Source organism: Amycolatopsis sp. CA-211722, from assembly GCF_056828465.1.
This window is the reverse complement of record NZ_CP184752.1, coordinates 2068707-2124493: the sequence shown is the minus strand read 5'-3', so window position 1 is coordinate 2124493 and position 55787 is coordinate 2068707. Positions and strand designations below refer to the sequence as shown.

Annotated in this window: 56 protein-coding genes (2 of these 56 cut by a window edge); 24 read left to right on the top strand and 32 right to left on the bottom strand. The window is 68.1% G+C overall.

Annotated elements, in window-relative coordinates; genetic code table 11:
* From ACOCEP_RS10510 to ACOCEP_RS10495, 4 genes are all read left to right on the top strand, one after another.
* Positions 1-762 carry the 3' portion of an LLM class F420-dependent oxidoreductase gene (locus tag ACOCEP_RS10510; RefSeq protein WP_482337070.1) on the top strand. The gene continues 111 nt to the left of window position 1, outside the view, so 762 of the gene's 873 nt are visible here — the last part of the coding sequence; the start codon falls outside the window, past its left edge; it ends in the stop codon at positions 760-762.
* Entirely contained in the window at positions 759-1364 is a 606-nt protein-coding gene (locus ACOCEP_RS10505) for an ABC transporter ATP-binding protein (RefSeq protein WP_482337069.1), read from the top strand. The genes ACOCEP_RS10510 and ACOCEP_RS10505 overlap by 4 nt, the downstream gene beginning before the upstream one ends.
* The gene (locus ACOCEP_RS10500) at positions 1358-2605 is read left to right on the top strand and encodes a DUF6297 family protein (protein WP_482337068.1); all 1248 of its coding nucleotides are present in this window, start codon (positions 1358-1360) and stop codon (positions 2603-2605) included. Before ACOCEP_RS10505 ends, ACOCEP_RS10500 begins: the two co-directional genes overlap by 7 nt.
* A gap of 76 nt (positions 2606-2681) precedes the next feature.
* On the top strand, positions 2682-3257 hold the full coding sequence (locus tag ACOCEP_RS10495; protein ID WP_482337067.1) for an EndoU domain-containing protein: 576 nt from the start codon (positions 2682-2684) through the stop codon (positions 3255-3257).
* Here ACOCEP_RS10495 and ACOCEP_RS10490 read toward each other — a convergent pair.
* A complete protein-coding gene (locus tag ACOCEP_RS10490) occupies positions 3254-3529 on the bottom strand; it encodes a helix-turn-helix domain-containing protein (protein WP_482337066.1) in 276 nt (91 codons plus the stop codon). The genes ACOCEP_RS10495 and ACOCEP_RS10490 overlap by 4 nt on opposite strands.
* Positions 3530-3739: 210 nt before the next feature.
* A complete protein-coding gene (locus tag ACOCEP_RS10485) occupies positions 3740-5356 on the bottom strand; it encodes an alpha/beta hydrolase (RefSeq protein WP_482337065.1) in 1617 nt (538 codons plus the stop codon).
* A 204-nt stretch (positions 5357-5560) separates the two neighbouring features.
* On the opposite strand from ACOCEP_RS10485, the gene ACOCEP_RS10480 reads away from it, so the two are divergent.
* Together ACOCEP_RS10480 and mctP are read left to right on the top strand one after the other, a co-directional pair.
* The gene (locus tag ACOCEP_RS10480) at positions 5561-5839 is read left to right on the top strand and encodes a DUF3311 domain-containing protein (RefSeq protein WP_378435163.1); all 279 of its coding nucleotides are present in this window, start codon (positions 5561-5563) and stop codon (positions 5837-5839) included.
* Positions 5836-7479 carry a monocarboxylate uptake permease MctP gene (gene mctP, locus ACOCEP_RS10475; RefSeq protein ID WP_482337064.1) on the top strand — a complete coding sequence of 548 codons (1644 nt, stop codon included), beginning with the start codon at positions 5836-5838 and terminating at the stop codon, positions 7477-7479. The genes ACOCEP_RS10480 and mctP overlap by 4 nt, the downstream gene beginning before the upstream one ends.
* A 1-nt stretch (position 7480) precedes the next feature.
* On the opposite strand, the gene ACOCEP_RS10470 is transcribed toward mctP, so the two are convergent.
* From ACOCEP_RS10470 to ACOCEP_RS10440, 7 genes are all read right to left on the bottom strand, one after another.
* On the bottom strand, positions 7481-7942 hold the full coding sequence (locus ACOCEP_RS10470) for a hypothetical protein (protein WP_482337063.1): 462 nt from the start codon (positions 7940-7942) through the stop codon (positions 7481-7483).
* 468 nt (positions 7943-8410) lie between these two features.
* Positions 8411-9622 carry an RNA polymerase sigma factor gene (locus ACOCEP_RS10465; RefSeq protein WP_482337062.1) on the bottom strand — a complete coding sequence of 404 codons (1212 nt, stop codon included), beginning with the start codon at positions 9620-9622 and terminating at the stop codon, positions 8411-8413.
* The gene (locus ACOCEP_RS10460; RefSeq protein WP_482337061.1) at positions 9622-9978 is read right to left on the bottom strand and encodes a YciI family protein; all 357 of its coding nucleotides are present in this window, start codon (positions 9976-9978) and stop codon (positions 9622-9624) included. Before ACOCEP_RS10460 ends, ACOCEP_RS10465 begins: the two co-directional genes overlap by 1 nt.
* Positions 9979-10056: 78 nt before the next feature.
* On the bottom strand, positions 10057-10980 hold the full coding sequence (locus ACOCEP_RS10455) for a bifunctional helix-turn-helix transcriptional regulator/GNAT family N-acetyltransferase (protein WP_482337060.1): 924 nt from the start codon (positions 10978-10980) through the stop codon (positions 10057-10059).
* Between the two features lie 234 nt (positions 10981-11214).
* A complete protein-coding gene (locus tag ACOCEP_RS10450) occupies positions 11215-11376 on the bottom strand; it encodes a hypothetical protein (protein WP_172843476.1) in 162 nt (53 codons plus the stop codon).
* 243 nt (positions 11377-11619) lie between these two features.
* Complete coding sequence (locus ACOCEP_RS10445; RefSeq protein WP_007032375.1) at positions 11620-12810, bottom strand: ATP-binding protein; 1191 nt, start codon at positions 12808-12810, stop codon at positions 11620-11622.
* 112 nt (positions 12811-12922) lie between these two features.
* Entirely contained in the window at positions 12923-13684 is a 762-nt protein-coding gene (locus ACOCEP_RS10440) for a MerR family transcriptional regulator (protein WP_482337059.1), read from the bottom strand.
* 71 nt (positions 13685-13755) lie between these two features.
* Between ACOCEP_RS10440 and ACOCEP_RS10435 the strand changes: the two genes are divergently transcribed.
* Positions 13756-14787 carry a glycerophosphodiester phosphodiesterase family protein gene (locus tag ACOCEP_RS10435; RefSeq protein ID WP_482337058.1) on the top strand — a complete coding sequence of 344 codons (1032 nt, stop codon included), beginning with the start codon at positions 13756-13758 and terminating at the stop codon, positions 14785-14787.
* A 131-nt stretch (positions 14788-14918) separates the two neighbouring features.
* A complete protein-coding gene (locus tag ACOCEP_RS10430) occupies positions 14919-15425 on the top strand; it encodes a DoxX family membrane protein (RefSeq protein ID WP_360957137.1) in 507 nt (168 codons plus the stop codon).
* 90 nt (positions 15426-15515) lie between these two features.
* Here ACOCEP_RS10430 and ACOCEP_RS10425 read toward each other — a convergent pair whose 3' ends face one another.
* From ACOCEP_RS10425 to ACOCEP_RS10410, 4 genes are all read right to left on the bottom strand, one after another.
* Positions 15516-15887, bottom strand: a complete 372-nt coding sequence (locus tag ACOCEP_RS10425) for a YciI family protein (protein WP_482337057.1) — start codon at positions 15885-15887, stop codon at positions 15516-15518.
* Between the two features lie 98 nt (positions 15888-15985).
* A complete protein-coding gene (locus ACOCEP_RS10420; RefSeq protein WP_037334316.1) occupies positions 15986-16789 on the bottom strand; it encodes an ABC transporter permease in 804 nt (267 codons plus the stop codon).
* The gene (locus ACOCEP_RS10415) at positions 16786-17739 is read right to left on the bottom strand and encodes a daunorubicin resistance protein DrrA family ABC transporter ATP-binding protein (protein ID WP_016338223.1); all 954 of its coding nucleotides are present in this window, start codon (positions 17737-17739) and stop codon (positions 16786-16788) included. Before ACOCEP_RS10415 ends, ACOCEP_RS10420 begins: the two co-directional genes overlap by 4 nt.
* Before the next feature lie 70 nt (positions 17740-17809).
* Positions 17810-19099: an acetyl-CoA C-acetyltransferase gene (locus ACOCEP_RS10410; RefSeq protein ID WP_482337056.1), complete on the bottom strand. Its 1290-nt coding sequence runs from the start codon at positions 19097-19099 to the stop codon at positions 17810-17812.
* Positions 19100-19191: 92 nt separating this feature from the next.
* On the opposite strand from ACOCEP_RS10410, the gene ACOCEP_RS10405 reads away from it, so the two are divergent.
* The gene (locus ACOCEP_RS10405; RefSeq protein ID WP_482337055.1) at positions 19192-20526 is read left to right on the top strand and encodes a 3-oxoacyl-ACP reductase; all 1335 of its coding nucleotides are present in this window, start codon (positions 19192-19194) and stop codon (positions 20524-20526) included.
* Between the two features lie 2 nt (positions 20527-20528).
* Complete coding sequence (locus ACOCEP_RS10400) at positions 20529-21374, top strand: MaoC family dehydratase (protein WP_482337054.1); 846 nt, start codon at positions 20529-20531, stop codon at positions 21372-21374.
* On the opposite strand, the gene ACOCEP_RS10395 is transcribed toward ACOCEP_RS10400, so the two are convergent.
* Positions 21357-22022: a TetR/AcrR family transcriptional regulator gene (locus tag ACOCEP_RS10395; protein WP_126736182.1), complete on the bottom strand. Its 666-nt coding sequence runs from the start codon at positions 22020-22022 to the stop codon at positions 21357-21359. The two genes, ACOCEP_RS10400 and ACOCEP_RS10395, sit on opposite strands and share 18 nt — an antisense overlap.
* Before the next feature lie 128 nt (positions 22023-22150).
* Between ACOCEP_RS10395 and ACOCEP_RS10390 the strand changes: the two genes are divergently transcribed.
* Entirely contained in the window at positions 22151-22786 is a 636-nt protein-coding gene (locus ACOCEP_RS10390) for an SCP2 sterol-binding domain-containing protein (RefSeq protein WP_482337053.1), read from the top strand.
* Between the two features lie 86 nt (positions 22787-22872).
* Positions 22873-23463, top strand: coding sequence for an SCP2 sterol-binding domain-containing protein (locus ACOCEP_RS10385; protein ID WP_482339675.1), 591 nt, complete (start codon positions 22873-22875; stop codon positions 23461-23463).
* Positions 23464-23532: 69 nt separating this feature from the next.
* Here the strand turns inward: ACOCEP_RS10385 and ACOCEP_RS10380 are convergent, their stop codons facing one another.
* The 6 genes from ACOCEP_RS10380 to pdhA all read right to left on the bottom strand — a co-directional run bounded on the left by ACOCEP_RS10380 (position 23533) and on the right by pdhA (position 30508).
* On the bottom strand, positions 23533-24015 hold the full coding sequence (locus ACOCEP_RS10380; RefSeq protein WP_482337052.1) for an FxsA family protein: 483 nt from the start codon (positions 24013-24015) through the stop codon (positions 23533-23535).
* A gap of 300 nt (positions 24016-24315) precedes the next feature.
* The gene (locus ACOCEP_RS10375) at positions 24316-26259 is read right to left on the bottom strand and encodes an ABC transporter ATP-binding protein (protein WP_482339674.1); all 1944 of its coding nucleotides are present in this window, start codon (positions 26257-26259) and stop codon (positions 24316-24318) included.
* Positions 26260-26279: 20 nt separating this feature from the next.
* Complete coding sequence (locus ACOCEP_RS10370; protein ID WP_482339673.1) at positions 26280-26837, bottom strand: TetR/AcrR family transcriptional regulator; 558 nt, start codon at positions 26835-26837, stop codon at positions 26280-26282.
* Positions 26838-26978: 141 nt separating this feature from the next.
* Positions 26979-28292 (bottom strand): dihydrolipoamide acetyltransferase family protein, encoded by a 1314-nt coding sequence (locus tag ACOCEP_RS10365; protein ID WP_482337051.1) that lies wholly within the window; start codon positions 28290-28292, stop codon positions 26979-26981.
* 16 nt (positions 28293-28308) lie between these two features.
* Positions 28309-29301, bottom strand: a complete 993-nt coding sequence (locus ACOCEP_RS10360; protein WP_482337050.1) for an alpha-ketoacid dehydrogenase subunit beta — start codon at positions 29299-29301, stop codon at positions 28309-28311.
* A gap of 1 nt (position 29302) precedes the next feature.
* Positions 29303-30508 (bottom strand): pyruvate dehydrogenase (acetyl-transferring) E1 component subunit alpha, encoded by a 1206-nt coding sequence (pdhA, locus tag ACOCEP_RS10355; RefSeq protein ID WP_482337049.1) that lies wholly within the window; start codon positions 30506-30508, stop codon positions 29303-29305.
* Between the two features lie 373 nt (positions 30509-30881).
* Between pdhA and ACOCEP_RS10350 the strand changes: the two genes are divergently transcribed.
* Both ACOCEP_RS10350 and ACOCEP_RS10345 read left to right on the top strand, forming a co-directional pair.
* Positions 30882-32294, top strand: a complete 1413-nt coding sequence (locus ACOCEP_RS10350; RefSeq protein WP_482337048.1) for a M20/M25/M40 family metallo-hydrolase — start codon at positions 30882-30884, stop codon at positions 32292-32294.
* A gap of 84 nt (positions 32295-32378) precedes the next feature.
* Positions 32379-33236 (top strand): alpha/beta fold hydrolase, encoded by an 858-nt coding sequence (locus tag ACOCEP_RS10345; RefSeq protein ID WP_482337047.1) that lies wholly within the window; start codon positions 32379-32381, stop codon positions 33234-33236.
* A 218-nt stretch (positions 33237-33454) separates the two neighbouring features.
* Here ACOCEP_RS10345 and ACOCEP_RS10340 read toward each other — a convergent pair whose 3' ends face one another.
* Positions 33455-34453, bottom strand: a complete 999-nt coding sequence (locus tag ACOCEP_RS10340) for an ABC transporter substrate-binding protein (protein ID WP_482337046.1) — start codon at positions 34451-34453, stop codon at positions 33455-33457.
* 114 nt (positions 34454-34567) lie between these two features.
* Between ACOCEP_RS10340 and ACOCEP_RS10335 the strand changes: the two genes are divergently transcribed.
* Both ACOCEP_RS10335 and ACOCEP_RS10330 read left to right on the top strand, forming a co-directional pair.
* Positions 34568-35551 carry a FecCD family ABC transporter permease gene (locus ACOCEP_RS10335; RefSeq protein ID WP_482339672.1) on the top strand — a complete coding sequence of 328 codons (984 nt, stop codon included), beginning with the start codon at positions 34568-34570 and terminating at the stop codon, positions 35549-35551.
* Positions 35548-36552 (top strand): FecCD family ABC transporter permease, encoded by a 1005-nt coding sequence (locus ACOCEP_RS10330; RefSeq protein WP_482337045.1) that lies wholly within the window; start codon positions 35548-35550, stop codon positions 36550-36552. Before ACOCEP_RS10335 ends, ACOCEP_RS10330 begins: the two co-directional genes overlap by 4 nt.
* Here ACOCEP_RS10330 and ACOCEP_RS10325 read toward each other — a convergent pair.
* The 3 genes from ACOCEP_RS10325 to ACOCEP_RS10315 are packed head-to-tail and all read right to left on the bottom strand — an operon-like array spanning position 36549 to position 40007.
* On the bottom strand, positions 36549-37391 hold the full coding sequence (locus tag ACOCEP_RS10325; RefSeq protein WP_482337044.1) for a transglutaminase family protein: 843 nt from the start codon (positions 37389-37391) through the stop codon (positions 36549-36551). The two genes, ACOCEP_RS10330 and ACOCEP_RS10325, sit on opposite strands and share 4 nt — an antisense overlap.
* Positions 37388-38335 carry an alpha-E domain-containing protein gene (locus ACOCEP_RS10320; protein WP_378366479.1) on the bottom strand — a complete coding sequence of 316 codons (948 nt, stop codon included), beginning with the start codon at positions 38333-38335 and terminating at the stop codon, positions 37388-37390. The genes ACOCEP_RS10325 and ACOCEP_RS10320 overlap by 4 nt, the downstream gene beginning before the upstream one ends.
* 10 nt (positions 38336-38345) lie before the next feature.
* On the bottom strand, positions 38346-40007 hold the full coding sequence (locus ACOCEP_RS10315) for a circularly permuted type 2 ATP-grasp protein (protein WP_482337043.1): 1662 nt from the start codon (positions 40005-40007) through the stop codon (positions 38346-38348).
* 634 nt (positions 40008-40641) lie between these two features.
* On the opposite strand from ACOCEP_RS10315, the gene ACOCEP_RS10310 reads away from it, so the two are divergent.
* From ACOCEP_RS10310 to ACOCEP_RS10300, 3 genes are all read left to right on the top strand, one after another.
* Complete coding sequence (locus tag ACOCEP_RS10310) at positions 40642-41463, top strand: transporter substrate-binding domain-containing protein (protein WP_482337042.1); 822 nt, start codon at positions 40642-40644, stop codon at positions 41461-41463.
* Between the two features lie 78 nt (positions 41464-41541).
* Positions 41542-42351: an amino acid ABC transporter permease gene (locus tag ACOCEP_RS10305; protein ID WP_482337041.1), complete on the top strand. Its 810-nt coding sequence runs from the start codon at positions 41542-41544 to the stop codon at positions 42349-42351.
* Complete coding sequence (locus tag ACOCEP_RS10300) at positions 42348-43097, top strand: amino acid ABC transporter ATP-binding protein (protein ID WP_482337040.1); 750 nt, start codon at positions 42348-42350, stop codon at positions 43095-43097. Before ACOCEP_RS10305 ends, ACOCEP_RS10300 begins: the two co-directional genes overlap by 4 nt.
* Here the strand turns inward: ACOCEP_RS10300 and ACOCEP_RS10295 are convergent.
* From ACOCEP_RS10295 to ACOCEP_RS10280, 4 genes are read right to left on the bottom strand one after another with little or no spacing between them, the layout of a single operon-like run.
* Positions 43094-43837: an ESX secretion-associated protein EspG gene (locus ACOCEP_RS10295; RefSeq protein WP_482337039.1), complete on the bottom strand. Its 744-nt coding sequence runs from the start codon at positions 43835-43837 to the stop codon at positions 43094-43096. The two genes, ACOCEP_RS10300 and ACOCEP_RS10295, sit on opposite strands and share 4 nt — an antisense overlap.
* A gap of 2 nt (positions 43838-43839) precedes the next feature.
* Positions 43840-45051: a hypothetical protein gene (locus ACOCEP_RS10290; protein ID WP_482337038.1), complete on the bottom strand. Its 1212-nt coding sequence runs from the start codon at positions 45049-45051 to the stop codon at positions 43840-43842.
* Positions 45048-45662, bottom strand: a complete 615-nt coding sequence (locus tag ACOCEP_RS10285; RefSeq protein ID WP_482337037.1) for a DUF3558 domain-containing protein — start codon at positions 45660-45662, stop codon at positions 45048-45050. The genes ACOCEP_RS10290 and ACOCEP_RS10285 overlap by 4 nt, the downstream gene beginning before the upstream one ends.
* On the bottom strand, positions 45663-46169 hold the full coding sequence (locus ACOCEP_RS10280; RefSeq protein WP_482337036.1) for a hypothetical protein: 507 nt from the start codon (positions 46167-46169) through the stop codon (positions 45663-45665).
* Between the two features lie 589 nt (positions 46170-46758).
* On the opposite strand from ACOCEP_RS10280, the gene ACOCEP_RS10275 reads away from it, so the two are divergent.
* Complete coding sequence (locus ACOCEP_RS10275; RefSeq protein WP_482337035.1) at positions 46759-49104, top strand: oxidoreductase; 2346 nt, start codon at positions 46759-46761, stop codon at positions 49102-49104.
* Between the two features lie 35 nt (positions 49105-49139).
* Entirely contained in the window at positions 49140-49604 is a 465-nt protein-coding gene (locus ACOCEP_RS10270) for an SRPBCC family protein (protein ID WP_482337034.1), read from the top strand.
* 77 nt (positions 49605-49681) lie between these two features.
* On the opposite strand, the gene ACOCEP_RS10265 is transcribed toward ACOCEP_RS10270, so the two are convergent.
* Positions 49682-50251 (bottom strand): hypothetical protein, encoded by a 570-nt coding sequence (locus ACOCEP_RS10265; protein WP_482337033.1) that lies wholly within the window; start codon positions 50249-50251, stop codon positions 49682-49684.
* 179 nt (positions 50252-50430) lie between these two features.
* Between ACOCEP_RS10265 and ACOCEP_RS10260 the strand changes: the two genes are divergently transcribed.
* From ACOCEP_RS10260 to ACOCEP_RS10250, 3 genes are read left to right on the top strand one after another with little or no spacing between them, the layout of a single operon-like run.
* A complete protein-coding gene (locus ACOCEP_RS10260) occupies positions 50431-52239 on the top strand; it encodes an NHL domain-containing thioredoxin family protein (RefSeq protein ID WP_482339671.1) in 1809 nt (602 codons plus the stop codon).
* A 40-nt stretch (positions 52240-52279) separates the two neighbouring features.
* On the top strand, positions 52280-52573 hold the full coding sequence (locus tag ACOCEP_RS10255; protein ID WP_007032412.1) for a GroES family chaperonin: 294 nt from the start codon (positions 52280-52282) through the stop codon (positions 52571-52573).
* Between the two features lie 26 nt (positions 52574-52599).
* On the top strand, positions 52600-54429 hold the full coding sequence (locus ACOCEP_RS10250; RefSeq protein ID WP_482337032.1) for a VanW family protein: 1830 nt from the start codon (positions 52600-52602) through the stop codon (positions 54427-54429).
* Positions 54430-54433: 4 nt separating this feature from the next.
* Here the strand turns inward: ACOCEP_RS10250 and ACOCEP_RS10245 are convergent, their stop codons facing one another.
* The 3 genes from ACOCEP_RS10245 to ACOCEP_RS10235 form a co-directional block, all read right to left on the bottom strand.
* Positions 54434-55150 carry a leucine-rich repeat domain-containing protein gene (locus ACOCEP_RS10245; protein WP_482337031.1) on the bottom strand — a complete coding sequence of 239 codons (717 nt, stop codon included), beginning with the start codon at positions 55148-55150 and terminating at the stop codon, positions 54434-54436.
* 20 nt (positions 55151-55170) lie between these two features.
* A complete protein-coding gene (locus ACOCEP_RS10240; protein ID WP_482337030.1) occupies positions 55171-55467 on the bottom strand; it encodes a GlsB/YeaQ/YmgE family stress response membrane protein in 297 nt (98 codons plus the stop codon).
* A 73-nt stretch (positions 55468-55540) separates the two neighbouring features.
* On the bottom strand, positions 55541-55787 hold the 3' portion of the coding sequence (locus ACOCEP_RS10235) for a GlsB/YeaQ/YmgE family stress response membrane protein (protein ID WP_037334416.1). It continues 29 nt past the right edge of the window; only the last 247 of its 276 coding nucleotides appear in the window; the start codon falls outside the window, past its right edge; the stop codon is at positions 55541-55543.

Genomic DNA, 55787 nt, shown 5'->3' with positions numbered 1-55787 from the left:
CTCGGCATGGCGCCGCCGTTCCCGGCCCTCGTGCTCGCCGCCGAAGTGACGAGCCGTCCGCGGCTCAACACCTTCGTCATCAACACCGCCTTCTACAACCCGGTGCTGCTGGCCCGCGACGTCACCGGCACGGACCAGTTCACCGAGGGCAGGCTGGAGCTCGGCCTGGGGGCCGGATACGTGAAAGCCGAATTCGAAGCGGCGGGAATGGAGTTCCCGCGCGCCGGAAAGCGCGTCGACCATCTCGAAAACACCATCAAAGAGCTCAAGCGGCTCTATGCCGACGTGGACCACAAACCGCCGACGGTGCAGAAACCGGGCCCACCGCTGATGATCGCCGGACGCGGCGACAGGCTGCTCACGCTCGCCGCCGAACACGCCGACATCATCGGGTTCACCGGCACGGCGGCCGTTCCCGACGGTGGCGCGCTCGCCGTGGAGGACGCGGCCGGAATCGAAGAGCGGGTGAACTTCGTCCACGGGAAACTGAACGGCCGCGAGGTCGAATTCAACATTCTCTCGCATTTCGTGGCCGTGGTCGAAGACCGGCGACAGGGTTTGGAGAGCCTGCGAGAGCTGCTCGAAGGCAAGCTCACCGTCGACCAGCTCGCCGAACTTCCGACCGCGCTGGTCGGCACCCACGAGCAGATCGCCGAACAGATCCTGGCGCACCGCGAGCGGTTCGGTTTCACCTATTTCACCGTGCTGGAGCACAACATGGACGCGCTCGCGCCGGTGATCGAGGCGTTGCGCGACACATGATCGACGTACGAGGGCTCGGCGTGCAGGCCGGGGAGCACTGGTTGTTCGACGGACTCGATTTCGAGGTGGAGGCGGGCGAATGCGCCGTCATCGTCGGCCCCAACGGGGTCGGGAAATCGACTCTGTTGCGATGCCTGTACGGAACGCAGACCCCGCAGCGGGGCCGGGTCGTCGTCGCGGGCGGTAAACCCGACGAACGCGACGTTTCCTTCCGTCGCAAGGTTTCCGTGCTGTTCGACGATTCCGATTTCTTCGCCGAGCTGACCCCGCTCCAGCATCTCGAACTGCTGGAGGGCTCGTTCGGGGCCGATCTCGGCGATTTCGACGCCCTCCTGGCGGACGCGGGCCTTTCGGAACGCGCGAAGGTCACCGCGGGCAAGTTCTCGGCCGGGCAACGCCGTCGGCTGTTGCTCCTCGGCGCGACAGCGCGGCCGCACGACATCTTGCTGCTCGACGAGCCCGAGCGGGCGCTCGACGTCGCGGGGAAGGAATGGCTGACGTCGTTGATCAAGCGTTCGACCGACGCCGGGGCGGCCGTCGTCGTGGCCACACACCATCCCCCGCTGCTCGAAGCGGCCGACTCCACCCTCGAATTGTGGTGACCACGAAAACGCCTACGCACGTCCCCGGGCGTCAGCGCTTCGGCGGCCTGTTCAACGGTGATTACCAGACCTTCCTGGCACTGTTCGGGTTCGGCGCGCTCTTCACCGCCTTCCAGAACCTGCCGAAGCTCCGGGATTTCCTTTTTGGACAGTCCGTTGTGGACTTTCCGGCCGTGTTCGGCCTGCTGATCGTGCTGTGCGCGATGTTCTGGCGCGGCCTCCTGCGCCGCGGTTTCGTCTGGGCCGAGCCGGCGGCACTGACGTGGATGGACTTCGCTCGCGTCGACCGGCGCCGAGTCGTGGTCAAGCGGATGTGGACGCTCTGGGCCGGGCTCGTCCTCGTGGTCGGCTACACCGGCGCGCTGGTCACCGCGATCGGCGGCGGCTCGAAGGACATGTGGATCGCGACGTCGGCGCTGACCGCGTCCGGCGCGATCCTGGCGGCGGTCACCGCGCGGCGGACGGCGATCCGCGGGGAGACGCTCGCGCCGGTCGTCCTCGCGCTCGCCGGTCTGGCGTTCGCGGCGGTGGGGCTGGGCCCGATCGCCGTCGAAGTGCTGGCCGGCGCGTTGTTCGTGGTGGCGGTCGCGGTGGCGTTCGGTGGCGAGCCGACGTCCGGTGTCGGCCGTCAGGAACTCGTCGACGGCTGGAACGCCCGGCTCCTGCGGGCGATGGCCGCGGTCTTCCTGGACCCCATGCTGCTGATCCCGGAGTCGAAGCCGGTGCCGTGGTTGTCGATGCGGCGCCCGACGACGCTGCGGCTCGCGTGGGCCGGGGTGCTCGGCCGGACGCGCTACGCGGCGGCCGGCGTGGTGATCGCGTGCCTGATCGGCGTCGCGCACCTGGCCTTCCCGGCCATCCCGGCCGCGCCGCTGTTCGCTCTCGGCGCGTACGCGGCGCTGGTGCCGTTCGTCGGCGGGCTGGGCGAACTGTGGCGCAATCCGGGCCGCAGGCGGTGGCTGGGCGCGTCCGACTGGGAGTTGCGGCTGGTCAACGGCCTGGTGATCGCGCTGCTCGGCCTCGTCTGGGGGCTCCTGCTGGGCCTGGTGACGCTGACGCTCGGGGTGGTCCCGGCTTGGCCGGTGTGGCTCGCGATCCCGCTCGCCGTCGTCGCCGCGTCGCGGACGGCGACCCGGCCACCGATGAACTACGACGTCAGCGGCGGGGCGGCCGGGCTGCAAGCCCTGCGTGGTGTCGACGTGCTCGTCGTCGGCGCCGTCTTGCTCAGCGTGTTCGCCTGAGGTCACCCGTTCCCGCGTTCGGATCATCCGGATACTCCGAACGCGGGTTACCCTCGATGCGACGAAAGGAGTACGAGTGGGCGGCGGGCACGCACCGGGAAAGGGACGGCGGGCGACCAGCGAGTTCCCCGCGGGCTGGACCGACGAGCAGATCATCGCGGTGATCAAGGACGTCGCCAACGATCCGAGCGAACCCCGCCGCAGAATGCACAACGGCCGCTGGCGGTGCGCCGGCGAACGGTACGCCGTGCACCTGATCGTGCTGGTGGAGGACAACGGCAACGTCAAGACGGGGTATCCGGTGGCGGGCCCCGGCGTGGTCCGCAATCCCGACACCGCCGCCGACCCGGCGAACCCGACCGTCGCCGACCTGGCCGCCGGACGGATCAGTTTCTTCGGCGACAGCCTGCTCGACCAGATCGGCGACCGGATCGCGCCGGACGTCCTGGCCTTCTATCGCACCTTGCACTGGTCTGGTGAGTGGGAGGAGCTGGCCGACGTCCTCGTCGCGCACGCGATGAACGAGAACCTGCACCTGGGCGTGGACGAATACGCCACGCTGGAAAGCCTGCTGAACAGCTTCGACCTGCCGATCGACGGCTTCCTCTACCTGAACGACCGGGCACACGCCCTGGCCGTCCTGCGCCCCTAGCTCGCTTCCGCGACCTCTTCGGCTCCGCTTTCGGCCGCCGCTCGCAGCGCGTCCAGCGGCAGCCCGACGGCGTCCGCGATGGCCATCACCGTGAAGAAGGCGGGCGTCGGGATCCGCCCGGTCTCGATCTTCCGGAGCGTCTCGACCGAGATCCCGGCCTCCGCCGCGACCTCGACCATGCTCCGCGACGACGCCGCGCGCGCGTCCCGGAGCGCCAGGCCCAGCCGCTCGCCGCGTTCCCGTTCCTCGTCCGTCAACGGCACTCGCACCATGGCGCCAATACTAATACCGGCCTGCCCGGGCACCCGCGAGTTGCGCCTTCAATCACGCGAGTTGCGCCTTCAATCACGCGTGTCGTCCACCCAGTTGTCCCCACCGAGTTACCCCCAGCCTGTGGACAACTCTGTGCACAGGTCGTGGACAACCCCGAGAAAAGGGCCCCGCCGAGCCGAAACTCGACGGGGCCACAATCCCTAGTGGCTTCAGGCGCCCGCGGGCACCGGAAGTGGGAGTCCGGGGAGGCTCTGGTCGTTCGGCACCTTGCCGTCGACGAGGTAGTCCTCCACGACCTTGTCCACACCCGCGTTGCCGCCGGCGTAGATCCCGTGGTCACCCTCACCGGTCACGGTGATCATCCGCGAGCCGGCGAACGCGCGGTGCGCACGGGTCGCGCCCTCGAGCGGGGTCGCCGGGTCGTTCACCGACTGGACGATCAGCACCGGCGGGACGCCGCGGCCGTCGAGCTTCGGCAGGTCGACCGGCTTGTTCTTCCAGAAGATGCACGGCTGGATCAGCCAGCCCGCGCCCAGCAGCGGCAGATCGCGGTCGATCAGCTTCTGCGACTGGCGGATGACGCTCTGCCGGTTGCCGGTCCACTTGCCCTCGTTGCAGGGGATGGACCAGAAGCTGGCGTTGTAGGAGTCGCCGTCGGTCGGGACGAACAGCGGCTGCGGGCCGATGACGCCGTCACCGTCCACGGTCTCCGCCTTGACCTTCTGCGCGGCCGAGGCCTTCTGCTGCTGCGTCGAGGTGCCCTCGGTCAGCGTCTTCAGGTTGACCAGGTAGTCGGCCAGGGCCGTGAAGTTGCGCTTCGAGTAGAGGTACGACGCGATGGTCGAGTCGAGGGCGTTGGCCGAAACCGGGACGCCGTCCACCTCGACCGGGTTCTGGGTCAGCGCGAAGCGGACCTTCTCGTAGGTCTGGCGCGCGGCTTCACCGGTCTTGCCGAAGCCGTAGACCTTGTCGTACTTGCCGATCCACGGCAGGAAGTCCTGACGCCAGCGGCGCTCGAAGCCGAGCGGCTGCCAGTCGAACGAGTTCTGCCAGGTGGTGGTGAACTCGGTCGCGGAGTCGAGCAGGAAGCGACCGGTCCGGGTGGGGAACTGCTGCGCGTAGTGCGCGCCCATCCAGGTGCCCGCCGAGTAGCCGACCCAGTTGATCTTGTCGCGGCCCAGCAGGACACGCAGCAGGTCGATGTCGCGGATGGTCTGCGCGGTGTTGATGAGCGGGCCCAGCTCGCCGGACTTCACCTGGCAGGAGTCCGCCGCGTACTTGGTGGCGTCCAGGATCAGGTTGAGGTTCGCCCGGCTGCGGTCGCGCGGGTCGAGGTCCGAGCCGGTGCCGATCGCGTTGCCGCAGGTGATGTTCGTGCTCTTGCCGGTGCCGCGCGGGTCGAGACCGATGATCTCCTGGCTCACGCGGAGCTTCGTCTGGTTACGCAGGCGAGCCGGGAAGTTACGGCCCGGAGCGCCGGGGCCGCCCGGGTTCGTGATGACGCTGGCCGTCGCCTTGCCGCTGGTGGCGGCGAGGCGGCTGACGGCGATCGTCAGGTCGATGTTCTCGTTCGTCTTGTACCAGTTACGCGGCGCGCGGTAGGTCGCACACTCGATGTTCTCGGCCCCCGGAGGCGGCGCGGACGGCAGCTCACTGGCGGTGCACTTGTGCCAGTCCAGCTTCTGGTCCGCGTACTTCGCCGGAATGTTGGTGGAGTTCAACGGCTGCTGCCCGGCAGCCTCCGGCCCTGCGAACGCAGGCGTGAACCCGGCCAGCATGGTGCCGGCGACAGCCGGGATCACCACCGCATAGCGGAGTTTCTTCATCCGATGCCCCTTTGATGTTGCGTGCGAAGTTCCTGTTCGCGACTTGCGGCTATTGATATCCGGCGGGGACTCCGACGGCAACCGCCCTTCGTCGTATGAGGCGGCGCTGATCAAATCGATATCCGGTACGCGTGACCCGGGCGGGGGAGAGGTTCTAGGGTCATCGGGACCATCCGGGGGTACGGGAACGTTAGGTGAGGTCCGATGGCGTCAGGTAAGGCAGACGGGAAGGTGAGGGGTTTCCAGTTCAGCCCCTGGAACCTCCTGTTGATCATCCCGTTGCTGGTGCTGATCACGTCCTTGTTCAATTCGGACGGTCCCCGGCTGTTCGGGATGCCGTTCTTCTACTGGTTCCAATTCGTGTTCGTGGCGGTCGGTGTCCTGTGCACCTGGATCGTCTTCGTGATGACCAAGGACAAGCCGACCAGTGAGCGTCCCGACCGGCTGTCCGTGGACGAGCTCGACGAGGGGGACGTCAAGTGACCGGCATCCAATGGCCAGAGCTGATCATCTTCACGATCCTCTTCGCGGTCGTCACCGTGCTCGGCTTCGTCGCGTCGCGCTGGAAGGCCGGCAACACCCTCGACCACCTGGACGAATGGGGGCTCGGCGGCCGCAAGTTCGGTTCGTGGATCACCTGGTTCCTGCTCGGCGGTGACCTCTACACGGCCTACACGTTCGTCGCGGTCCCCGCGCTGATGTTCAGCGCCGGCGCGATGGGCCTGTTCGCGCTGCCGTACACGATCATCGTCTACCCGATCGTGTTGATGCCGGCGCTGCGCATGTGGTCGGTCTCGCGCGTCCGCGGCTACGTCACGCCCGCCGACTTCGTCCGCGGCCGGTTCGGTTCGCCGACGCTGGCGCTGCTGATCGCGATCACCGGCATCATCGCGACGATGCCGTACATCGCGCTGCAGCTCGTCGGTCTCGAAGCCGTCCTGCGGACGATGGGCATCAACGGCTCCGGCATCGTCGGCCACCTGCCGCTGCTGGTCGCCTTCATCATCCTGGCGGTCTACACGTACCAGTCGGGCCTGCGCGCGCCCGCGCTGATCGCGTTCGTCAAGGACATCTTGATCTACCTCGTGATCATCGTCGCGATCATCTACCTGCCCTCGAAACTCGGCGGCTGGTCGGCGATCTTCGACGCGGCCGACGCGAAGTTCGACAAGACGCCGTCGCAGGCGGACGGCATCCTGCTCAACGCGAACAACCAGCTGCAGTACGCCACGCTGGCGCTCGGTTCGGCGCTCGCGCTGTTCCTGTACCCGCATTCGCTCACCAGCGTGCTCGCCTCGCGCGGCCGCAGCGTCATCAAGCGGAACATGGTCGCGCTGCCGGCGTACTCGCTGGTGCTGGGCCTGCTGGCGCTGCTCGGCTACGTCGCGATCAGCGCGTCGGTCTCGCCGATCACCAACAACGCGACCGGCAAGCCCGACACGAACACCGTCGTCCCGGTGCTGTTCGACACGCAGTTCTCGTCGTGGTTCGCCGGGATCGCGTTCGCCGCGATCGGCATCGGCGCGCTGGTGCCCGCGGCGATCATGTCGATCGCGGCGGCCAACCTGTGGACCCGCAACATCTACAAGGAGTACATCAAGAAGAACGCGACGCCGGGCGAAGAGGCGAAGCAGGCCAAGCTCGCTTCGCTGATCGTGAAGTTCGGCGCGGTGGCGTTCATCCTGTTCATCGACCCGCAGTTCTCGATCGACCTGCAGCTCATCGGCGGTGTGCTGATCCTGCAGACACTGCCCGCGGTCGCGATCTCGCTCTACACGCGGTGGTTCCACCGCTGGGGCCTGATCGCCGGGTGGGTGGTCGGTATCGGCTGGGGCCTGATCATGCTCTACAACATCCCCAACCCGGCGACCGGCAAGGCGCACTTCGGTGGCTCGGCGCTGAAGCTCGGCGATCTGTCGATCTTCGGCTGGCACCCGTTCAGCGGTTCGCCGGTGCAGATCTACGTCGGTTTCGTGGCGCTGATCGCGAACCTGCTGATCGCCGTGATCTTCACGGTGATCGCGCGGCAGCTGAAGGTCTTCAACGGCACGGACGACACCGAGGCCGAGGACTACCACGCCGACGAGCACGACAAGGATCTCCGCGAAATCGGCGTCCACTGAGTCAGCTGTGAGAAGGGGCCGCGTCCTGCCGGGACGCGGCCTTTTTCATGGCCGTCGCCGAGACCAGGTAGAGGGTGAGGCCGTTCAGCAGGTGCCAGAGGAAGTGCGTCCCGGCGGGGAAGCTCCCGCAGACCGTGTGGTCGGCCGTGCGGAATGACAGGGACACCCCGAAGACGCCCGCGGCGAGGGCGAACCCGCGACGGTCTTCACCCTTGAGAACGATCGCGAAGAGCACGAGCCCGATCAACGCCGAGAGGTACAGCCCGCCGCCCAGCGCCGCGACGACGGCGGTGAAGGCGAGGAACACGGGGATGCCGAGCCACGAGAGCCCGCGGCGGACGCCGAAGAACAGGTGCGGGAACACGGCGGCGTAGTACAGGACGAACACCAGGATGAAGCCGGTGTCCGCGGCCGCGGACCAGCGGGTGGCGAGCAGGTGGAACGCCGTGCTGCCGAGGAACACCAGCCCGATGAGGGCACCGAAGACGCGGCCTCTCGGCTGCCGCCAGACCGCGATCGCCGCGATCAGGAACGCGAGATTGCTGAGGCTGTTGAGCGGCTACCCGGGGGCGAGGCGTTCGCAGTAGCCGTCGACGTACGCCGTCCAGTTCACTCCCCCAGGTAACCGTGCCCGCGTGAACTGCGGGTGTCTTCGACGGCCTTTCGCCTCTGCTCACCGGCGGCCGGCGCGCGTTGCGAAAGCCACTTTCGCAACCTTCAACGTTGCGAAAGTGGCTTTCGCATCACGCCCAGCCGTGCCCCGCGCGACCCCTCGCCCACTTGTCCACACCCACCCGCCGTTGTGGACAACTCGGCCCTCTGGACCGCCGGAACCCACCCCGCGTCACCCCCTCCCGATACGCTGGTGCGGGGCGCGCCCCCCTGGGAGCGGTGGGGGGTGGGTACGCGCGGGGAAGCGAAAAACGCCTGGTCAATCGGGTGAGCAGGCCGCCAGTCGCCGGGTGAGGAAGCGGCGTTGCGGTTCCGAGCAGGGCAGCGCGAGCGCTCGCCGGTAGTGCTCCGCGGCTCGCGCCGGGTCTCCGGCGCGCAGCCACAGGGCGCCGAGCACGGCGGGCAGCAGCGTGTACTCCGGCAGGTCGGTCTCGACGGCTTCGAGTTCGGCGATCCCGGCCGCCGCACCGTCCACCATCGAAAGCGCGATCGCGCGGTTCAGCCGCGCCACCGGCGACGGCCGCAGCGCCAGCAGATCGTCGTACAGGCCGACGATCCGGCGCCAGTCCGGCGGCGAAGCCGTGCTGTGGCACAGCGCGATCGCCGCTTCGACGTGGTAAGCCGACATCTCCGGCCCGGTGCACGCCCGCTCGAACAGCCGCGTCCCCTCGGCGATCATCGCGTGGTCCCAACGGTCCCGGTCCTGCTCGTCGAGCAGCAGCAGGTCACCCTCCCGGTCCACCCGCGCCGGCAGCCTGCTCCCCTGCAACAGCATCAGCGCGACCAGCGCCCGCACCCTCGGCAGATCCGTCTTCGGCTCGGCCAGCAGCAGCCGCCCGAGCCGGATCGCCTCGCCGCACAGTTCGCCGCGCACCGCGACCTCTCCGGTCGTCGCGTCGTAACCCTCGTTGAAGAGCAGATAGAGCACGGCCAGCACACTGTCCACTCTGGACTCCAGGGCGTCCGGCCCCGGCAGCGAAAGCGGCTTTCCCGACTCCCGCAACCACTTCTTCGCCCGCACGAGACGCTGGGCCACCGTCGCCGGTTTCGTCAGCAGGGCCGCCGCGATCTCGTTCACCCCGAGCCCGCCGACGGTCTTCAACGTCAGCGCCACCTGCGAGACCGTCGGCAGCGCGGGATGGCAGCACAGCAACATCAACACGAGCTCGTCGTCCGTGCCCCGGCCGTCCTCGTGACCGTCGAGCTCCACCAGCCGTGGCAGCAGGGCCCGCAACGTCTGTTCGCGCCGGACGACGTCCATCGCCCGGTTCCGTGCGGCGCGGAACAACCAGCCGCTCGGGTTGTCCGGCACCCCGCTCTGCGGCCAGGTGCGCAGCGCCTGTTCCAGCGCGTCGGCGACGGCTTCCTCGGCCAGGTCCAGCCGTTCGGGGCCGAGCGCCCTGGCCAGCGTGGCGACGATCCGCCCGGCGCTGTGCCGGAACAGATGCTCCACCACGCCGGCCGGGCGCATCAGTCCTCGCAACCGCGTTCGCCGACCTTGCGCACCTCGACCGGCCCGAACTTCAGATGCGGATGCGTCGCGAAGATCTTCTCCGCCTGATCGAGGTCCGCGGCCTCGATCACCTGGTAGCCGCCGACGATCTCGGTGGCCTCGGTGTGCGGCCCGTCGGTCGCGCCGACCTCGCCGCCCGAACCGCGCAGCACCCGGCCACCCCGCGAGAGCCCGCCACCGCCGACGAAACGGCCTTCCTTCGTTCGTTCGTCCGCCCAGGCGATGTAGCTCTCGAGCACGCGCTGAGCTTCATCGGGGCCGAGGTGATCATGCGAATCCGACTGGGACCGCAGGAAACCGATGTAATGGGGCATGGTGTCCTCCTTGGGAATCGATGGCCACTAGACGAACGAGCCCCCGGCGAATCGACATCAGTGGCGGAAGAGCCGAACTCACAGCTCCAGCCGCCAGGTCTGGCCGGTCAGTTCGTACCCGAAGCCCGTGATCGTCTCTTCGTGCACCAGCCGGAAGCCGGCCTTCTGGTAGATCGCCCGCGCCGCCTCCAGCAACGAGACGGTCCAGAGTTCCATCGCCCGGTAGCCGGACGCCCTCGCGAACTCGACGCATTCGGCGACCAGGCGTTTCCCGACGCCATGTCCCCGGGCGGCCGGTTCCAGGAGCAGCATCCGCAGCTTCGCGGTGGTGCCGTCTTCGGCGGGCATGCAGAAGATACTGCCGACGCGTTCGCGGTCGAGTTCGGCGATCCAGCCCGCTTGGCGCGGATCTCCGCGACGCTCGACGTACTCCGCGACGACACGGGCGACGAGTGCTTCGAAGCGTTCGTCCCAGCCGTACTCGCGGGAGTAGAGGACGCCGTGGCGGTGGACCACCCAGCCGAAGTCACCCGGCCGGAGTGGGCGCAGCACAAGCGCGGGATCCGCGGCGCGTTCGCCCACCAGCGAGGTGATCGTGTCCATGGCGCCGAGCAGCCGCTCCTGCTCGTCGTCGCCGAACCGTTCGAGCAGCGAGCCGATCCTGTCCACCGATCGCTCGTCGAGGACGGCGAAGGCCTTACGGCCGGTCTCGGTCAGCCGGACGATCTGACGGCGAGCGTCCTCGTCACTGCGTTCGCGGGTGAGGAGACCTCGCCCTTCGAGCCTCGCGAGCAGCCTGCTCGCGTACCCGGCGTCGAGGTCGAGACGTTTGCGCAGGTCGGTGACCTGGGTCGGATCCTGCTGCGCGAGTTCGAAGATGACCCTGGCTTCGCTCAGGGAGTACTCGGCGTCGGCCGGTCCTTCGTCGAGGACGCCGATCACGCCGGTGTACAGGCGGTTGAAGGCCCGGACGGTCGCCACCCGGTCCGCGGATCGATTCATTTGACCACCTCAACAAATTCGTTGACTGGGTCAAGTGTTACTCCGCGAAGCGGTGAAGGCAAGGAATCTTTCGGGTCCGGACATATGGAAACCCCGTGATGCTGCCAGGTCGGGGGTCCGCCAGCATCACGGGGTCGTAGTGGGTATCGACGCCGCGTTCCGCGGCGTTACACCTCACGCACTATGTGTCGTAGGTCACTCGAACGGGCGACACCTACAACGGTCGTTGTCGGGTCAGCGCATGTGCGTGTGACGCGCCTGGGAGATAGCGATGAGCTCCTGACGAACGGTCGCGGTGGCCGCGGTGTCGATCGCCCGGTTCAGCGCCCGGCGAGTGCGAGCCTCGGCGCGACGGGCACGGAGCTTGGCGGCGATGTTGTTCATCGGTTTTGTCATCCCCTTGGGAGTAGATCTTGCGTCTTCGTGGCTGTGCTTCTAGTATGCACCCTTTTTCACAAGGAAGCCAACGATTATCCGGTGACTTGGCACACCTGCCGATGAATCATCGGCAACAAGAGCGTAAAACCGGAGAGATTTGGTGGCCCCGGTCACTTTCAGGTAACGCCGACGGGCATCACGAAGCGGCGGTAGCGTTCTCTACCGCTTTCTAGGATCTGCGCGATAAACCTTGAGAGAGACTTAGTCCCGGCCGAGCAGATAGTGGCCGAAGTGCGGGACGGTGAAGGCGATGTGCCCGCGTTCGGCGGAGTACACCAGGCCCTTTTTCATCAGGCTGTCCCGCGCCGGAGACAGTGAGGAAGGCTTCCGCCCCAGGTAGACGGCCACATCGGCGGTCCCGGCGGACTCGTCCCGCCCCTGCGTCAGCTCCGCCATCGCGAGCAGGTACTCGCGTTCCGCGGGCGTCGCGCGTTCGTAGCGGGAGCCGAAGAAGCCGACCGCGAGCTCGGACTCGGCCTCCGGTGCGGCGACCTGGACGTCCTTCACGGTGATGGGGTCCGCCGGCGCGGCGTCCCAGGCGGCCTTGCCATAGGCCTGGATGAAGTACGGATAGCCGCCGGACGCGTCGAACAGGGCGTCCAGCGCCTCCGGTTCGATGCCCGCGTCCTCGCGTTCGATGGGCGCCATCACCGCGAGGTCGGCGTCCTCGCGCTCCAGCCTGTCGATACGCGCGTACCGGAAGAGGCGTTCGGAGTACGACTTCGACGCCGATAGGACGGCGGGCACGTGCGGCAGTCCCGCGCCGACCACGACCAGCGGCGCTCCGGACTGCGAGAGCTCATGGCAGGCGGCGCAGAGCGCGGAAACGTCCTCCGGCAGCAGATCCTGGATCTCGTCGATCAGCAGCGCGACCCCGGTGCCGACGTCGGCCGCCAGCTCGGCGACCTCGGTGAACAGCTCGACCAGGTCGATCTCGATGTCGCCGGAATCGGCGCGGCCCTGTGCGGCGGGCACGTCGATACCCGGTTGCCAGCGGTCACGGAGCTTCGCGTCCGGTTTGTTGGCGCGCAACGCGAACGCCTTGAGCACGCCGAGCACCTGCTCGACCCGGTCCGGCGCGCGATGGCGTACGGCGAGATCGCGGATCGCGCGGTGCAGCGCGGCCGACAGCGGCCGCCTCAGTTCGGTGTCCGGGCGGGCTTCGATCTTGCCCGCGCCCCAGCCGTGCTTGATGGCCCGCGACCGCAGCTCGCCCAGCAGCACGGTCTTCCCCACGCCACGCAGGCCGGTCAGCATCAGGCTGCGTTCGGGTCTCCCCCGCGCGACCCGTTCGAGCACGACCTCGAAGGCCTGGAGCTCGCGCACGCGACCTGCCAGCTCGGGCGGCCGTTGACCGGCGCCCGGGGCGAAGGGGTTGCGGATGGGATCCACTCTCCCACGCTATCGGGGTTTCTAGCGTCGGTCCGATATTCCGCCATAGAGGGATAGGCGTGTCGTGGCGGGTTACTCCGAGTGGACGGGTCTGCAGCCCCGTCCCTCGTTCCTACTCACTCAGGTTGCGTTCCGCGTAGATCGTCATCGCGTCACGGATGTATTCCGCGGTACCCGCGCCGTGCTTCTCGTCGTACTGCCCGTAGCGCGGGTCGTCGACGTACAGCTGCCCGAGACCGGCGAAGTAGCCCTTCGACACGGCCCGCACGGCCGGCCGAAGCCACTCGTACAGCCGCCGCGTGATCGCCTGGGCCTCGTCGCCGTCGGCGGGCAGGCCCTGTGCGCGGGCCTCGCCGAACGCCGCCGCGATGTCCTTCTGTTCCTGCTGGTGCGCCTTCTTGTCCTCGGCGCTCAGCGACTTCCACCACCGATCACCCTGCTTGTAGGCGTCGGCGCCCCAGCGTTCGGTGACCTCCTTCTCGTACTTCGTGTGGTCGAAGCCGTCGAACACTTCCGTTGCCATCAGTCGTTCACCTCTCTCTGTCTTCTTCAAGGTCGTTTTGACCGATTCGATCTGCCGTCCGAGCCGCTGTCGCTCCTGCTCCAGCCACTTCAGATGCGTGCGTAGCGCCGCCGTGGTGTCCTGCTCCCCTTCGAGGACTTCGCCGATCGCGGGCAGGCTCAGCCCGAGTTCGCGAAGCAGCAGAATCCGTTGCAGCCGCACCAGCGCGTCCTGGTCGTAGTAGCGGTATCCGTTACTCCCCACCCGGCTCGGTTCGAGCAGCCCGATGTCGCCGTAGTGGCGCAGCGTGCGGCTCGTGGTCCCGGCCGAGCGGGCGATGTCCTGGATCGACCACTCCTTCTCGTTCGGCATGTCCACGAAGGTAGAGGTTGACGTTGCGTCAAAGTCAATCGAAGTTCACCCGACCGTGGCATGGTTCACGAATGAAGACATTCGCGCTGGTCATCGCCGCTGCGCTGACCTTGACGACGGCCGGGGTCGCGGACGCGCATCCGCGTCGCGCCTTCGACATCCAGGCTCATCGTGGCGGGCTCGGCCTCACGGTGGAGAGCACGCTCGCGTCGTTCGGCAAGGCGATGGAGCTGGGGGTGACCACCCTCGAACTCGACATCCAGATCACCAAGGACGGCCGCGAGGTGATCACCCACGACCGCAAGACGACCCCCGCGAAGTGCCGCGACACCGCGCCCGCGACGCCCGGCGACCCGGCGTACCCGTACGTCGGCAAGTACGTGAAGGACCTGACGTTCGCGCAGGTCCGCACGCTGGACTGCGGTTCGATCCGGCAGCCCGCCCACCCCGGCCAGACGCTCTCCCCCGGCGCCAAGATGCCGACGCTCGCCGAACTCTTCCAGCTCGCCAGGGACCACCACGCGTGGGGGATCGAGTTCAACATCGAGACCAAGGTCGAGGCCGCCGCGCCGCACGAGACCGCGCCGCGTGAGCAGTTCGTCCAGCGGGCGGTGCGTGAGATCGTGCGCGGCGGGTTCGCGCACAACGTCTCGATCCAGAGCTTCGACTGGGGCGCGCTGATGCGGTTCCGCGAGGTCGCCCCCTGGATCCCGACGGTCGCGCTGACCCAGCCCGAGTTCCTTCAGGTGGGGCAGCCGGGCAAGTCGCCGTGGCTCGGCGGGCTCGACATCGACGACTTCGGCGGCAGCCCCGTGGCCGCGGTGAAGTCGTTCGGCGCGAAGGCGCTCTCGCCGGTGCACGGCAACCCGCAGGGCGGCAAGATCGGCGACCCCGACTACCGGCCGTTCACGACGAAAGCCCTGGTCACCGAGGCGCATCGGGCGGGGATCAAGGTCGTGCCCTGGACGATGAACGACCCGGCGACCATGCACAAGCTCATCGACGACGGCGTCGACGGCATCATCACCGACTACCCGGACCGGCTGCGGGAGGTCGCTGCCGACCGCGGTTTCAAGCTGCCGAGGGCGTATCGAGCCCGCTAGCGAAATCTAGGGCCATCTAGCGCCAGAGAAATATTCCGGGATACACCGTTAGCGCGGTTCGGCGACGTGGCGGGCGGGAAGACTGGGGATAGGTTTGTTTCCCGGGTCCGGATCCAGAAAGGTTTACGACCGTGATTCTCCGTCGCGTCGCACGTCCGCTCCTCGCCGCGATCTTCATCTCCGGCGGGATCGGTGCGCTGAAGGACACCCAGGGGCACGCCAAAGCCGCGGAGCCGTTCCTCACCGAGTCCTTCGACAAGCTGGAGGGCGTGGTGCCGGAATCGGTGCCGCGCGACCCCGCCACCCTCGTCCGGATCGACGCCGCGGTGAAGGTGGGAGCCGGGGTCGCACTCGCCGCGGGCAAGGCGCCGCGCCTGGCCTCGCTGCTGCTGCTCGGCAGCCTCGTCCCGACGACGCTGGCCGCACACCGGTTCTGGGAGATCAAGGAACCGGCCGAGCGTCAGCAGCAGCAGATCCAGTTCATCAAGAACGCCGGTCTCGCCGGTGGCCTGCTGCTGGCGGCCGCCGACACCGCGGGCAAGCCGTCGCTCGGCTGGCGCGCCAAGCGGGCCGCCGCCAAGACCGAGAAGCGCGCCGAGAAGCTGGCGAAGAAGGCCGAGAAGGCCATCACGAAGTAGCTCGGCTCTCAGCGGGAGTGTCATGAACGACCCTTTCCTGACGTTTTTCGTCAGGAAAGGGTCGTTCAGGACATCCGCCGGACCGGTACCTCACTCGGTGAAAGCGGCGATGTCCTCCGCCTCGACGACGGTGCGGACCTCGACCTCGATCTCCTCGAACAGCGCCGCGTAGGTCTCCGCGAACGCGACGGCCTCGGCCAGGTCCTTGGCGTTGATCAGCGCGAACCCGCCGATGACCTCCTTGGCCTCGGTGAACGGGCCGTCGGTCGCGGTGATCTTGCCGCCGCGCCCCTTGCGGACCTTCGCGCCCTTCTCCGACGGGTGGACGCCCTCCGCCGTGATCAGGATGCCCTTCTCGAACGAGTCCTCGATGAAGGCGCCCATCTTCTCGATGAACTCCTTGCTCGGGTTCCAGGCTTCAGGGGCGCTCTCGTCGAGCCGGTGCATCATCAGAAACCGCATCGTCGCTCCTCAGTGTCTTGGCGGGGCTTTTCTACCCCGCCTTCATCGACGCGTCGAGCAGCTCGACGGCGGTTCGACATTTGTGCACAGAAGTTTTTCTAGCGGCTCGCGACCTTCTTGTACTGGGCCGTCGCCAGCGGCGCGAAGATCGCGATGATGGCGATGCAGCACAGGATCGCGTACAGCGACGCGTGCTCGGCAGGCCAGCCTGTCGGGGGCGCGCCGAAACGGTTCCCGAAGAGGTCACGGGCCGAGTTGATCACCGCGGTGAACGGGTTCCAATCGGCGATCGCCTTCAGCACGCCCGGCAGCTTGTCCGCCGGGACGAACGCCGTCGAGATGAAGCTCAACGGGAACATCCACATCAGCCCGGCGCTCTGCGCCACCTCGACACTGCGCGCGACGAGCCCGATCCAGGCGCCGACCCAGGACAGCGCCCAGGCGAACATCAGCATCACCAGGTAGCCGAGCACGGCGTCGAGGAAGCTGCCGCGGATCCGCCAGCCGACCAGCAGCCCGCACAGCGACATGACGACCAGCGCGACCACGCTGATCACCAGGTCGGACGTCGTGCGGCCGAAGATCACCGCGAGCCGCGAGATCGGCAGCGAACGGAACCTGTCGATGATGCCCTTCTGCAGGTCGTTCGCGAAGCCGATCACGGTGAACGCCGAGTTGAACGCGACCGTCTGCGCGAAGATGCCGGCGATCAGGAACTCCCGATACGCGAGCCCGCCGGCCTCGCCGCCGATCGCGTCGCCGAAGACGTACGCGAACAGCAGCACGAACATGATCGGCTGCAGGGTCGCCGCCATCAGCCAGTCCGGGTTGCGCTGGACGTTCTTCAGGTTCCGCCAGGTGATCACGCCACCGTCGGAAAAGGCCTTCGCGACCGCACTCACTTCTTTTCCCCCTCGTCCGTGGCGTGCCCTGTCAGCGAAAGGAAGACGTCGTCGAGCGTCGGCCGGTGCAGCGCGACGTCCTGGACGGCGACCCCTTGCGCGTCCAGCCGCCGCAGCGCCTCGATCAGCGCCTTCGGCCCGCCCTCGACCAGGACGTCGACCTTGCGGGTGTGCTCGTCGACCGACGGCGTGCCCGATCCGACCTCGGTGAGCACCTGCGTGGTCATGGCGAGGTCGCTCGTGTTCGCCACGACGAGCTCCAGCCGCTCGCCGCCGATCTCCTGCTTGAGCTCGTCGGCGGTGCCGCGCGCGATGACCTTTCCCTTGTCGATCACCACGATCGAGTCGGCGAGCTGATCGGCCTCCTCCAGGTACTGCGTGGTCAGCAGCACGGTGGTCCCGTCGGCGACGAGCTCCTTGATGACCTCCCAGGTGTCGATCCGGCCGCGCGGATCGAGCCCGGTGGTCGGTTCGTCGAGGATCACCACGGTCGGCTCGGCGACCAGCGCGCCCGCGAGGTCGAGCCGCCGCCGCATCCCGCCGGAATACGTCTTGGCGGGACGATCCGCCGCGTCCTCCAGCCGGAACCGGGCGAGCAGCTCACGCGCCCGCGACTTCGCCGCGGCCTTCTTGCTCCCGTACAGCCTGCCGACCATGTACAGGTTCTCGAACCCGGTGAGGTTCTCGTCCACCGCGGCGTACTGGCCGGACAGCCCGATCGACCGCCGGACGGCGTCGGGCTGGGCCAGCACGTCGTGCCCGGCCACCTCCGCCTCGCCCGAATCCGGGCGGAGCAGGGTGGTCAGGATGCGGACCGTCGTCGTCTTGCCGGCGCCGTTCGGCCCCAGCAGGCCCAGCACCTTGCCCGTCGGGATCGACAGATCGACCCCGTCGAGCGCCCGGGTGGACCCATAGGTTTTGACCAGCGCTTTCGCCTGAACCGCGAACATGCGGTCAACCTAGACCCCGGCACCGACAAAGGCACCGGGGTTTTTCCCCGATCCGCTCCGGGCGAACGCGCTACTTCTCCAGGATGGCCGTGACGCCCTGGCCGCCCGCGGCGCAGATCGAGATGAGTCCGCGGCCGGATCCCTTCTCGTTCAACAGTTTCGCGAGGGTGGCGACGATACGGCCGCCGGTCGCGGCGAACGGGTGTCCGGCCGCCAGCGACGAGCCGTTGACGTTCAGCTTCGCCCGATCGATGGAGCCGAGCGGTTCGTCGAGGCCCAGCTTCGACTTCGCGAACTGCGGGTCCTCCCACGCCTTGAGGGTGGCGAGCACCTGCGAGGCGAAGGCCTCGTGGATCTCGTAGAAGTCGAAGTCCTGCAGGGTGAGTCCGGCACGCGTGAGCATCTGCGGGACGGCGTACGCGGGCGCCATCAGGAGGCCTTCGTCGCCGTGGACGTAGTCGACGGCCGCGGTCTGCGAGAACGTCAGGTACGCCAGCACCGGCAGCTTCCGCGCCTTCGCCCACTGCTCGGTCGCGAGCAGGACCGTCGACGCGCCGTCGGACAGCGGCGTCGAGTTGCCCGCTGTCATCGTGCCGTCCGGGCCACCGAAGGCGGGCTTCAGCTTCGCGAGCTTCTCGACGCTGGAGTCCGGCCGCAGGTTCTGGTCACGCGCCAGCTTGAGGTACGGCGTGACCAGGTCGTCGAAGAAGCCCTTGTCGTACGCGGCGCCGAGCCGCTGGTGGCTGGTGGCGGCGAGCTCGTCCTGCGCCTCGCGCGTGATCTCCCAGACCTTCGCGGTCAGCGCGGCGTGCTCGCCCATGGACAGGCCGGTGCGCGGCTCGGAGTTGCGCGGGATCTCGGGGACGATGTGGCCGGGGCGCAGCTTCGCGGCCAGCCTCAACCGATCGGGGAGCGTCTTCGCGGCGTTGAGCTGCACGAGGATCTGGCGCAGGTCGTCGTTGACCGCCAGCGGCGCGTCGGACGTGGTGTCGACGCCGCCCGCGATGGCCGAGTCGATCTGGCCGAGGGCGATCTTGTTGGCGACGTTGATGATCGCCTGCAGGCCGGTGCCGCACGCCATCTGCACGTCGGAGGCCGGGGTGGCGGGGTTCAGCCTGCTGCCGAGGACGCTTTCGCGGGCGAGGTTGAAGTCGCGGGCGTGCTTGAGCACCGCGCCGGCGGCGACCTCGCCGATCACCTCGTCCTGCAGGGAGAAGCGGCTGACCAGGCCGTCGAGGGCGGCCGTGAACATGTCCTGGTTCGACGCCTTCGCGTACGGACCGTTCGAGCGGGCGAAGGGGATCCGGTTGCCGCCGATGATCGCGACCTTGCGCACGGGTGCCGTCCTTTTCGTGGCCATTTTTTCCACTCCTCCGTAGGCTCTCTCACACTGTAACCTACTAGCGAGTAGGTTAGACTGCGACGTGACGCAAACTGCACGGGAGGCACGTAATGGCTGACAGGTACCAGCAGTTCACGAAATCCCCGGTGGGGAAGTTCGTGGTGCCGAAGCTCGGCCTGCCGAACCCCGCGACGCTCCGCCGGTACAAGCCCGGCCAGCCCGCTCTCGAGGGTCCCGCACTTCTGGGGGCCGCGCCGGGCGGTCGCCTCGAAAAGGTGATCGAGGCACAGCTGCACCGCGCGGGTGTCGAGGTCGTCTCGGCCGCGACGGACAGGCACGCCGCGCTCGTCTTCGACGCGACAGGCGTGAAGGACCCGAAGCAGCTTCGCGAGGTCTACAACTTCTTCCACCCGGTGATCCGGAGCGTCGGGCCGTCGGGCCGCGTCGTCGTCCTCGGGACGCCGCCGGAGCTGGCCGAAGGACACGAGCGGATCGCCCAGCGCGCGCTCGAAGGCTTCGTCCGTTCCGTCGGTAAGGAACTGAAGCGCGGCGCGACCGCCCAGCTCGTGTACGTCGCCGAAGGAGCCGAAGAGGCCACTGAGTCCACGCTCCGCTTCCTGCTCTCGTCGAAGTCCGCCTTCGTCGACGCCCAGGTCATCCGCGTCGGCACCGAGACCAAGACCGCCTCGGCCCCGGCCGACTGGACGAAGCCCCTCGAAGGCAAGGTCGCCCTGGTCACCGGCGCTTCCCGCGGGATCGGTGCCGCCATCGCCGAGGTGCTGGGCCGCGACGGCGCCCACGTCGTCGCGCTCGACATCCCCGCGCAGGGCGCGGATCTGTCCAAGGTGGCCAACAAGGTCGGCGGCTCGTCGCTGCAGCTGGACATCACCGCCGCCGACGCGCCGGAGAAGCTCGCCGAGTACCTGACCACGCGCCACGGCGGCGTCGACATCGTCGTGCACAACGCGGGCATCACGCGGGACAAGACGCTCGGCAACATGACCGAAGGCGGCTGGGACTCGGTCATCGCGGTGAACCTCGCCTCGCAGCTCGCGGTCAACGAAAAGCTCCTCGCCGACAAGGTGCTGCACGAAAACGGCCGCATCATCGGCGTCTCCTCCATCGCCGGCATCGCGGGCAACGTCGGCCAGACCAACTACGCCACCAGCAAGGCGGGCGTCATCGGCATGGTGAACGACGGCGCGCCGAAGCTCGCCGAATACGGCGGCACGATCAACGCGGTCGCGCCCGGCTTCATCGAGACCAAGATGACCGCCGCCGTCCCGCTGTTCATCCGCGAGGCCGGGCGCAGGTTGTCCAGCCTCGGCCAGGGCGGCCTCCCGGTCGACGTCGCCGAGACGATCGCCTGGTACGCGAACCCGGCTTCGGCCGCGGTCAACGGCAACGTGGTCCGCGTCTGCGGCCAGGCACTGCTGGGGGCGTGAGCATGGCCGTCAAGGAACTCCACGAGTCGCCGAGCCTGTCTTCGCTGTATCCCAAGGCGTTGCTCGGCTCGCTGCGCAAGAGCGGCGGGGACACGCTGCCGGGTACCGAGTTCGTCCGCGAGGGCGTCGTCGTCGACCCGGCCCACCTCGCCGCGTACAACCAGGTGTGCGGATTCCGGCTGGACGACGTGCTCCCGGCGACGTATCCGCACATCCTCGCGTTCCCGTTGCAGATGGCGCTGATGACCGAGGCCGACTTCCCGTTCCCGTTGCTGGGCATGGTGCACGTCGCGAACCGGATCACCCAGCACCGGCAGTTGCGGCTCGACGAGTCGTTCACCCTGCGCGTGCGCGCCGAGGATCTGCGCCCGCACGAGAAGGGCAAGCAGTTCGACGTCGTCAGCGAACTGCTCGTGAACGACAGTCCTGTGTGGACGGACGTCAGCACCTATCTGCGCCGCGGCGGCGGCAGCGGCGAGAAGACCTCGCGCGGCCAGCTTTCCCAGCCGACGGCCAACGCGATCTGGCACGTGCCCGGCGACATCGGCCGCCGCTACGCCGAGGTCTCCGGCGACCGCAACCCGATCCACCTGCACCCGATCACCGCGAAGGCGTTCGGCTTCCCGTCCGCGATCGCGCACGGCATGTGGACGAAGGCGCACGCGCTCTCGGCGTTCGAGGGCAGGCTCCCGGAGGCGTTCACCGTCGACGTCAAGTTCAAGCAGCCGGTCCTGCTGCCCGCCAAGGCCGCATTCACCACGTGGAGTGAAGGTGACGGCTGGGCATTTGAGCTGTGGAACGCCCGCAAGCCGAAGCCGCACCTGGAGGGCTCAGTCGTCGCTCTCTGACGGCTTCCAGATCTCGCCCTCGACCAGGTCGTTGAATCCGAGCCAGACCAGGTTCATCAGCCACGAGGCGAGCACGCCGTCGGAGACATCGGGGTGGTCGAGCGCCCAGTCGGCCAGCGATTCGGCCGCCCCGACCAGCGCGGCGGAGAGCCCGGCGCCGGAGAACTCGGCCTGCTCGCCGAGGCCCTTGCGGGTGCCGGCGGAGACGACCAGCGCGGCGACCAGCTCGATCGCGCGGGTCCGCATGTCGGTGATCTCCGCGGCGAAGGCGCCGCCGACGGTCATGGCCTGGCGGTGCAGCACGGTCCAGGACTCGCGATAGTCGGCGACGAAGCGGTAGAACGCGCGCAGACCGTGCCAAAGCTGCATGTCGGGCGGCAGATCGGGTTTGATCCCGTTCTGCACCGCCTCCAGCAGGCGGGTGGCTTCGCGGCGGATGCACGCGCCGAAGAGGTCTTCCTTGGAGCCGAGGTAGGTGTAGATCATCGGCTTGGAGACGCCGGCGACCTCGGAGATCTCGTCCATCGACGCGGAGTGATAGCCGTAGCGCGAGAACACCGAGACCGCTGCGTCCAGGATCTGGCGTTCCCGCACCGCTCTCGGCAGCCTTTTGGCGCGTTCGGCGGGACGCGGCACTTCCTCGGACAACTCAAGACCTCCCATTAGCTCGCGTAAGACGCTACCGGGCTGCCACCGGCATGGGTGATTTCGGCACGCTTGCCCGCCTACCTACTCGCGGGTAGCCTTACGCTCGGGTAGCTGGAACTGGAGGGAAGATGACCGAGATCGTGGGGCTGACCGGCCGCGCGCTGGTCGACGCGCTGGAACGGATCGAGCCGGACTCGGCCGAAGCGCACTCTCTCGACGTCAACGAGGTCGCGGGCGCCATCGACCCGAAGGACCTCGGCAAGGACGACGTCCGGCGGCTGCTCACCGCGCTGGGACGGCTCGCGGAATCCGCGCCCGCGTTCGACCTCCGCAAGGTGGACCCGGCTCGCTTCGCGAACCTCGTCGCGCGCGCCTCGCGTACGCAACTCGAGAGCGTCGTCGCCGAACGGCCCCTCCGGGAACGCGTGCTGCGCGAGATCTTCGACCGCATGGGCGCCCACATCCGGCAGGACCGCGCGAAGACCCTGCACGCCGTCGTCCACTGGCGGCTCTCCGGCGGCACAGGCGACGGCGGTTACGACCGCTACGAGACGGTGATTTCGCACGGTGAGTGCACGGTCGGTCGCGACATGAAGGAGAAGCCGAGGGTGACGATCACGATCGCACCCGTCGACTTCTTCCGGCTCATCACCCATCAGGCGACGCCCGCTGTGCTATTCGTCACCGGAAAGATCAAAGTAAAAGGTGACCTGGCCTTCGCGGCCGGTCTCATCGGTTTCTTCGACCTTCCGAAACCGTCCTGAACCCGGCCGAGCAGATACACTTCCGTGCCGTGCCCCGAAATTCCCCGAACCGGCGCTGGCGGGACAAGGTACGCCTTTCCCGTCCGTTGAGGCTGCACAAAACGCGCACCGGCGGCGAACACGTCGTCAACGCCTTCGCGGAGAAGCTCGAACTCGCCAAACTGAGCCCCGAGCAGTTCACCCAGGTGCTGGAAACCCTGCACATGCTGGGCGAAACCGGCGCGGGCATCGAGCTGAGCTCACTCGAGACCGAGGTCCTCGTCGACGTCGTGCAACGGGCGTCACGGGAGCAGCTCAAGGCGATCGCCGATCACCCGGAACTGCGTTCGGCGTTCCTCGACGAGATTTTCCGCAGAATGTCGGACCATTTCGTTCCCGAACGCGCGCGCCATGTGGACTTCGTCGTCGCATGGCGTTTCACCGATGGTGAGGGAGAAGACGGTTTCGATCGTTTTCAAACGGTCATCGAAGACGGCGTCTGCGTTTCCAGCACCGATCTCGCGCGCACTCCGGACACGACCATCACGCTGTCCGTCGACGACTTCATCCGGATGGCCACCGGCAACGCGGCGGTGGCGGCGATGTTCGTGACGGGCAAGGTGAAGGTGAAGGGCGAGTACGCGCCTGCCGTGCGGTTCAGCGGGTACTTCGACATCCCGAAGCCGAGCGTGGGCTGAAAGCGTCCTTCACCGCATGGGACGCGGCGAAGGACGCTTTCGTCGCATGCGATGCGGGGAAAGCGTCCTTCAGCCCTCGACGATGCGGCCTTCGATCACCGGCGGCTGCTTCTTGGCGGCCTCCGCGGGCGGCGTGTCCATGACGACCTCGCTGTCCACGACCATCACCGGCCCGCGGGCGCGGTTCGCGAACTTGACCGCCCGGCGCGCCATCCGCTTCTGCCACACCTTCCGCGCGACACTCCGCGTCGGCGGCAGGATGAACAGCAGGCCGATGACGTCGCTGACGAAACCGGGCAGCAGGATCAGCAGGCCGCCGAGCCCGATCAGCATCCCGTCGGTGAGTTCCTTCTCCGCGTCGGCGGGACGGCCGAGCCGCGCGGACTCGGCGAACGCCCGGAAGGCGCGGCCGCCTTCACGGCGCGCGAGCCAGGACCCGACGAACGCGCCGGCGAAGAGCAGCGCGATCGTGCCGAGGACGCCAACGGCCGAGCCCACCGCCCACACGGCGGCGATCTCGGCGACGACATAGAGCAGGAACGCGACAGCCATACCTGGACAACGTACGGCTTGCCCGTTTTGCTCCCAACCCCCGGTCAGCCGATCCGGCGAAGAAACTCCTCACTCCGCCAGCCGTCGCGCCGTCCGCTCCCGGTAGTGCTTCGGCCAGCGCCAGACATAGGAACAGAACTCCGGATCCTGGCCGAGATCGCGTAGGCACCGCACGAGCACTCGCCGTAGGCAGGCGCGGCGACGCCCCGTAGTTTCCGTCGATCACCCAGGCGCCGAGCCGTCGCGAGAACGTCGACTCCCCGGCGCCGCTACAGCCGACGACCATGATCCGTCGCACGATCAAGCCTCGTCGAGGTACGCGGCCGCCTGCAGGGTGAACAGCTCGGCGTAGCCCGCCTCCGCCGCCATCAGCTCGTCGTGTGTCCCGTATTCGGCGACCTTTCCGTGCTCCAGCAACAGGATCCGCTCCGCCTGCCGCACGGTGGAGAACCGGTGCGAGATGTACAGCGTCGTGCGTCCCTCCGAAAGCTCCCGCAGCCGCGAGAAGAGGTCGTGCTCGGCCTGCGCGTCCAGGGCGGAGGTGGGCTCGTCGAGGATCAGGATCGGTGCTTCCCGCAGGAACGCCCTGGCCAGCGCGATCTTCTGCCATTCGCCCCCGGAGAGGCTGACGCCCTGGTCGAACCAGCGGCCCAGCGGTGTGTCGTAGCCGCTGGGCAGACGCTCGATCCGCTCGTCGGCGCCGGCCCGGTTCGCCGACGTCTCGATCCGTTCCCGGTCGACGAGGTGCGTCAGGTCGCCGAGCCCGATGTTCTCGGCGGCGGTCCCTTGATACGTCACGTAGTCCTGGAACATCGCGCTGATCTGCCGCCGCAGCTCCACCGGGTCGTACTCGCGGATGTCGACCCCGTCGAGCAGGATCCGCCCGCCCGTCGGGTCGTACAGCCGGCACAGCAGCTTGAACAGGGTCGACTTCCCGGCGCCGTTGCGGCCGACGACGGCGACCGTCTCACCCGGCCGGATTTCGAAGCTCACGCCGTCGAGCGCCGGGTCCGGCGCGCCGGGATAGGTGAAGGACACTTCTTCGAACCGGATGTGACCCTCCACTGTGGACGGAAGCGGCCGCGGTTCCGGCGGCGCGACGATGTCCGGCTTCGTCCCGAGGAAGCGGTACAGCGTGTCGAGGTAGAGATTGTTCTCGTACATCCCGGAAAACGCGGTGAACAGGCCTTGGACCGACGTCTGCACCGACGCCGCGGCGGCCGTGTACAGCGCGAGGTCACCGAGGGTGAGCCTGCCGCCGACAGCCTCCAGCGCGATGTACAGCGCGATCGCGGATCCGGCGGCCGTACTGAGCAGGCCCCACGATGTCGAGCTGACGCTGCGCTTGCGGGTCAGTGTCCGCTGACGGTCGTAGAAGACCTGGCCGAGCCGCTGGAACCGGTCGACGAAGTACGGGCCGAGGCCGAAGAGCTTGGTCTCCTTGGCGTACGTGTCCGTGGTGACCAGTGAGTTCAGGTAGTCCATCCGTCGTTTCAGCGGCGACATCATCAGCGTCAGCCAGAACGCGCGAGCGCCGTACTTCGACTGTGAGATGAACGCGGGGATCGGTGCCACGAGCGCGACGAGCGCCAGCAGCGGGCTGATCGAGACGAGCAGCGCGATCATGCTCCCGAAGGTGATCACCGTGCGGATCAGGCCCAACGCCGAGTTCATCATCGACAGCGGCCGCGTCGGCGCCTCCTGCGCCGCTTGGCGCAGCATGTCGTAGGACGCGGAACCCTCGAAGTACGAAAGGTGCAGCTTGCTCGCGTGGTCCATCACCTGATGGCGGATGGTCAGCGTCATCCGTTCCTGCAGCAGTGATTGGCCGTAGGTGGTCAGCGCCTGCGAAACCGCGGTGAGCACGAGGATGCCGAACTGGAAGAGGGCGACGCCGACGATCGCGCTCTTCGTCCCGTGCCCCTGGATCGCCGCGACCACGGAGTCGATCAGCAGCTTCGCGACGTACGCGGTCGCTGTCGGGAGGAGACCGGAAAGCAGCGTCACCAGCGTGATCACGATGGTCAGCACCGGGCTTGCCTGCCAGGTCAGCTTCGCGACCTTCGGCAGGCCGCGGACCGTGCCGGTGATGTTGACCCACATGCGGGAAAGCCGGGACTTCAGGTCTTTCGGGACGGCCTCGGGCTCGGGCTCCGGGATGTCGACCGGGCCGGTCAGCCCGCTGTCGGGCACCGTCGTCGGCGGGCGGCGCCGCCTGCCGCCGCGCGCCATGAGCAGTTCCAGTCCTCCACCGGGCGGGCCGATCACGCGGCCGCCAAGGCGCCGTTGAGGAACACGTCGACGAGTTCCATCGTGGTGGGCTCGTCTCCGGTCTCGCTGAACCGGATCCGGCCGCTGAACAGCAGCGACAGGAAGAGCGCCGCGGACTGCGCCGGCGGCAGGCGGAGCCGGTCTTTCTCCGGTTCGAACAGTTCGGCCATGGCGTCGCGCATCACGCTCATCGACTCCTTGCGCCTGTCCCCGCGATGCTCGGGCCGTTTGCCGGAGCCGTGCATGACCGCCATGAGCGCGCCCATCCGCTGGAGGTGCGCGCTGAGCGCGTCGGCGGCTTCGATGAGCCTGTCGTCGAGGGGCTGGTCGAGGTCGATGACCGCGATCGCGTCGAGGACCTGGTCGGGCTTCAGCGCCTCGGCGAAGCAGGTGGCGAACAGCTCGTCCTTGTCCTTGAACACGCGGAAGACGGTGCCTTCGCCGATCCCCGCGGCGCGCGCGATCTGGCTCGACGTGACACCGGCGCCGTGTTCCACCAGCAAGGGCAGCACGGACTGGACGATCATCCGGCGCCGCTCGTCGGCACTCATCCCCGGCGCTCTCCGCCGGGCGGTGGTCTCTGTCATGCCTCCAGTGTGCGGAGTGAGCGCTCACTCCGTCAACCGAATAAGCGCGTGAAGGCCCCCTTCCCTCGACTGAGCCGAGGGAAGGGGGCCTTCACGCGCGAAACGTCAGTAGGTGATCGCGACCGCCGGGTCGGCCAGCAGCGCGCCGACGTCGGCCAGGAACTCCGAGCCCTGCTGCCCGTCGACCACGCGGTGGTCGAAGCTCAGCGAAAGCTGGAGCACCTTGCGCACCTTGATCTCGCCGTCGACCACCCACGGGGTGTCCTTGATCGCGCCGAGGCACAGGATCGCGGACTCGCCGGGGTTGATGATCGGCGTCCCGGTGTCGACGCCGAAGACGCCGACGTTGGTGATGGTGATCGTGCCGCCGAGCATGGCCGCCGGGGTGGTCTTGCCCTCGCGGGCGACGTCGGTCAGCTCGGTGAGCGCGATCGCGAGTTCTTTCAGCGACATCGAATCCGCGTCACGGACCTTGGGCACGACGAGCCCGCGCGGGGTGGCCGCGGCGATCCCGAGGTGCACGTAGTCCTTGTAGACGATCTCCTGCGCGGCCTCGTCCCACACCGCGTTGACGTCCGGAGTGCGCTTGGCCGCCAGGCAGACGGCCTTCGCCGCGAACGTCAGCGGGGTGACCTTGACCCCGGCGAACTCGCGCGACTTCTTCAGCTTCTCCCGGAATTCCATCATCGGCGTGACGTCGATGGTCAGGAACTCCGTGACGTGCGGGGCGGTGTACGCGCTCTGCACCATCGCGGCGGCGGTGGCCTTGCGGACGCCCTTGATCGGCACCCGGCGTTCCCGGGTCGCCGGGTCGTAGCCACTGTCCACAGTGGACGCAGCAGTCGGAGCGGCCGAACCGTTGGCGGCCGCCTGGACGTCGTCACGCGTGATGACGCCGCCGTCGGCGGAGCCGGTGAGCGCGTGCAGGTCGACGCCGAGGTCCTTGGCGAGCTTGCGCACCGGCGGCTTCGCCAGCGGCACGTACCCGCCCTTCGGCTTCGAAGCAGGCGCCACAGCCACCGGAGCCGGAGCAGCGGCGGGGGCCGCGCCCTTCCGCGCCCGACGCTGCGTGACGACGGCCTTGGAGCCGTAGCCGACCAGCGGCTTCATCTCCTCTTCCGCCGGCTCCTCCGCCACGGGCGCGGCGGCGGGTGCCGGGGCCGCCTTGCCGTCCGGGTCGACGTCGATGGTGAGGATCGGCGCGCCGACCTCGACCGTCTGGCCCGGTTCGACGAGCAGTTCGGTGACGACGCCCGCCCACGGGATGGGCAGCTCGACGGCGGCCTTCGCGGTCTCGACCTCGACGACGATCTGGTTCACCGTGACCTTGTCACCCGGCTTGACCTGCCAGGCGATGATGTCGGCCTCGGTCAGCCCCTCGGCCGTGTCGGCGAGGGGGAATTGTTTGTACTCGGGCATTTCAGCGATTTCCCCCTTACCAGGCGAGCGAACGGTCGACGGTGTGCAGCACCCGGTCCAGGTCGGGGAGGTAGTGCTCCTCGAGCTTGGCGGGCGGGTACGGCGTGTCGAATCCGGTCACCCGCAGCACGGGGGCTTCCAGCGAATAGAAGCATTCCTCCTGCACGCGCGCGGCGATCTCCGAGGTCAGCGACGATTCCGACGGTGCCTCGCTCAGCGCGATGAGCCGCCCGGTCTTGCGCACCGACTCGAACACCGGCCCCAGGTCGAGCGGGGACAGCGTCCGCAGGTCGATGACCTCCAGCGACTTGCCCTCGTCTTCGGCGGCGGCCGCCGCGTCGAGCGCGACCTTCACCGACGGGCCGTACGCGACGACCGTGGCCGTGGTGCCCTCGCGGACCACGCGGGACTTGAACAGCTGGTCCGGCGTGGCCTCCGTGTCGACCTCGGACTTCATCGCGCCCGAGTGGTACAGCTTCTTCGGCTCGAAGAACAGGATCGGGTCGTCGGATTTGATCGCCTGCTGGATGCCCCAGTAGGCGTCGACGGCGTTCGAAACCGAAACGACCTTCAGACCGGGGATGTGCGCGAACAGCGACTCCGGCGACTCCGAGTGGTGCTCGACCGCGCCGATGCCGCCGCCGAACGGCACCCGGATCACGATGGGCATCTTGATCTTGCCCTGCGTCCGGTAGTGCAGCTTCGCGACCTGGCTGGAGATCTGGTCGAAGCCGGGGAAGATGAAGCCTTCGAACTGGATTTCGCACACCGGGCGGAAACCGCGGACGGCGAGGCCGACCGCGGTGCCGATGATGCCCGATTCCGCGAGCGGCGTGTCCAGCACGCGCTGCTCGCCGAAGTCCTTCTGCAGGCCGTCGGTGATGCGGAAGACGCCGCCGAGCTTGCCGACGTCCTCACCCATGATCAGGACCTTCGGGTCCTCTTCCATGGCGCGACGGAGGCCGAGGTTGAGGGCCTTGCCGATGGTGAGTTTCTGGAGGTCGCTCATTTCAGTGCCCCTCCGCCCCGACGAAACCGTCCAAGTAGGACAGGAACTCTTCGCGCTGCTTGTCCAGCAGCGGCGTGGACTCCGCGTACACGTTGGAGAAGATCCGGTCCGGTGGTGGTTCCGGCATGTTGAAGCAGTAGTCGCGCAACTCGGCCGCGAACGCGTCCGAATCGGCCTGCACCTGGTCGAAGAACGCCTGGTCGGCGCCGCCACCGCGGGCGAGGTACGCCCGGACGCGCTCGATCGGGTCCTTCAGCTTCCACTCCTCCAGCTCGTCGGAGAGCCGGTAGCGGGTGGGGTCGTCGGTGGTGGTGTGCGCGTCCATCCGGTAGGTGAACGCCTCGATCAGCACCGGGCCGTTGCCGTGACGGCACTCCTCCAGCGCCCAGCGGGAGACCGCGAGGCAGGCGAGGACGTCGTTGCCGTCCACGCGGATGCCGGGGAAACCGTAGCCGCGGGCGCGCTGGTACAGCGGCAGACGCGACTGGCGCTCGGTGGGCTCCGAGATCGCCCACTGGTTGTTCTGGCAGAAGAACACGAGCGGCGCGTCGTAGACCGCGGCCCAGACGAAGCCTTCGTGCACGTCGCCCTGCGAAGTCGCTCCGTCACCGAAGTAACAGATGGTCGCTTCGCTGTCGTCGTCGCCGACCTTGCCTTCGAACTTCTGGCCCATCGCGTAACCGGCGGCGTTGAGCACCTGGTTGCCGATCACGATGGTGTACGGGTGGAAGCCGTGGGCCTGGTAGTCCCAGCCGCTGTGGTCGGTGCAGCGGAAGATGCCGAGCACCTCTTTGAGGTCGACGCCGCGGGTGTAGGCGACACCGTGCTCGCGGTAGCTGGGGAACGCCATGTCCCCCTTCCGCAACGCGCGGCCGGAGCCGATCTGCGCGGCCTCCTGCCCGAGCAGCGGCACCCAGATGCCGAGCTGGCCCTGGCGCTGCATCGCGTTGGCCTCGCGGTCCGCGCGGCGGACCAGGACCATGTCGCGGTACAGGCCCTTGAGGGCCTCGGCGTCGATGTCGTCGACATAGCGGTCGAATTGCGGCGAGGCGACCCGTTCGCCTTCGGGGGTGAGCAGCTGAGTCAGCTCAGCGCCACCTTCGCTCGTTGCTCGCAAACCGGCGATCACCTGTTCGGGGGAAGGCTGCGCCGCTACGGCGGCGGGACCATCTCCAGGTTCCGGGTGCGTCCAGTGTTCGGACGGCATGCGCTGCTCTCCTTGATGTCGGCGCCTCTGGCGGCCACTTGTGGCGGCCACAGTGACTGCGCCGGCGGGGACCAGCGCGTCGGATCTGAAGCGCTGGGTCACCGTCGGCGTTGACGGTTCGTGCGCACATCCTGGCATGCCGGACGCCGTTTTGGTCAGTGGCGGATGCTGATTTGTTGCTGAGAAAGGGTGTCTGATCAGGGAAAATGCTAGGAAGCCCGAGTGTGGGGCCGCCGAAAGTAGGGAATTCACCCGCGGGCCGACCAGCGGACGACGGACCCGGACGAGTGTCCTGTCCGGCGGTATCGATGACGATCCGTGCCCGCCGCTGTGATCCGTCCCACTCTCCGGCACCCGTGGCAGGATGGCGGACGTGGAGCAGAAATCCGTACGCGAAACCGTGGTTTCCAACTGGACGAACGACGTCCTTCCCAGCCTGTCCGGCCTGGTGGCCATCCCCGCCTTGTCGCCGGCGTTCGACTCCGAGTGGGCGAAGACCGGGCATCTGGCCGCCGCCGTCGAGCACGTCCGCTCCTGGATCGCCGCGCGGGAGATCCCCGGCGCGACGCTCGAGGTCGTGGAGCTCGAAGGCCGCAGCCCGCTGCTGGTCGTCGACATCCCGGCGACGTCCGAAGCGGCCGAAAAGGGCACCGTGCTCATGTACGGGCACCTCGACAAACAGCCTCCGGTCGGTGGCTGGTCCGAGGGGCTCGACCCGTGGACGCCGGTGATCCGCGACGGACGCCTGTACGGCCGCGGCGCGGTCGACGACGGCTACTCCGGTTACGCGGCGACGACGGCGATCGAGGCCGTGCGCGCCGCAGGCGGTGAGCACTCCCGCGCGGTCGTGCTGCTGGAGACCGGCGAGGAGTCCGGCAGCCCGGATCTGCCCGCCTACGTCGAGCACCTGAAGGAGAAGCTCGGCGAGGTCTCGCTGGTCGTCTGCCTCGACGCGGGCGGCACCGACTACAAGCGCCTGTGGCTGACCACCAGCTTGCGCGGCATGCTGCACGTCAACGTCACCGTGAAGGTGCTCGAATCCGCGCAGCACTCCGGCATGGCCAGCGGCATCGTGGCGAGCTCGTTCCGCGTCCTGCGTGTCCTGCTCGACCGGATCGAGAACGCCGAGACCGGCGAGATCAAGCTCGCCGAGCTGAGCGTCGACATCCCGGAGAGCCGCGTCGAGGACGCCCGCGGTGTCGTCGAGATCGCGCCCGGCGCGGCGAAGACGCTCTTCCCCGTGGTCGGCCGGACGGTGTCCGACGACGACCTGGAACTGCTGCTCAACAACTCGTGGCGGCCGACGCTCTCGGTGATCGGCGCGGAGGGCTTCCCGCTCCCCGCCGACGCGGGCAACGTGCTGCGCGACAGCACCACGCTCACCCTGAGCTTCCGCCTGCCGCCGACCGCCGACGCGAAGGCCGCGATGGAGGCCGTCCGCCGCGTGCTCACCACCGACGTGCCGTACGACGCTTCGGTCGAGCTCGGCGACTTCCAGGCCGAGAACGGCTGGAACGCTCCGGAAACCGCGCCGTGGCTCGACGAGGTGCTGCACCACGTCAGCGGCGAGGTCTTCGGCGAGCCGCACAAGAGCTTCGGCATGGGCGGCTCGATCCCGTTCATGGGGCTGCTCGGCGAGAAGTACCCGGAGGCGCAGTTCGTGGTCACCGGCGCCTGCGGGCCGGACTCGAACATCCACGTGCCGGACGAGTGGCTGAACATCGACTTCGCGCAGCGGGTCACCGAGGCGGTCGCGCACATCCTGGACGCGCACGCGCGCAGCTGATCTCCCGGCTCACGCTGCAATGAACGGGCCGTTCCTTGCAAAATTTGCAAGGAACGGCCCGTTCATAGCGCACACGGGAGGATCATGTTCGAAGGCTTCAAGCTCGAAAACGTCGACACCGGCGAAGTGACCCTCAGGGTCCGCCACGGCGGGTCGGGGCCGCCTCTCGTCCTCCTGCACGGACATCCCCGCACCCACACCACCTGGTACGACGTCGCGCCCCGGCTCGCGGACGTGTTCACCGTCGTCTGCCCGGATCTCCCCGGCTACGGCCAGTCCTCGAAACCCGAGACCGCCGAAGACCACTCGGCGCATTCGAAACGCGCCATGGCCAGGCACATCGTCGCCGTCATGCGGCATCTCGGCCACGAGCGATTCGCCGTCGCCGGCCACGATCGCGGCAGTTACGTGGCGCATCGGCTGGCCATGGACCACCCCGAAGCGGTCACCAAGCTGGTCGTCCTCGACGGCGTCCCGATCGGTGAGGCGCTCGCGCGGGCCGACGCGGACTTCGCGCGGAAATGGTGGCACTGGTTCTTCTTCGGCCAGCTCGCGAAACCCGCCGAGCGGGTGATCAACGCCGACCCGGACGCCTGGTACGGCGGAGATCCCGAAGCCATGGGCGCCGAGAACCACGCCGATTTCCTGCGCGCGATCCACGATCCCGAGACGGTCCACGCGATGTTGGAGGACTACCGCGCCGGCCTCGGGCCCGACCGCGAAGCCGACGACGCCGACAAGGCGGCCGGACGGAAACTCGGCTGTCCCGTCCTCATGCTGTGGTCCAGCCGCGACGACATGGCCGAGCTGTACGGCGACCCGATCGCGGTGTGGCGCGAGTGGGCCGACGACGTCCGCGGCTTCGCGATCGAATCCGGGCACCACATGGCCGAGGACAACCCGGCCGACCTCGCGGCGGCGTTGCGGGAGTTCCTGGGCTGAGCGGGTCGTGAGTGGCGATTTCTGCTTCGGGCCCAAGGGTGCCTTTGTGTACCTACCGCGGGCACGGGTGGCGTTTTCGAAGCTCGCCTCTGCTGTTGGGGTGCTGGGGCTTGGCGGGGGGTTGCGAAAGCCACTTTCGCAACGTTGAAGGTTGCGAAAGTGGCTTTCGCAACGTCGGCCGTGGCGACACCCCTCCCGGGCCGCACCCCCGCCCGGCCCTAGGCGAACTTGTTCAGTGCCGCGGTCAGCTCCGTCAGCTGCGGCGTGAAACGCTGGTACGAGAACGGTGTCTCGTTGTTCCACGGGATCAGCTTCCCGGCCTTCACCGCGGGCAGCTGAGCCCAGGTCGGCACGCCGCCGAGCCCGTCCGGGCCGAGCGAAAGCGAACCGCCGCGGTTGTCGTACATGATCACGTCGGCCGGGTACTTGCCGATGTTCTCCCAGCTGATCTGCTGGTAGTAGCCGCCCTGGCTCTCGTCCGGCGCCTCCGGCGTGACGAAGTCCAGCCCCTTGCTCTGGTAGTGCTTCGAGGTCGCGAATTTCGGCGCGTTCGAGACGTAGACGGCATCCTTCTGTGCGGACACCAGGAGGATCTTCAGCCCCGCGGCCTTCTTCGCCGCTTCGGCGAGCGCGGCGTCAGCCTTCTCGTACTCCTCTTTCGCAGCCTTGATCGCCGGAGTCTCGGTGTCGGCGCCGAGCGCCTTCGCGAGCGCGATGAACTTCGCGATCCCTTCGGGCATCGAGATGTCCTGCAGGCGGACGCCGACGCTCGGCGCGGCCTTGTCGATCTTCTCCGTCTGCGTGTCCGGGACGTACCACATCTGGTCTTTCAGGTACATCACGCTGATCAGCAGTTGCGGGTTCAGCGCGACGAACTTGTCGAAGTTGAACTCGTTCCACACGTTCCCGAGCGAGGTCACCGCGTTCAGGTCGACGCCGCCCGCCTGCGGATCAGGCTTGCCGTCGGCGAACTTCGACGGGCCGAAGATCCCGACCGACTTCACGCCGAGGTCCCACAGCGCCGCCGCCGCGGTCACCTGCGCGACGATCCGCGTCGGCCGCTCGCCGTCCAGTTTGCGGCCACGATCGTCGGTGAACGACCAGGTCGCGCCCGCTCCCTGGGTGGGCGTCTCTTCCTGATAGCCGCAGGCGGTCAGGAGGCCGGTGGCGCCGAGCGCCGCGGTGCCGGCGAGAAAGCCGCGTCGAGAGAGGTGCATGGAGATCTTCTTTCACCGAGGGACCGAAGTTCGGCGTTAGGCTAGCCTTCCCTTATCGTGACCGCCATGGTCCAGGTCACGGAGCGCCTCCGATCACCGCGGACCAGTGTTTCCCTGCGAACGCTGGTCCTGATGGGGTCGCTGGTAGCGCTCGCCGCGGTCGTCCTGCTGTCGATCGGCTTCGGTTCGAACCGCCTCTCGCTCGGCGAAGTCCTCCACGCCCTCTTCGCCTACGACGGGAGCTACAACGACGTCGTCGTCCGCGACGATCGCCTGCCCCGCACGGTGCTCGGCGTCCTGGTCGGGATGGCCCTCGCGCTGGCGGGCTCGCTCATGCAGGCGATCACCCGCAACCCGGTCGCCGAACCCGGCTTGCTCGGTATCAACCACGGCGCCGCGGTCGCGATCGTGCTCGGCTCCACGGTGTTCTCGGTGACTTCGCCCGGCGAGTATGTCTGGTTCGCCTTCGCCGGCGCGCTCGCCGGAACCGCGCTGGTCTCGGTGATCGGCGGGACACGCGGCGCGACGAGCCCGCTGAGGCTGGTGCTGGCCGGGGTCGCCGTCCAGGCGGTGTTCGTCGGGATCAACCAGGGCATGCAGATGGTCGACACGCACAACCTGCAGGCCATGCGGTTCTGGCTGGTCGGTTCGCTGGTGAACCGGAACCCGGAACAGCTGACGGTCCTGCTGCCGTTCTTCGTCGCGGGTGTGGTGATCGCGATCGTGCTGGCCCGCGCGCTGAACGCGCTGGCGCTGGGCGAGGACACGGCCCGCGGCCTCGGCGCGAATCCGGCGCTCGTCCGCGTCGCCGGGATGGTCGCCGTCGGTCTGCTTTCGGCGTCGGCGACCGCGGCCTGCGGGCCGATCGCCTTCGTCGGCCTGATGATCCCGCACGTCGTCCGGACGCTGATCGGCCAGGACGAGCGCTGGGTGATGCTGATTTCGGCGTTGCTCGGGCCGGTGCTGCTGCTCGGCTGCGACGTCCTCGGCCGCCTGCTCGGCTCGCCGGGCGAGATCCAGGTCGGCGTGATGACCGACGTCGTCGGCGGCATCGCGTTCGTGATCGTGGCCCGCAGGCTGAAGGCGGTGCGCCGATGACCGCACTCGTCCGTCGTGAGTCCGGTGTGGACAGACGATCGGTGATCGTCGTCGCCGCGCTGGCCCTGATGACGCTGACGCTCGTCGTGCTTTCGGTCGGTACCGGCGACTACGAGATGAGCCCCGGCGAAGTGCTCGCCACCCTGGCAGGCCAAGGGACGAAAGCGCAGTACCTGGTGGTCATGGGACGGCTGCCGCGGGTGCTGGTCGCGATCCTCGTCGGGGCCGCGCTGGCGCTGGCCGGGACGGTCTTCCAGACGATCACCCGCAATCCGCTCGGCAGCCCGGACATCATCGGCTTCACCACCGGTTCGGCGACCGGCGGTATCGCGACCCTGCTGCTCATCGGCTCCGGCCCTGGCCTCGTTTCGCTCGGCGCGCTGGCGGGCGGGCTGCTGACCGTGCTGGTCGTGATGGCGTTGTGCGCCCCGCACGGCCTGCTGAGTTCGCGGCTGGTGCTGCTCGGGATCGCCGTCAGCGCGGTGCTGGCCGGGGTGAACGCGTACCTGCTGGTGAAGGCGAACCTCGAAGCCGCGTCGCAGGCTGTCGGCTGGCTGGTCGGTGACCTCTCCGGCCGCGACTGGAGCTACTTCGTGCCGCTGGCGGTCGCGATGGCGGTGTTCGCCCCGATCGTCTTCGCGAACGGCCGCGCGCTGCGCATGCTGGAGATGGGCGACGACACCGCCACGGGCATCGGCGTCGACGTCCGCCGGGTGCGGCGGACCTTGGTGCTGGTCGCGGTCGCGCTGGTCGCCGCCGCCACCGCGGCGACCGGGCCGCTCCCGTTCATCGCGCTCGCGGCGCCCCAGCTGGCGCGCCGGATGACGCGCCTGCCGGGACCCAACCTGCTCGCGTCGGCCTTCGTCGGCGCGACGCTGGTCGTCGCGGCGGACTACCTCGGCCAGCGGTTGCTGGAGTCCTCGCTGCTGCCCGCGGGAGTCGTCGCTGCCGCCCTCGGCGGTGCCTATCTGCTCTGGCTGTTGCTGCGGCGCAGGGCTTAGGTCAGCCGGGTCAGCTGCACCGAGACGTCCAAAGTGGACTGACCGCCACCGGTGAAGATGCCCTTGAGCGGTGGTACGTCCGCGTAGTCCCGCCCGTACGCGACCCAGACGTGCCGCGGCCCGACCGGGATCGCGTTCGTCGGGTCGTAGGCCCACCAGCCGCCGGTCCAGACGTCGACCCAGGCGTGGCTTTCGCCTTCGACCGTCTCGCCGAGCTTCGCCTCCGGTTTCGTGTGCAGGTACCCGGAGACGTAGCGCGCCGGGACACCGATCGCGCGCAGCATCACCAGCGTGACATGCGCGAAGTCCTGGCAAACCCCTTCGCGCGCACGCCACGCGTCGGTCGCCGTGCTGTGCACACCGGTCGTCCCCGGCTGGTACTTGAGCTGCTGGTTGACCCATTCGCAGACCGCGAGCACGGCCTCCGCCGGTTCGAGCCCCTTCCGCAGTTCGCGCGCGACCTTCGTCAGCTCCGGATCGCGGGGCGTGTACGGCGTCGGCGTCAGGTACTCGGTGCGGTGGTCGACGACGGTGTCGCTGCGCAGGTCCTTCCACGTCGCCGAACGGACCGGCTCGCCTTCGTCGGCGGTCTCGACCACCGACGTCGCGAGCACGGTGAACTCCGTGTGCGGCGCGTGAAGGTCGAACGACGTCACGACGGTGCCCCAGTAATCCGTGTACCGATAGGCACGGGTCGCGGGCGTCGTCTCGACCCGGTTGACGACCGTGGTCTGCCGCCGGTCGGAGCGCGGGGTCAGCCGCGCCTCGTTGTACGACTGCGTGGCCGGCGTCGCGTACCGGTATCCGGTCCGGTGGGCCACCCGAAGCTGCCAGGTCACAGCGAAACCTCCGCACCGCTCCAGGCCACCCACGGCGACGAATGGAAGTACTGCACCGAAACCGCGTCGCCGATGTCCTTGATCGAAGTCTGCAGGGCGCCGAGCCGTTTCGGCAGATCCTCCAGCAGATCCGACGGCCGCAGGAACTCCAGCTCGCTGCGCGCGCGGCCGAGCTGCCGCAGCGCCTCGGACTTCTCGTTGGCGCGCGAGTTGACGCCGGGGTCCAGCCGCTCCAGGCACTCCTCGGCCTGCCGCAACGCGTGGAACACCGACCGCGGGAAAAGCGTGTCCCGCAAGAGGAACTGCACGACGCGGCCGGCGTCGAGCGCGCCGCGATAGGTCCGCAGGTAGGTGTCCTGCGCGCCTGCCGAGCGAAGCACGGTGATCCAGCCGGGTGACGACGCGCTGTCCTGCACCCGTGAGAGCAGCAGCCGCACCACCATGTCCGCGCGTTCCACCGACCGGCCGAGCACCATGAACAGCCAGCCGTCGTCGCGGCTCATCGTCGAATCGGCGAGCCCGGCGAACATCGCCGCGCGCTCCTCCACGAAGGAGAGGAACGCGTGCGGCCCGGCTCGGCGCGCGTACCGCTGCCGGTCCGGCACCGCGTTCCACGTCGCGTTCAGGCATTCCCACAACTCGGTCGAAACGACCTCGCGGGCGCCGCGCGTGTTCTCGCGGGCCGAGTTGATCGAGCCGACGATCGACGCCGGGTTGTCCTTGGCGTAGGCGACCAACTCGGTCAACTTCCACACGTCGAGGGTGTCCATGCCCTCGGGCGTGATGCCGAGGACGGCGAGCAGCTGCCGGCTCGCGTGGTCCGGGTCGACGCTCGCGTCTTCGAGCAGCTGATGCACGGAGACGTTGAGGATCCGGGAGGTGTCATCGGCGCGTTCGACGTACCGGCCGATCCAGTACAGCGATTCCGCGTTGCGGGCGAGCACATCAACCTCCCTATGCCTGTTGCTGCTGCTGTTGCTGGGTGGTGGTCAGCTCCGGGCCCTGTTCGGCGACCAGACCGTCCACTTGGGACAGTGCGCCGAGTGCGGGCCGCTCCAGTTCCCGCTCCGCCGTCGAGGATCGCGGCGCCAGCACCCAGGTGTCCTTGGAGCCGCCGCCCTGCGACGAGTTGACGACCAGGCTGCCCTCCGGAAGCGCGACCCGGGTCAGCCCGCCCGGCAGGACGAAGATCTCCTTGCCGTCGTTGACCGCGAACGGGCGGAGATCGACGTGCCGCGGCGCCAGCCTTTCGTCCACTTTGGACGGAACGGTGGACAGCTGGACCACCGGCTGCGCGATCCAGCCGCGTTTGTTCGCCCGGACCTTGCGTTTGAGCGCGGTCAGCTCCGCCTGCGTCGCGTCCGGGCCGAACACGATGCCATAGCCGCCGGAACCTTCGACCGGTTTGATCACCAGCTCGTCCATATGCCGCATGACGTGGTCGAACTCGTCCGGCAGCCAGCACCGGAAGGTGTCCACATTGGGCAGCAGCGGCTTCTCGTTGAGGTAGTACTTCACCATCTCGGGCACGTAGGTGTAGACGAGCTTGTCGTCGCCGACGCCGTTGCCCACCGCGTTCGCGACCACCACGTTGCCCGCGCGCGCCGCGTTGAGGATCCCGGCCACGCCGAGCACGGAATCCGGCCGGTAGTGCACCGGATCGAGGAACTCGTCGTCGATCCGCCGGTAGATGACGTCGACCTGCCGCTCGCCCTCGGTGGTGCGCAGGTACACGACGTTGTCCCGGCAGAACATGTCGCGGCCTTCGACCAGCTCGACCCCCATGAGCCGGGCCAGCAGCGAATGCTCGAAGTACGCGGAGTTGTGCACGCCGGGGGTGAGCACGACGACCATCGGGTCGGCGACGTTCGCCGCGGCCGCCGCTCGCAGCGCGCGCAACAGATGCGAGGCGTAATCGCCGACCGGGCGCACCCGGTGCTGGGCGAACAGGTCCGGGAACACGCGCGCCATCGTGCGGCGGTTCTCCATCACGTACGACACGCCGGACGGGTTGCGGAGATTGTCCTCCAGTACCCGGAAGGTGCCCTCCTCGTCGCGCACCAGGTCCACACCGGACACATGGATGCGGACGCCGTTGGGCGGGTTGATCCCGAACGCCTCGCGCTGGAAATGCTCGCACGAGGTGATCAGCCGTCGCGGGAGCACGCCGTCACGCAGGATCTGGCGGTCGCCGTACACGTCGGCGAGGAAGGCTTCGAGCGCGCGGACCCGTTGCGCCACACCGCGTTCGAGTTTGCTCCATTCGGCGGTGGTGATCACGCGCGGCACCAGGTCGAGCGGGAACGGGCGTTCCTGGCCGGACAGTGAGAACGTGATGCCCTGGTCCACCATGGCCCGGTCGATCGCCGCCGACCGGGACGAGAGATCCGCCGACGTCAGCGCGGAGATCGATTCGTACAGCGCGCGGTACGGCTGGCGGACCGTGCCGTCGGCGGTGAACATCTCGTCGTACGCGCCCGCGTGCGGCCGGGACGGCGAGAGATAGCCGTCGAACTGCGCCCCGGGTTTCGCCGCGCGCCGTGCCGACGTCGTCGTCCGTGGGCGGCGGCCCGCCGGGGGGAGCCGCGGCGCCGGGTTGTTGTTCATGGTCGCCATACTCGCTCACCCTGCCATGCGGGCGCGATACGCGATTCGGAGGCTTGTTGAGTTGATCAGGACCCTGCTAGGGTCGTTAATTATTTTCACCGGCCTCGGGGAGGGGGTTGGTTCTATTCGACATGTCGTCGGTGTCCAGAGGTCTCATCGTTCGGATATGTGTCCGTTCGTTTGCTGGTTCTGTCCTGCCTGTCGAGTTGGAGGGATGATGAGAGCTTTTCTGAAGGCGCTCGTCGTGGCCGGAGCGGCTGCTGCGACGCTTGCTTTTCCTGGCCTTGCTGTCGCACAAACGCCGGGTGACGAGATGGCGATAATGGTCAGTTCGGAAGGCTGCGGTTACAACTATCAAGCCTGTGTGCATTCTCGAAATGATCTAGTCCGGCACGGATACAAGGTTTCGGACATCTTCTATACGCCTCCGGACGCGACGTGTCCTGGCGGCTGCCAGTACTACGGCTACTGGTTCAGGTACTGGCGGTAGCCGCGCCGAGGGCGGGCCCGTCCGGTCGGGCGGTCCCGCCCTTTGTCGTGACCGGGGACACACGAGGGTTGTGACAGAACGGTGCTTCGTTACTCGGCCGATCAGTGGCAGGATGCGAAAACTCGATTGGTAACCGTTACTAGGAGTGACACCGTGGCGCGTCGAACCATACGCAGAGCGCTCGCCGTGCTTCCCGTCCTGGCTTTGGCCGTGACCACGGCCGGCTGTGCGGAGAAGGTCAACACCGGTTCGAAGACCGAGGCCGGAGGGCAGATCACGCTGGTGGAGGCCGGCAAGTTGACCACTTGCACGCACCTTCCCTACGCGCCGTTCCAGTTCACCCAGGGGGACAAAACCGTCGGCTTCGACGTCGATCTCGTCGATCTGGTCCTGCCGCTGGTGGGTGCGACGGAGCAGAAGATCTTCGACACGCCGTTCGAGGGCATCCAGTCAGGCGAGTCGTTGAACATCGGCAAGTGCGACGTGGCGGCGGCCGCGATGACCATTACGCCGGAACGCCAGGCGGTGCTGGACTTCTCCGCGCCCTACTTCAATGCCAAGCAAGCCCTCCTGGTGAAGAAGGGTTCCGGGCTGGACGGCCTGGAGAAGCTGCGTGGCAAGAAGCTCGGTGTGCAGCAGGGCACGACGGGCGAGAAGTACGCCAACGAGAACAAGACCAAGTTCGGCTACGAGGTAGTGCAGTTCGAGGATCTCGCGCTTGAGCAGACGGCCGTGAAGACCGGGCAGGTCGAAGCCGGCATCAACGACGATGTCGTGTTGGCGGACTTCCTCAAGGCCAATCCCGACGTCGAGGTCACCGCGACCTTCGATACCGGCGAGTCCTACGGCATCGCTGTCAAGAAGGGCAACGGCGCGCTGCTGGCCAAGGTGAACGAGGCGCTTGCGAAGGCCAAGTCCGACGGCACGTACGAGCGCGTCTACGAGAAGTGGTTCGGCAAGAAACCGACTTCCTGATCAGTCGCTTGAGGGGCGGCCACCGGCGGTGGCCGCCCCTCACCGCATGTCAGCCACTCGACTGGAGAAACCCGCATCATGGCTATTTCCAAGCGCAAACGGCGCCAGCGTATCCAGCTGGCCCAGTATGCGCTGCTGGTGATCGTCGTCACCGTGCTCGCCCTGGTGGCCGACTGGCCCACCATCACTCGCGCGTTCCTGAACGTGGACGCGGCGTCGGCGCAGTTCCCGGGCATCATCACCACCTCGCTGAAGAACACCATCATCTACACGGCGCTCGGTTTCGCGGTCGGCCTGGGGCTCGGCCTCGTGCTGGCTTTGATGAAGCTGTCCTCGGTGCCGCCCTATCGGTGGATCGCGACGATCTACATCGAGTTCTTCCGCGGGATTCCCGCGCTGCTCGTCTTCATCGCCTTGGGCTTCGGTGTACCGCTGGCCTTCGGGCTGGTTTTCGACATTTACTCGACCGCGGCGCTGGCGCTGGGTTCGGTCGGCGCGGCCTACATGGCCGAAACGATCAGGGCGGGTATCCAGGCGGTGCCGCCCGGCCAGGTCGAGGCCGCGCGATCGCTGGGGATGAGTGAGGGCCGGGCGATGATCACCATCGTCATTCCGCAGGCTTTCCGCATCATTCTTCCGCCGCTGACGAACGAGCTGATCCTGCTCACCAAGGATTCGTCGCTGATCTATCTGCTCGGCGTGGCTCGAGACGAATACGAGCTGACCAAATGGGGTCGCGAAGGCCTGAACGCGACCGGGTCCATGACGCCGATCCTCTTGGCAGGCTTGTGCTATTTGATCATCACTCTCCCGCTGGGCTATCTCTCCAGGTATCTGGAGCGGCGTGCCGGCAGGAAATCCGACCGCGGCCTGGAGGTCGAAGCGTGAGCCCCGTAGTCGAGCTGACCGGCTTGCACAAGGCGTTCGGGAACCTCGAAGTGCTCAAGGGCATCGACCTGGAGGTCCAGCGCGGCCAGGTCGTCTGCATCATCGGCCCGTCGGGATCGGGCAAGTCGACGCTGCTGCGCTGCGTCAACCTCCTCGAGGAACCGCAGCAGGGCAAGATCGTCGTCAACGGCAGCGAGATCACCGATCCGGATGTCGACATCGACGGCGCCCGCAGGAAGATCGGCATGGTCTTCCAGTCGTTCAACCTCTTCTCGCACCTGAGCGTGCTCGAAAACCTCACCGTCGCGCAGCGCAAGGTGCTGAAGCGCGGCAAGGAGGAGGCGGAGCGCGTCGCGCGGGCAAACCTCGCGAAGGTCGGGCTCGCGGAGAAGGAGTCTTCGCTGCCGGCACACCTTTCCGGCGGGCAGCAGCAGCGCGTCGCGATCGCCAGGGCGCTTTCGATGGATCCCGATGTCATGCTGTTCGACGAACCGACCTCGGCGCTGGACCCCGAACTGGTCGGCGACGTCCTCGCCGTCATGCGGCAGCTCGCGCAGGAGGGCATGACGATGCTCGTCGTCACGCACGAGATGCAGTTCGCCCGCGAGGTGGCCGACGTCGTGCTGTTCATGGACGGCGGCGTCGTCGTCGAGCAGGGTGCGCCGGACCAGGTGATCGGGGACCCGCAGGAGGAGCGCACGAAGACGTTCCTCTCGCGGGTCCTGAACCCGAACCACCAGGGCTAACGCCCGCGAAGCTGCGACTCCAGCTGGACGACCTTCGAGACGATTTCGTGCGGCCCGGCGCCCATGAGGCTCACCCAGCCCTTGGCGTCCGGGCCGAACACGACGCGGCCGTGTTCGGTGTCCATCCAGCCCGGCGGGCGTTCGACGCGTTTCCGGTTGCCGCCGCCGTCACGGATGGCGACGTAAAGCCTGCCGAAGAAGGTGTGCGGCGACCGGATCCACTGGAGGATCTTCTTGGCGTCGCGGATGCTCGGACCGGTGCCGGTCAGCATCTCGCCCTTCATCAGGACCTGCAGATCGGCTTCCGAGCAGTTCAGGGACGGTGTGCGCGCGGCGGGAGCCTCGGGGAGCAGGCCGGTGAAATCCTGCGCGAGCGTGTCCGGCCGCGTCGGCGTCAGGTAGACGACCTTGTCGACCAAGACCACCGTGACCGCCTCCCGGCCACTTCCCGCGGCGCGAACGGTCCGCTCACGCCCCTCGGACTTCACCCACGAGTAGTACTCCACCGCCGGCCGCTGCAGAAAACGCAGCGTGTCGAGGAATTCGTCGTCGATCCGGCCACGGGTGAGCAGACCCTGTCCGTCCAATTCGGACTGCGCGGTGGCCGCGAGCTCGCGACGTTCCTCGGGCAGGTACCACTGCGCGCCGCGGACGAGCGTCGGATGGATGTCGCCGAGATTGTGGTGGTCCAGCAGGGTTTCGTAGGTCTGGAGCGTCAGTTCGACGGGTTTCCGCAGCACGATTACGCGCCGATCACCGGCGGAACCGGCTTGTCCCCGTCGTAGCCGCCGAAGAGGGAGTCGCCGTCCTCTTCCTGCAGCGTGATCTTGCGCTGGTGCTCTTCGTCCTCGCCGCCCTTGCCCTTGCCGGCACCGGCGCCCATCCCGCCGCCGCCCATGCCGGGCGCGCCGGGCCGTCCCGCCGCCGCGGGGCCGCCCGCCGGTGTACCGCGCATCGCGCCTTCACCGGGCAGGGCGGCGCCGACGCCACGGCCGGGTCCCATGCTCCCCGGCCCGCCGGTCGACCCACCCGGCCCGAAACCTCCGCCGGGCCCGAAACCACCGCTGAATCCGCCCGATCCCGGCCCGAATCCGTTGCCACCACCGGGTCCGCCGGTGCCTGGCCCACCACCCGGTCCGAAGCTGGGCGGCGGGAAGTTGCCAGGGCGCCCCTGCATCCGGTCATCCGTCCTGGACAACTTGGTCCGATCGTCCGGCTGCGGTGAAGGCAGCGGCCGCGGCATCTGCGGAACCCTCGGCGCCGGCGGAACCTGCGGCGGCCTCGGGGCCTGATATCCCTCGGCTCCCGGAGGAGCGCTGTACGAACTCGGCCCGCCGGTGTACCCACCGGGACCACCGTGCCGCCCCGAGTCGCCGGGCCCGCCGCTGAACCCGCTGACCTTGGTCTGACCGGGATCGATCGGATCCGGCGTGATCGGCCCCGACGAAACGTTCGGATCGTGCGCGGCCGGATAGACCGGCGCGAGCGACTGCTGGCGCGGCTGGGTGCTCTGGTAGTAGGGCTCGTAGATCTCGACGTTGTGCTTGGTGTCGGCGTCGAACTTCGCCGCCGCGATCTCGTCGTCACTCGCGCCGATGGACAAGATGTCCTCGGGCCCGCTGTCCCCCGCGCGCTCCTTCTCGACCGGGCGGACATTGCCGCGCGTGTAGTGGAAAGAGGCGTTCTGGTCGAACATCGACTGACGGGCGCGATCCATGTTCTCGCCCGCGACCTTGGAGGTCGCGATGAGCGGCGCCAGGCCCGCTGTCCCGGAGTCGGCGGCTTTGCCCTTCCAGAAGGTGCTGAGCGCGGTTTGGCTGTTCTCCATCGCCTTGCTGATGTCCTCGTGGATCACCAGAAGCTTGTGGGACGAGACCTGGGCGGCGTCGAGCCGTTTGGTCGTGTTGGGGTTGGCGTTGAGCTTCTCGAAGATCTCCCAGCCGCTGTAGGTCATTGCGCCGCCTTGAGATGCTGGACAGTGAACTCGCCGAACTTCGTAAGGAGCCCGCAGGCATCGTTGTACTTCGGGCTACCACTGAAAAGCTGGGTGGTCAGGACGTACATCATGTCGTCGCGAACACCGATCGCCAGGTTGCACACGCCTGGGCCTTCTCCACCGTTGGCATAGACGACCGCCGGGTATCCGGCGATATCTGCGACCGGCTGGAACGTCGTGACCCCGCTGCCCTGTGCTTTGAGCGCATACAAGTGGCTCAGCCCATCCGGCTGGCTGACATTGAGGTTGCCGGTGACGGTTCCCGACGTGTTCGTGAAGATCCACAAACACCCCTTACCGCCCGCGATGTCCTGCGGCTCGGCTGTCTTGAGAGTGACGCCGGCGCTGTTGACATCCGATTCGCTCGCCGCGTCGCAAGCGCTCGTTTCGAGAGCCGTCGTCTTCAGCGGCGTGGCTACCTTGGGAGCGCCCGCTCGGGGAAGACCGGACTCCGCGGCGGATGACGCGGGCTGACCTGTCGAGGGCTTGCCGGGGTTCTCGCCGTTACATCCGGCGATCAGGGCGACGGAGGCAGCGACGGCAAGGACGGTCGTGGACCGGGAGCGCATTCAAAGGGCCTTTCCGATGGAGCGGATCGCGTCGAGTGCGGCCTGGTCTTGGTTCTGGTAGGCCGTCCTGATGTCTATCAGTGTCTGCATGTATGCCTGCGTGTAGGCGGCGGCACCATTGAGAAATGTCTGGTAGGCCGCACCGGACTCGTTCGCTTTGGCGACGTAGCCATCACTCGCGACCTCTGCGCCCATAGCGTCGATGCCGGTGAGGTTGCTCGCTTCGGCGCGTGCGCGGCTGAAGTCGCGCTCAATGCAGTCTTGAAGCTGCTTGATGACACTGTCCATCGCGGCGGGGTCGAACTCCCAGCCGCCGTTCGACGAGGCCGCCGCGAAGTCGGCCTTGGCTTGCCCGCTGCCCAGTTCGCCGTAATTCGGCGGGGGTGGTGGCGGAGGCGGTGCCGCGGCAGCGCCCTGGATCAGCCCCGAGTTGGGCGGCGGCGCCTGCGGCCCCGGCCCGTTGATCTGGTCGTAGACCCCTTGAGGGCCGCGTCCCGGTCCTGTCATGTCGTGCCTCCCCGCACGGGCCGCGATGGGGCGCGACCTACCCGTAGTTCCCTACTGACTCCAACCGGTGACGATAGCAGCAGGTAAACCGTAGATCAGCACCTTCGTGGAAGATCACCGTCGAAAGATGGAGTGGCTGGTGTGTTTGCCGCGAAAGACGGTTTGCTTGGCAGGGAGTCCTCGAGGTTCTTGATCGCCGCACCGACCACCTTTCTTGCCAGGCCGCAGGGGCCTGAACGAAACGGGCGTTCGCTGGAAGCGTGGGTTTACGTTGTAGACGGGTCGCCCAGAAGTCCGACGGAGACAGTGCGAGGTGCGCGTAGAGCGCGCATAGTCCCTCTTTGTTGCCGGTGGTGGGCTGGCATTTCTGACTCCGGTGAGTGACGGGGGCCACGAAACGGACACTGGTGGCGAATCCGGTCAAGATCACCGCCGCGGACGCAAACGACCTGTTCCGGAACCCGCGGCGGCCGTTCTGCCGTCGCGATCTCGTGGCAGGTTCCGGTCTACTGTCCTGGGCCACTTGCGAATCCCGTGTGTGATCGGCTTCGCTGGTGGCCGAGGAACGACGGGGGAGGGAAGCGAGACGATGCCGGGTTTTCGGCGCAACAACGGGCCGCGCGATCCGGGGGAAGGCGACCAGAACGGTGACACGTCGCTGCCGCCGCTCGACCCGTTCGATCCGAACCCCGACAAGCGGTACGAGGTCCCGGCGTCCGAGCTGATGAAGCCGGGTACGACGGGGCTGCTCCGCTGGCGTCGCCAGGCGACCAACGCGCCGATCGTGCAGGTCGAGGACGCGTACATCACCGGGACGCTCGATCTGCGCGCCGCCGACATCAAGTATCTGTTCCGGTTCGAGCGATGCCGGTTCGAGCATCCGCCGGACGTCCGTGAGGCGCATCTGCTCGGGCTCGTGTTCCGCAAATGCTGGCTGCCCGGGCTCAAGGCGCGCAACCTCCGCACCCGCAACGACGTCCGCCTCATCCGCAGTGTCGTGCACGTCGACGCCGAGCACGAGATCGAGGAGACCACGGTCCAGCGCGGCGACGACCGCGAGCGCGGGATGCCGAACGCGGCGGTCAACCTCACCGACGCGGTCATCGAGGGCTCGGTCGTGCTGACCCGCACGGTGATCACGCATCCGCGCGGCAAGGCGATCCAGGCCGACCGGGTCAACATCGTCGGCGCGCTGCTGGCGTACCGGCTGGTGGCCAACGGGGAAGTGCGTATCCCGGGGATGCGCGCCGGCGGTAACGTCAACTTCTCCGGCGCGACGCTGAACAACCGCGACGGCTTCGCGCTCAACGGGAACGGGATCCACATCGGTGGCAGCCTGTTGTGCGAGGTGGACAACTACGGGCCCGCGGCGCAGCGGAAACGCTTCTCCGCCAGTGGGATCATGTTCCTGCCGAGCGCCACTGTGGACAGTGACATCATTTTGCGCGAGGCCAAGCTTTCGGTGAACCAGGCCGGGCCGATCGTCGTCGACGCGTGGAAGTCGAACGATCCGTACATCGATCCGCGGCCGGCGTTGGTCGCGGATCGCTCGACGGTCAAGGGGAATCTCGAGCTGAGCGACGGTATGCAGGCGACCGGGACGCTGCGGATGGTCAACGCCCAGATCGGCGGTTCGCTGCGGCTGGCCGGTGCCGAGGTCCAGGTCGTCCGCGGGCAGAGCATCCCCTACTACGACCGCGCGATCCACCTCGACGGGACCACCATCGGCGGTGACCTGGAGGCGACAAGCCTGCGGGTGCCGTCCGGGCAGTTGCGCATGGCCGACATCACCGTCGGCGGCAACGTGCTGGCGTGGAACTCGATGTTCCTCCATCCGCGCCGTGACGTCTTTTCCGCGCGCCGCGCGAAGGTCGCGGGGAACTTCCAGCTCACCGACGCGACCGTCCAGGGCACTTTGCGGTTGCAGGGCGCCGAGATCGGCGGCAGCGTGAACCTCTTCGGCACGAGCCTCACCGAGCCTGGCGCCCGCACGCGCACCAGTTACTCGCTGGACGTCCGTACCGCGCGGATCGGCCGGGACCTGATCCTCACCGAGAACAAGGAACGTCCCTTCGTCGCGCAGGGCGGGGTCAACCTCGACGGCGCACAGGTCGCGCGACGCGTGGACTTCCGCGGCGCGCGGCTCGGTTCCCTGCCCCAGCACGGGATCGCGCTCGACGGCAGCGATGTCTCGGCCGACGAATTCCTGCTCACGCCCGGCATCCCGCCGGACGGCCGGATCGTGCTGCGGCGCGCGCACTGCGGGACGCTGGGCGACAACGAGGCGTTCTGGGCGTCGGCGAGCGGGATCGAGCTGGAGGATTTCCGTTACGACGCACTGCAAGAGGACATCGCGCTCGACGACGACCGGGCGATCGACCATCGGATCGTCCTGCTGCGCAAGGCGATGGACGGTTACCGCCCGGGACCGTACGACCAGCTGGCCGCGACGCTGCGCGCGTCCGGTAATGAAGAGCACGCTTCCACGGTGCTGCTGAAGAAACAGCAGTTCCGGTACGAGGCGCTCGCGAAGGGCTTCAAGTTCTTCGGTCCCGGTGTGCACGTGTGGAGCTGGTTGCAGCGGTCGATGGTCGGCTACGGTTTCCGTCCGGTGCGGGCCCTCGGCTGGCTGCTGACGCTGCTCGTGCTGGGGAGCCTGTGGTTCGGGCTCGGGGTCGACGACTGCGTCACCAACCCCAAGCTGACGGTGAGCGGGCCGCGGTGCCTGGTCAACCAGGACGACACCGGGCTCCAATGGAACCCGGTGCTGTACACGATCGACCTCCTGGTCCCGATCGTCGACTTCGGCAACAAGTCGCGCTGGTACATGCACGGCATGGACAACTGGGTCGCGGCCGGGTTCACCGCGTCGGGCTGGGTGCTGGCGACGACGGTCGCGGCCGGCATCAGCCGGATGCTCCGCCGCGACAACTGAGGGTATTTCACATACCCTCAGTACGGAGGTATGTCATGACGGAGCCCAGCGCCACCGGCAAGATCGCGATCACCGCCCCGCCAGAGAAGGTGTACGCCCTGGTCAGTGACCCGGGCGCGCTCGCGGACATGGCCGAGGAATACGAGGGGCACCGCTGGGTCGGCGCCGCGAAGGAGCCCGCCGTCGGTGCCAAGTTCCGCGGCCGCAACCGCCAGGGGTTCCGTCGCTGGAGCACCCTCTCGACGATCACCGACGCCGACGAGGGCAAGCGATTCGCCTTCGAGGTGACCACGTTCGCCGGTCTTCCCGTCGCGCGCTGGCAGTACGACATCGAGTCGACGGGTGACGGCTGTGTGGCCGTCGAGAGCACGTGGGACCGGCGGCCTGCCTGGCTGCGCGGGCCGACGTCGCTGTTCACCGGGGTCTGGAAGCGCGACGACACGAACCGGGCGAACATCGCCGCGACGCTGGCCCGGTTGAAGGCCGCCGCCGAGTCCTGACCCTGCCACGCGTTTAGTCCTCTAGTTGCGGTGTATGCGCGTGCAAGTACCGCAACTAGAGGACTAAACGCGGTACTTCACTCCACGAACCGCGACCAGAACCCGACCTGACGCGGTCCGCCGGGCGGCGGCGGGCCCAAGGGCTGGCCGCAGAAGTCGTGCCGCAGGTATCCCCGCAGGTCGTAGCCGTAATAGACGATGTCGGTCTGGTACACCGACAGCACCGGATATCCCGTGCTCCCGGCGATTCCCGGCAGATACCGGTGCCCGCAGACGGGCACGAGCTGCGGGGCGAGCGCCAGGTGCGATCGGGCCCGCGAAAGCGCGTCGGCCAGGTCGATCGGGCGCATGCCCCAGTCCGGCAGCCAGAAGCCGTTGTGTTCGACGTCGTACAACACCCCGTCGACCGGCCAGTCCAGGCGTTTTCGCAGCTGGTCGGGGTTGCCGCAGCGCCAGTCCGGCCAGCGGTCGCCGATCGGCACCCCGGCGGACAGGAACGTCCGGTGGTCGGCGGCGAACCGGAAGCCGAAGCGGGCTTCGACGTCGTCGAGCTCGGCCTCGCTCAACCCGGGACGCACGGGTTCGGCCAAGCTCGCCTGGAGGTCGTGTGCCTCCTCGATGGTGAAGGCGTGCTCAACAGTGGACATGTGTTCGAGCCTAAATTGCCCACCGCGAAGGCGCCTTCTCTTTTAACACCGCTCCCTCGTCACCCACATGGGGCTCCTCCCCCGGGGTGAGCTCGCCCTCTCAACGCCTGGACCTCGGAACAGCACGGCCGGGCGTGTAGTTCACTCATGTCGTGACTTCCCCACGAACGCAGTCCCGCGTGCGGGCGCCCGAGCTCGACGGCGACGTTTGGCTCAACACCGGTGGTGAGCGGATCACGCTCGCCGGGCTGCGCGGCCGCGTCGTCCTGCTGGACTTCTGGACCAGCGGCTGCATCAACTGCCTGCACGTGCTCGACGAGCTGCGCCCGCTGGAGGCCGAGTTCGCCGACGTCCTGGTGACCATCGGCGTGCATTCGCCCAAATTCCTGCACGAGGGCGAGGCGGCCGCGATCGAGGCCGCCGTGCGGCGCTACGAGGTGCACCACCCCGTCCTCAACGACCCGAAGATGGCCACCTGGTCGCAGTACGCGGTCAAGGCGTGGCCGACGCTGGTCGTCGTCGACCCCGAGGGTTACGTCGTGCACGTCGCCGCCGGCGAGGGGCACGCCGAGGCGCTGCGCCGGGTGATCGCCGACCTCGTCGCGACCCACGAGGCCAAGGGCACGCTGCGCCGCGGTGGCAGCCCGTACGTCCCGGCCGAGGAGCAGCGCACCGAGCTGCGCTTCCCGAGCAAGGCCGTCACCACCGCCGAGGGCCGCATCCTGGTCGCCGACACCGGCAACCACTCCATCGTCGAGTTCGCGTCCGACGGCGAGACGATCATCCGCCGCTTCGGCAGCGGAGCGCGCGGCGCGCAGGACGGGCCGTTCGACCTGGCGAGTTTCACCGAGCCGTCCGGGATCACCCTGTTGCCGTACGAGGTCGCCGAGCGCGCGGGCTATCACGCCGTCGTCGCCGACACGGCCGGTCACCGGCTGCGCGGGATCGACCTGATCACCGGCGAGGTCTCCACGGTCGCCGGCACCGGCCGTCAGTGGCGCGACGGCGTCGACACCGGCAAGGCGCTCGACATCGACCTCACCAGCCCCTGGGACGTCGCCTGGTGGGGCCCCGCGGGCGGCGTCGTGGTCGCCATGGCGGGCAACCACACCCTGAGCGTGTTCGAGCCGGTCTCGGGCACCATCCGCCGCTTCGCCGGTACGACCGTCGAAGGCCTGCGTGACGGCGACGTCCACGAAGCGTTCTTCGCGCAGACGTCCGGCCTCACGCCCGACGGGCGGAAGCTGTGGCTCGCGGACGCGGAGACGTCGGCGCTGCGCTGGATCCAGCCCGAGGGCGAGACGTTCACCGTGCACACCGCGGTCGGCGTCGACCTGTTCTCCTTCGGGCACGTCGACGGCCCCGCCGACAAGGCGCTCCTTCAGCATCCGCTCGGCCTCGCCGTACTGCCCGGCGACACGATCGCGATCGCGGACACCTACAACGGCGCCGTCCGCCGCTACGACCCCCTCACCCGCCAGGTGACCACGCTCGCGACCGGTCTCGCGGAGCCGTCCGGTCTGCTCGTGCACGACGGCGAACTGCTGGTCGTCGAGTCGGCGGGCAGCCGCATCGGGCCGGTGCCGCTCGGTGAGCAGGCGGTGGCCGGGGACGCGCACGCCGTCCGCCGTCCGCCGACCGTGCTGGCGCCGGGTGAGCTGGAGTTCTCCGTCGTCTTCACCCCGCCGCCGGGGGAGAAACTCGACGACCGGTTCGGCCCGTCGACACGGCTGGAGATCAGCGCGTCACCGCCGGAACTGCTCGCCGACGGCGCCGGGGTGGGCACGGACCTGTTCCGCAAGCTCCGCTTCGCCGAGGGCGTCTCCGGTGGTGTCCTGCAGGTCGTGGCGCAGGCCGCCAGCTGTGATGACGGCGGCGAGCACCCCGCTTGCCGCATCACCCGGCAGGACTGGGGCGTGCCGGTGCGGTTCGAAAAGGGCGGAGAAAGCGCGCTGAGCCTGGTCATGGCCGGGGATCCGGGTAAGTAGAGTCGTACTCGTGTCAGATCGGCCGAAACTCGAGATTCAGATGCTGCAGGACAGGGTGCTCGTGAAGCTGTCCCCCGAGGACGGAGAGCGCCGGAGTTCCGGCGGCATCGTCATCCCCGCCACCGCGCAGGTCGCGCGGCGGCTCGCCTGGGGTGATGTACTGGGCGTGGGCAACAGTGTGCGGAACGTCAAGACCGGCGACCGGGTGCTGTTCAACCCGGACGACCAGCACGAGGTCGAGATCCAGGGCGAGGGGCACCTGGTCATGCGGGAACGCGACATCCACGCCGTGGCGACCGAACGGACCGAACACGGCACGGGGTTGTACTTGTAGCTCGGCTGCGGGAGGGGTGGGGAGAGTTGGCACGCGATGAGCAAGACGACCTGTTCACCGACGACCTCCTCCCGGACTCCGACCAGGGCCTGGTGGACGAGCTCTTCGAGGGCGACAGGGTGGTCCATCCGCCACCCACGCCCGCGTCGAAGCTCCGCCGCGGGCTCGGCAAGGCCCTCATGGTCACCGGGGTGCTCATGGGCCTCTTCGTGGTCGCGTACGCGGTCGATCTGATCGTCAGCGCCGGGGACGTCCCGCGCGGGGTCACCGTCGCGGGGATCGACGTCGGCGGCCTCACGCACAAGGAGGCCGAGTCGAAGCTCCGCCGCGAGCTGGAGCCCAGGCTGATCGAGCCGGTGCGGGTGCGGGCGGGTGACGTCCGGACGGTGCTGTACCCGGCGTCGTCCGGTCTCGGCCTCGACTGGCCGCAGACGCTGGGACGCGCCGGTCACCAGCCGCTGAGCCCGTACACGCGGCTGATGTCGTTCTTCAGCAGCCGTGAGGTCGGCATCGTCACCTGGACCGACGCGCCGAAGCTCGAAAAGGCCGTCTCGGACCTCGCCGCCGCGAAGCTGAACCGTCCGCCCGTCGAAGGGAACATCACGTTCCAGCCCGTCGCGGGCACCGACGGCGGTGTCGTCCCGGCCGCGGTCGAACCGCGGAACGGGCAGACGGTGGCCGACGTCAAGGAGGCCGTCACCGCGGTCACCGACCATTGGCTGAGCGACGAGGGTGTCGAGTTCAAGGTGAACGTCGCGCCCGTGAAGGCGACTTCGCCCGGTGTGCACGCGGCGCTCGTCAAGATCGTCGTGCCCGCGGTCGCGAAGCCGCTGGTCATCCGCGGTGAAGGCAAGGACGCGACGCTGAAGCCGGACACGATCGCGGGAGCCTTCCAGTTCGCCGCGCGCGACGACGGCAACCTCGAAGTCCGCATCGACCAGGGCAAACTGCGGGCGGTGGCGCAGCCGCAGCTCAAGGAGACCGAGACCGACGGGGCGGACGCGCAGATCGTCTTCGTCGGCGACCGGCCGGCGGTCCAGCCGTCGAAGGACGCGAGGAAGGTCAACTGGGACCTCACGTTCTCCTCGCTGACCTCGACCCTCGCCAAGAGCGAGGAGCGGGAGCTGAAAGCGGTCTACGACGCCAGCAGCCCGGCCGTCAGCACCGACGCGGCGAACGTTCTCGGCATCAACGAGATCATCGGAGAATTCACCACGTCGGGACTGAACGGGCCGGCGATGACGAACGTGCAGGCGCTGGCGGGCAGGATCTCCGGCGCCATCGTGAAACCGAACGAGACGTTCAGCCTCGGCGCGCGGTCCGGGGCGAGGACGGCGGACGCGGGTTACGTCCCCGCTCCCGTGAACGAAGACGGCACCGGCCCGGTCGTGGTCGGCGGCGGGGTCTCCCAGCTCGCGACGACGCTCTACAACGCCGCGTACCTGGCGGGCCTGGCCGACGGCGGGCATCTGGAGCACGACCACTACCTCGACCGCTATCCGGTCGCGCGTGACGCGAAGGCGATCAACGCGGACGGTTCGCCGGTCGAGCTGCAGATCGTCAACGACGCCCCGACCGGGATCGCGATCCAGGTGCTGCCCGCCAACGGTTCGGTGACCGTGCGGATCTGGGGTACGAAACGGTTTTCGGTCCAGAGCGTCGGCGGCGAGCGGCACTCCTACGTCCCCCAGCCCGTGCAGATGGGGTCTGGGCCCGGCTGTGTGCCGGACCCCGGTGCGGCGGGGTTCGGCACTTCGGACACCCGTGTGCTGATCGACGTCGTCACCGGGACGGAGGTCCGCCGGGAGACCCGCAACGCGACCTACTCGCCGCGGCCCGCGATCATCTGCGCCTGAGCGCTCACCGCAGCACCATGCATCCACGCGCTTCGAAGTCCGCGAGCCACGATGGCTCCCGCAACTCCTTGTTCCACCGCAGATCCAGTTTGTCCAATTTGGACAGCCGGACGAGGGACGACGGCAGCGAGGTCAGCTTGTTCTCGCGCAGATCGAGCTGACGCAATTCGCTCAGCTCCCCGATGGAGGACGGCAAGGACGTCAGCAGGTTCTTCCGCAGATGCAGTTCGCGTAACGCGGAAAGCGTTCCGATCGACTCCGGCAGTTCGGTCAACCCGTTGCCGTACAAGCGGAATTCGCGCAACGAGGCCAGGCCGGAGAGATCTTCCGGGAGGGTCGGGATGCGATTGTCCGTGCAGCCCAGGTATTTCAGCCGCCCGAGTGAGCAGAGCGCGGCGGGGAACGCGGTGAGCCGGTTGTCGCTCACGTAGAGGTATTCCGTCAGCCCGGCGAGCTCGCCGAGTTCGTCCGGCAGCACCGAAAGCTCGTTGTGCCCCAGATCCAGGGTGTGCAGCTTCCGCAGGGCGCCGATCGACGGCGAGACGGTGGTCAGCCGGTTGGCGGCGAGATTCAGCACCCGAAGCCCCGACAGCGCCCACAGCTCGTCGGGAACGGACGTCAGCCGGTTGTCGTACAGGTCCAGGTGTTCGAGTGAAGCGGGAAGAGAGGCGCCGGGCAGGGAGGTCAGCCCCTGGCCACTGAGATCGAGTCGAGTGGTCACAGGGGCCGACCGTAACGGGATCAGGTGACTGTCCGGTGCCCGCCGCCCTTGACCTTCGCGTAGATCGCGGCCGCGCCGATCACGCCGACGATGGCCGCGCCGACCTGGAAGGCGTGCCGGATCCAGTCGATGCCCGGGGTGTCACGGACCCCGAACACGCCGGCCAGCCAGTTGCCGATGAACGCGGCGATGATGCCGACCACGATCGTCAGCCACATCGGGATCTTCTGATCGCCGGGCGCGATCATCCGGCCGATGACACCGAGGATCAGCCCGACCACGATCGTGGTGATGATGCCCCAAAGGCCACCCAACATGGTCCCTCCTTCGCTGGAGAATCGAGTGAACCCACGGTGACACCGAAACCGGCTCGTCGCGCCTCAAGACCCCTTACCGGGTGACACCGCGGCGTCCGTAGAGGTTCGCGGCCAGGGTCACCCCGATCCCGGCGATGACGATCTGGGTGATGAGTTCGAGCCAGTCGAAGCCCTTCGTGTCCGCGTAGCCGAGCCCGCGGGCGATCGCGGTGCCGACGAAGGCGGCGACGATACCGACGACGATGGTCAGCCAGATCGGGATGGACTGCTTGCCGGGGGCGAAGAACCTGCCGAGCACCCCGAGGATCAAACCGACCACG

Bases quoted from the DNA above. Each gene is read 5' to 3' on its own strand.
- ACOCEP_RS10505 (WP_482337069.1), top strand. From the start codon at position 759: ATGATCGACGTACGAGGGCTCGGCGTGCAGGCCGGGGAGCACTGGTTG.
- ACOCEP_RS10490 (WP_482337066.1), bottom strand. From the start codon at position 3,529: ATGGTGCGAGTGCCGTTGACGGACGAGGAACGGGAACGCGGCGAGCGG.
- ACOCEP_RS10485 (WP_482337065.1), bottom strand. From the start codon at position 5,356: ATGAAGAAACTCCGCTATGCGGTGGTGATCCCGGCTGTCGCCGGCACC.
- ACOCEP_RS10480 (WP_378435163.1), top strand. From the start codon at position 5,561: ATGGCGTCAGGTAAGGCAGACGGGAAGGTGAGGGGTTTCCAGTTCAGC.
- ACOCEP_RS10465 (WP_482337062.1), bottom strand. From the start codon at position 9,622: ATGCGCCCGGCCGGCGTGGTGGAGCATCTGTTCCGGCACAGCGCCGGG.
- ACOCEP_RS10460 (WP_482337061.1), bottom strand. From the start codon at position 9,978: ATGCCCCATTACATCGGTTTCCTGCGGTCCCAGTCGGATTCGCATGAT.
- ACOCEP_RS10455 (WP_482337060.1), bottom strand. From the start codon at position 10,980: ATGAATCGATCCGCGGACCGGGTGGCGACCGTCCGGGCCTTCAACCGC.
- ACOCEP_RS10450 (WP_172843476.1), bottom strand. From the start codon at position 11,376: ATGACAAAACCGATGAACAACATCGCCGCCAAGCTCCGTGCCCGTCGC.
- ACOCEP_RS10440 (WP_482337059.1), bottom strand. From the start codon at position 13,684: ATGCCGAACGAGAAGGAGTGGTCGATCCAGGACATCGCCCGCTCGGCC.
- ACOCEP_RS10435 (WP_482337058.1), top strand. From the start codon at position 13,756: ATGAAGACATTCGCGCTGGTCATCGCCGCTGCGCTGACCTTGACGACG.
- ACOCEP_RS10425 (WP_482337057.1), bottom strand. From the start codon at position 15,887: ATGCGGTTTCTGATGATGCACCGGCTCGACGAGAGCGCCCCTGAAGCC.
- ACOCEP_RS10415 (WP_016338223.1), bottom strand. From the start codon at position 17,739: ATGTTCGCGGTTCAGGCGAAAGCGCTGGTCAAAACCTATGGGTCCACC.
- ACOCEP_RS10410 (WP_482337056.1), bottom strand. From the start codon at position 19,099: ATGGCCACGAAAAGGACGGCACCCGTGCGCAAGGTCGCGATCATCGGC.
- ACOCEP_RS10405 (WP_482337055.1), top strand. From the start codon at position 19,192: ATGGCTGACAGGTACCAGCAGTTCACGAAATCCCCGGTGGGGAAGTTC.
- ACOCEP_RS10400 (WP_482337054.1), top strand. From the start codon at position 20,529: ATGGCCGTCAAGGAACTCCACGAGTCGCCGAGCCTGTCTTCGCTGTAT.
- ACOCEP_RS10390 (WP_482337053.1), top strand. From the start codon at position 22,151: ATGACCGAGATCGTGGGGCTGACCGGCCGCGCGCTGGTCGACGCGCTG.
- ACOCEP_RS10380 (WP_482337052.1), bottom strand. From the start codon at position 24,015: ATGGCTGTCGCGTTCCTGCTCTATGTCGTCGCCGAGATCGCCGCCGTG.
- ACOCEP_RS10370 (WP_482339673.1), bottom strand. From the start codon at position 26,837: ATGAGTGCCGACGAGCGGCGCCGGATGATCGTCCAGTCCGTGCTGCCC.
- ACOCEP_RS10365 (WP_482337051.1), bottom strand. From the start codon at position 28,292: ATGCCCGAGTACAAACAATTCCCCCTCGCCGACACGGCCGAGGGGCTG.
- ACOCEP_RS10360 (WP_482337050.1), bottom strand. From the start codon at position 29,301: ATGAGCGACCTCCAGAAACTCACCATCGGCAAGGCCCTCAACCTCGGC.
- pdhA (WP_482337049.1), bottom strand. From the start codon at position 30,508: ATGCCGTCCGAACACTGGACGCACCCGGAACCTGGAGATGGTCCCGCC.
- ACOCEP_RS10345 (WP_482337047.1), top strand. From the start codon at position 32,379: ATGTTCGAAGGCTTCAAGCTCGAAAACGTCGACACCGGCGAAGTGACC.
- ACOCEP_RS10340 (WP_482337046.1), bottom strand. From the start codon at position 34,453: ATGCACCTCTCTCGACGCGGCTTTCTCGCCGGCACCGCGGCGCTCGGC.
- ACOCEP_RS10330 (WP_482337045.1), top strand. From the start codon at position 35,548: ATGACCGCACTCGTCCGTCGTGAGTCCGGTGTGGACAGACGATCGGTG.
- ACOCEP_RS10315 (WP_482337043.1), bottom strand. From the start codon at position 40,007: ATGGCGACCATGAACAACAACCCGGCGCCGCGGCTCCCCCCGGCGGGC.
- ACOCEP_RS10305 (WP_482337041.1), top strand. From the start codon at position 41,542: ATGGCTATTTCCAAGCGCAAACGGCGCCAGCGTATCCAGCTGGCCCAG.
- ACOCEP_RS10290 (WP_482337038.1), bottom strand. From the start codon at position 45,051: ATGACCTACAGCGGCTGGGAGATCTTCGAGAAGCTCAACGCCAACCCC.
- ACOCEP_RS10285 (WP_482337037.1), bottom strand. From the start codon at position 45,662: ATGCGCTCCCGGTCCACGACCGTCCTTGCCGTCGCTGCCTCCGTCGCC.
- ACOCEP_RS10280 (WP_482337036.1), bottom strand. From the start codon at position 46,169: ATGACAGGACCGGGACGCGGCCCTCAAGGGGTCTACGACCAGATCAAC.
- ACOCEP_RS10275 (WP_482337035.1), top strand. From the start codon at position 46,759: ATGCCGGGTTTTCGGCGCAACAACGGGCCGCGCGATCCGGGGGAAGGC.
- ACOCEP_RS10270 (WP_482337034.1), top strand. From the start codon at position 49,140: ATGACGGAGCCCAGCGCCACCGGCAAGATCGCGATCACCGCCCCGCCA.
- ACOCEP_RS10265 (WP_482337033.1), bottom strand. From the start codon at position 50,251: ATGTCCACTGTTGAGCACGCCTTCACCATCGAGGAGGCACACGACCTC.
- ACOCEP_RS10255 (WP_007032412.1), top strand. From the start codon at position 52,280: ATGCTGCAGGACAGGGTGCTCGTGAAGCTGTCCCCCGAGGACGGAGAG.
- ACOCEP_RS10240 (WP_482337030.1), bottom strand. From the start codon at position 55,467: ATGTTGGGTGGCCTTTGGGGCATCATCACCACGATCGTGGTCGGGCTG.